General features: G+C 65.3%; 40 protein-coding genes, 14 pseudogenes and 1 riboswitch (2 of these 55 cut by a window edge). Of the genes and pseudogenes, 28 read left to right on the top strand and 26 right to left on the bottom strand.

Going from position 1 to position 57,671, the window contains the following annotated elements; genetic code table 11:
* Positions 1-1,976, top strand: a pseudogene (locus CKW46_RS03530) (AMP-binding protein) (it extends 2,274 nt beyond the left edge of the window).
* Between the two features lie 23 nt (positions 1,977-1,999).
* Here the strand turns inward: CKW46_RS03530 and CKW46_RS03525 are convergent.
* From CKW46_RS03525 to CKW46_RS03495, 7 genes and pseudogenes are all read right to left on the bottom strand, one after another.
* Positions 2,000-4,844: pseudogene (locus CKW46_RS03525) on the bottom strand (MMPL/RND family transporter).
* 150 nt (positions 4,845-4,994) lie between these two features.
* Positions 4,995-5,798 carry an SDR family NAD(P)-dependent oxidoreductase gene (locus CKW46_RS03520; RefSeq protein ID WP_015354058.1) on the bottom strand — a complete coding sequence of 268 codons (804 nt, stop codon included), beginning with the start codon at positions 5,796-5,798 and terminating at the stop codon, positions 4,995-4,997.
* Between the two features lie 101 nt (positions 5,799-5,899).
* A complete protein-coding gene (locus CKW46_RS03515) occupies positions 5,900-6,385 on the bottom strand; it encodes an SRPBCC family protein (RefSeq protein ID WP_011742353.1) in 486 nt (161 codons plus the stop codon).
* 357 nt (positions 6,386-6,742) lie between these two features.
* Positions 6,743-7,498 (bottom strand): 5'-methylthioadenosine/adenosylhomocysteine nucleosidase, encoded by a 756-nt coding sequence (locus CKW46_RS03510; protein WP_482052823.1) that lies wholly within the window; start codon positions 7,496-7,498, stop codon positions 6,743-6,745.
* 110 nt (positions 7,499-7,608) lie between these two features.
* Positions 7,609-8,433, bottom strand: a complete 825-nt coding sequence (locus CKW46_RS03505; protein WP_482052822.1) for a hypothetical protein — start codon at positions 8,431-8,433, stop codon at positions 7,609-7,611.
* Positions 8,430-9,045 (bottom strand): annotated as a pseudogene (locus CKW46_RS03500) (TetR family transcriptional regulator). The gene CKW46_RS03505 and the pseudogene CKW46_RS03500 overlap by 4 nt, the downstream one beginning before the upstream one ends.
* A 45-nt stretch (positions 9,046-9,090) precedes the next feature.
* Positions 9,091-9,951 carry an SDR family oxidoreductase gene (locus CKW46_RS03495; RefSeq protein ID WP_261879979.1) on the bottom strand — a complete coding sequence of 287 codons (861 nt, stop codon included), beginning with the start codon at positions 9,949-9,951 and terminating at the stop codon, positions 9,091-9,093.
* Between the two features lie 69 nt (positions 9,952-10,020).
* On the opposite strand from CKW46_RS03495, the gene CKW46_RS03490 reads away from it, so the two are divergent.
* The gene (locus CKW46_RS03490) at positions 10,021-10,635 is read left to right on the top strand and encodes a PaaI family thioesterase (RefSeq protein WP_482052821.1); all 615 of its coding nucleotides are present in this window, start codon (positions 10,021-10,023) and stop codon (positions 10,633-10,635) included.
* A gap of 24 nt (positions 10,636-10,659) precedes the next feature.
* Here the strand turns inward: CKW46_RS03490 and CKW46_RS03485 are convergent.
* Together CKW46_RS03485 and CKW46_RS03480 are read right to left on the bottom strand one after the other, a co-directional pair.
* Positions 10,660-11,340, bottom strand: a pseudogene (locus CKW46_RS03485) (DUF2127 domain-containing protein); the annotation flags it as partial.
* Between the two features lie 22 nt (positions 11,341-11,362).
* Positions 11,363-12,565 (bottom strand): annotated as a pseudogene (locus tag CKW46_RS03480) (ISAs1-like element IS2404/ISMul1 family transposase).
* A 546-nt stretch (positions 12,566-13,111) separates the two neighbouring features.
* Here CKW46_RS03480 and CKW46_RS03475 point away from each other — a divergent pair.
* Complete coding sequence (locus CKW46_RS03475; protein WP_117437804.1) at positions 13,112-13,912, top strand: enoyl-CoA hydratase/isomerase family protein; 801 nt, start codon at positions 13,112-13,114, stop codon at positions 13,910-13,912.
* Between the two features lie 57 nt (positions 13,913-13,969).
* On the opposite strand, the gene CKW46_RS03470 is transcribed toward CKW46_RS03475, so the two are convergent.
* Complete coding sequence (locus tag CKW46_RS03470; protein WP_482052820.1) at positions 13,970-14,569, bottom strand: class I SAM-dependent methyltransferase; 600 nt, start codon at positions 14,567-14,569, stop codon at positions 13,970-13,972.
* Positions 14,570-14,685: 116 nt separating this feature from the next.
* Between CKW46_RS03470 and CKW46_RS03465 the strand changes: the two genes are divergently transcribed.
* The gene (locus CKW46_RS03465) at positions 14,686-15,498 is read left to right on the top strand and encodes an SDR family oxidoreductase (RefSeq protein WP_117437806.1); all 813 of its coding nucleotides are present in this window, start codon (positions 14,686-14,688) and stop codon (positions 15,496-15,498) included.
* A gap of 45 nt (positions 15,499-15,543) precedes the next feature.
* On the opposite strand, the gene CKW46_RS03460 is transcribed toward CKW46_RS03465, so the two are convergent.
* Positions 15,544-17,250: a PE family protein gene (locus tag CKW46_RS03460; protein ID WP_482052819.1), complete on the bottom strand. Its 1,707-nt coding sequence runs from the start codon at positions 17,248-17,250 to the stop codon at positions 15,544-15,546.
* 150 nt (positions 17,251-17,400) lie between these two features.
* Between CKW46_RS03460 and CKW46_RS03455 the strand changes: the two genes are divergently transcribed.
* Positions 17,401-18,558, top strand: a complete 1,158-nt coding sequence (locus CKW46_RS03455) for a Zn-dependent alcohol dehydrogenase (RefSeq protein ID WP_117428235.1) — start codon at positions 17,401-17,403, stop codon at positions 18,556-18,558.
* Here the strand turns inward: CKW46_RS03455 and CKW46_RS03450 are convergent.
* The 5 genes and pseudogenes from CKW46_RS03450 to CKW46_RS03430 form a co-directional block, all read right to left on the bottom strand.
* Positions 18,442-20,118 carry a flavin-containing monooxygenase gene (locus tag CKW46_RS03450; RefSeq protein WP_482052818.1) on the bottom strand — a complete coding sequence of 559 codons (1,677 nt, stop codon included), beginning with the start codon at positions 20,116-20,118 and terminating at the stop codon, positions 18,442-18,444. The genes CKW46_RS03455 and CKW46_RS03450 overlap by 117 nt on opposite strands.
* Positions 20,115-21,808, bottom strand: a pseudogene (locus CKW46_RS03445) (flavin-containing monooxygenase); the annotation flags it as partial. The pseudogene CKW46_RS03445 and the gene CKW46_RS03450, both read right to left, overlap by 4 nt.
* 21 nt (positions 21,809-21,829) lie before the next feature.
* A pseudogene (locus tag CKW46_RS03440) lies at positions 21,830-23,032 on the bottom strand (ISAs1-like element IS2404/ISMul1 family transposase).
* 119 nt (positions 23,033-23,151) lie between these two features.
* Positions 23,152-23,292, bottom strand: coding sequence for a hypothetical protein (locus CKW46_RS03435; RefSeq protein ID WP_158420113.1), 141 nt, complete (start codon positions 23,290-23,292; stop codon positions 23,152-23,154).
* Positions 23,293-23,394: 102 nt separating this feature from the next.
* On the bottom strand, positions 23,395-24,024 hold the full coding sequence (locus CKW46_RS03430) for a TetR/AcrR family transcriptional regulator (protein WP_015354051.1): 630 nt from the start codon (positions 24,022-24,024) through the stop codon (positions 23,395-23,397).
* Positions 24,025-24,173: 149 nt separating this feature from the next.
* Here CKW46_RS03430 and CKW46_RS03425 point away from each other — a divergent pair, with 149 nt between their 5' ends.
* The 3 genes from CKW46_RS03425 to CKW46_RS03415 all read left to right on the top strand — a co-directional run bounded on the left by CKW46_RS03425 (position 24,174) and on the right by CKW46_RS03415 (position 26,444).
* On the top strand, positions 24,174-24,836 hold the full coding sequence (locus tag CKW46_RS03425; RefSeq protein ID WP_020727713.1) for a TetR/AcrR family transcriptional regulator: 663 nt from the start codon (positions 24,174-24,176) through the stop codon (positions 24,834-24,836).
* The gene (locus CKW46_RS03420) at positions 24,833-25,807 is read left to right on the top strand and encodes an LLM class flavin-dependent oxidoreductase (protein ID WP_482052817.1); all 975 of its coding nucleotides are present in this window, start codon (positions 24,833-24,835) and stop codon (positions 25,805-25,807) included. The genes CKW46_RS03425 and CKW46_RS03420 overlap by 4 nt, the downstream gene beginning before the upstream one ends.
* Before the next feature lie 73 nt (positions 25,808-25,880).
* The gene (locus CKW46_RS03415; RefSeq protein WP_015354048.1) at positions 25,881-26,444 is read left to right on the top strand and encodes a pyridoxamine 5'-phosphate oxidase family protein; all 564 of its coding nucleotides are present in this window, start codon (positions 25,881-25,883) and stop codon (positions 26,442-26,444) included.
* A 23-nt stretch (positions 26,445-26,467) separates the two neighbouring features.
* On the opposite strand, the gene CKW46_RS03410 is transcribed toward CKW46_RS03415, so the two are convergent.
* The gene (locus tag CKW46_RS03410; protein WP_015354047.1) at positions 26,468-26,941 is read right to left on the bottom strand and encodes an SRPBCC family protein; all 474 of its coding nucleotides are present in this window, start codon (positions 26,939-26,941) and stop codon (positions 26,468-26,470) included.
* Positions 26,942-27,142: 201 nt separating this feature from the next.
* On the opposite strand from CKW46_RS03410, the gene CKW46_RS03405 reads away from it, so the two are divergent.
* The 3 genes from CKW46_RS03405 to CKW46_RS03395 are packed head-to-tail and all read left to right on the top strand — an operon-like array spanning position 27,143 to position 30,622.
* Positions 27,143-27,355: a heavy-metal-associated domain-containing protein gene (locus CKW46_RS03405; RefSeq protein WP_011742369.1), complete on the top strand. Its 213-nt coding sequence runs from the start codon at positions 27,143-27,145 to the stop codon at positions 27,353-27,355.
* Positions 27,352-28,242, top strand: coding sequence for a DUF8832 domain-containing protein (locus CKW46_RS03400; protein WP_012392229.1), 891 nt, complete (start codon positions 27,352-27,354; stop codon positions 28,240-28,242). Before CKW46_RS03405 ends, CKW46_RS03400 begins: the two co-directional genes overlap by 4 nt.
* A 10-nt stretch (positions 28,243-28,252) precedes the next feature.
* The gene (locus CKW46_RS03395; RefSeq protein ID WP_482052816.1) at positions 28,253-30,622 is read left to right on the top strand and encodes a heavy metal translocating P-type ATPase; all 2,370 of its coding nucleotides are present in this window, start codon (positions 28,253-28,255) and stop codon (positions 30,620-30,622) included.
* 28 nt (positions 30,623-30,650) lie between these two features.
* On the opposite strand, the gene CKW46_RS03390 is transcribed toward CKW46_RS03395, so the two are convergent.
* Complete coding sequence (locus tag CKW46_RS03390) at positions 30,651-31,850, bottom strand: aromatic ring-hydroxylating oxygenase subunit alpha (protein WP_094361910.1); 1,200 nt, start codon at positions 31,848-31,850, stop codon at positions 30,651-30,653.
* A 44-nt stretch (positions 31,851-31,894) separates the two neighbouring features.
* On the opposite strand from CKW46_RS03390, the gene CKW46_RS03385 reads away from it, so the two are divergent.
* Positions 31,895-32,701 (top strand): PaaX family transcriptional regulator C-terminal domain-containing protein, encoded by an 807-nt coding sequence (locus CKW46_RS03385; protein WP_338094137.1) that lies wholly within the window; start codon positions 31,895-31,897, stop codon positions 32,699-32,701.
* A 44-nt stretch (positions 32,702-32,745) separates the two neighbouring features.
* On the opposite strand, the gene CKW46_RS03380 is transcribed toward CKW46_RS03385, so the two are convergent.
* Complete coding sequence (locus tag CKW46_RS03380) at positions 32,746-33,195, bottom strand: MarR family winged helix-turn-helix transcriptional regulator (RefSeq protein WP_482053355.1); 450 nt, start codon at positions 33,193-33,195, stop codon at positions 32,746-32,748.
* A gap of 105 nt (positions 33,196-33,300) precedes the next feature.
* On the opposite strand from CKW46_RS03380, the gene CKW46_RS03375 reads away from it, so the two are divergent.
* On the top strand, positions 33,301-34,212 hold the full coding sequence (locus tag CKW46_RS03375) for an extracellular catalytic domain type 1 short-chain-length polyhydroxyalkanoate depolymerase (RefSeq protein ID WP_117435970.1): 912 nt from the start codon (positions 33,301-33,303) through the stop codon (positions 34,210-34,212).
* Between the two features lie 50 nt (positions 34,213-34,262).
* On the opposite strand, the pseudogene CKW46_RS03370 reads toward CKW46_RS03375, so the two are convergent.
* The 3 genes and pseudogenes from CKW46_RS03370 to CKW46_RS03360 all read right to left on the bottom strand — a co-directional run bounded on the left by CKW46_RS03370 (position 34,263) and on the right by CKW46_RS03360 (position 36,570).
* A pseudogene (locus tag CKW46_RS03370) lies at positions 34,263-34,870 on the bottom strand (TetR/AcrR family transcriptional regulator).
* A 355-nt stretch (positions 34,871-35,225) separates the two neighbouring features.
* Positions 35,226-35,844: pseudogene (locus tag CKW46_RS03365) on the bottom strand (hypothetical protein).
* A gap of 120 nt (positions 35,845-35,964) precedes the next feature.
* Positions 35,965-36,570: a TetR/AcrR family transcriptional regulator gene (locus tag CKW46_RS03360; protein WP_020727702.1), complete on the bottom strand. Its 606-nt coding sequence runs from the start codon at positions 36,568-36,570 to the stop codon at positions 35,965-35,967.
* A gap of 60 nt (positions 36,571-36,630) precedes the next feature.
* On the opposite strand from CKW46_RS03360, the gene CKW46_RS03355 reads away from it, so the two are divergent.
* Positions 36,631-37,461, top strand: coding sequence for an alpha/beta fold hydrolase (locus CKW46_RS03355; protein WP_015354039.1), 831 nt, complete (start codon positions 36,631-36,633; stop codon positions 37,459-37,461).
* A gap of 63 nt (positions 37,462-37,524) precedes the next feature.
* Here the strand turns inward: CKW46_RS03355 and CKW46_RS03350 are convergent, their stop codons facing one another.
* Positions 37,525-38,118 (bottom strand): TetR family transcriptional regulator, encoded by a 594-nt coding sequence (locus tag CKW46_RS03350; protein WP_012392219.1) that lies wholly within the window; start codon positions 38,116-38,118, stop codon positions 37,525-37,527.
* 62 nt (positions 38,119-38,180) lie between these two features.
* Here CKW46_RS03350 and CKW46_RS03345 point away from each other — a divergent pair, with 62 nt between their 5' ends.
* A complete protein-coding gene (locus CKW46_RS03345) occupies positions 38,181-39,278 on the top strand; it encodes a DUF1214 domain-containing protein (RefSeq protein WP_482052814.1) in 1,098 nt (365 codons plus the stop codon).
* Positions 39,275-40,489, top strand: coding sequence for a sulfotransferase family protein (locus CKW46_RS03340; RefSeq protein ID WP_482052813.1), 1,215 nt, complete (start codon positions 39,275-39,277; stop codon positions 40,487-40,489). The genes CKW46_RS03345 and CKW46_RS03340 overlap by 4 nt, the downstream gene beginning before the upstream one ends.
* On the opposite strand, the pseudogene CKW46_RS03335 reads toward CKW46_RS03340, so the two are convergent.
* A pseudogene (locus CKW46_RS03335) lies at positions 40,455-41,657 on the bottom strand (ISAs1-like element IS2404/ISMul1 family transposase). The gene CKW46_RS03340 and the pseudogene CKW46_RS03335 overlap by 35 nt on opposite strands.
* A 240-nt stretch (positions 41,658-41,897) precedes the next feature.
* Between CKW46_RS03335 and CKW46_RS03330 the strand changes: the two are divergent.
* The 5 genes and pseudogenes from CKW46_RS03330 to CKW46_RS03310 form a co-directional block, all read left to right on the top strand.
* A complete protein-coding gene (locus tag CKW46_RS03330; RefSeq protein ID WP_482052812.1) occupies positions 41,898-42,275 on the top strand; it encodes a hypothetical protein in 378 nt (125 codons plus the stop codon).
* Positions 42,276-42,403: 128 nt separating this feature from the next.
* The gene (locus CKW46_RS03325; RefSeq protein WP_482052811.1) at positions 42,404-43,738 is read left to right on the top strand and encodes an acyltransferase family protein; all 1,335 of its coding nucleotides are present in this window, start codon (positions 42,404-42,406) and stop codon (positions 43,736-43,738) included.
* Positions 43,735-44,151 (top strand): alpha/beta hydrolase family protein, encoded by a 417-nt coding sequence (locus CKW46_RS03320; RefSeq protein ID WP_482052810.1) that lies wholly within the window; start codon positions 43,735-43,737, stop codon positions 44,149-44,151. Before CKW46_RS03325 ends, CKW46_RS03320 begins: the two co-directional genes overlap by 4 nt.
* A 119-nt stretch (positions 44,152-44,270) precedes the next feature.
* Positions 44,271-45,473, top strand: a pseudogene (locus CKW46_RS03315) (ISAs1-like element IS2404/ISMul1 family transposase).
* A 9-nt stretch (positions 45,474-45,482) separates the two neighbouring features.
* A pseudogene (locus tag CKW46_RS03310) lies at positions 45,483-46,112 on the top strand (CE1 family esterase); the annotation flags it as partial.
* A 21-nt stretch (positions 46,113-46,133) separates the two neighbouring features.
* Here CKW46_RS03310 and CKW46_RS03305 read toward each other — a convergent pair.
* Together CKW46_RS03305 and CKW46_RS03300 are read right to left on the bottom strand one after the other, a co-directional pair.
* Positions 46,134-47,127 (bottom strand): annotated as a pseudogene (locus CKW46_RS03305) (ABC transporter ATP-binding protein).
* 3 nt (positions 47,128-47,130) lie between these two features.
* On the bottom strand, positions 47,131-48,180 hold the full coding sequence (locus tag CKW46_RS03300) for an ABC transporter permease (RefSeq protein ID WP_482052809.1): 1,050 nt from the start codon (positions 48,178-48,180) through the stop codon (positions 47,131-47,133).
* A gap of 289 nt (positions 48,181-48,469) precedes the next feature.
* Here CKW46_RS03300 and CKW46_RS03295 point away from each other — a divergent pair, with 289 nt between their 5' ends.
* The 7 genes and pseudogenes from CKW46_RS03295 to glyA all read left to right on the top strand — a co-directional run.
* On the top strand, positions 48,470-48,847 hold the full coding sequence (locus tag CKW46_RS03295; protein ID WP_012392211.1) for an STAS domain-containing protein: 378 nt from the start codon (positions 48,470-48,472) through the stop codon (positions 48,845-48,847).
* Between the two features lie 165 nt (positions 48,848-49,012).
* On the top strand, positions 49,013-50,773 hold the full coding sequence (locus CKW46_RS03290; RefSeq protein ID WP_015354026.1) for an N-acyl-D-amino-acid deacylase family protein: 1,761 nt from the start codon (positions 49,013-49,015) through the stop codon (positions 50,771-50,773).
* 9 nt (positions 50,774-50,782) lie between these two features.
* Positions 50,783-52,153, top strand: a complete 1,371-nt coding sequence (locus CKW46_RS03285; protein WP_482052808.1) for an aromatic ring-hydroxylating oxygenase subunit alpha — start codon at positions 50,783-50,785, stop codon at positions 52,151-52,153.
* Between the two features lie 317 nt (positions 52,154-52,470).
* Positions 52,471-52,562, top strand: a riboswitch (glycine riboswitch).
* Positions 52,563-52,818: 256 nt separating this feature from the next.
* Positions 52,819-55,609 (top strand): annotated as a pseudogene (gene gcvP / locus CKW46_RS03280) (aminomethyl-transferring glycine dehydrogenase).
* A 17-nt stretch (positions 55,610-55,626) separates the two neighbouring features.
* Entirely contained in the window at positions 55,627-56,754 is a 1,128-nt protein-coding gene (gene gcvT / locus CKW46_RS03275) for a glycine cleavage system aminomethyltransferase GcvT (RefSeq protein WP_482052807.1), read from the top strand.
* Between the two features lie 46 nt (positions 56,755-56,800).
* Entirely contained in the window at positions 56,801-57,205 is a 405-nt protein-coding gene (locus tag CKW46_RS03270; protein WP_117436707.1) for a glycine cleavage system protein H, read from the top strand.
* Positions 57,202-57,671, top strand: partial view of a serine hydroxymethyltransferase gene (gene glyA / locus CKW46_RS03265; protein WP_482052806.1) — the beginning only. It continues 808 nt past the right edge of the window; 470 of the gene's 1,278 nt are visible here — the first part of the coding sequence; its start codon is at positions 57,202-57,204; its stop codon lies beyond the right edge, outside the window. Before CKW46_RS03270 ends, glyA begins: the two co-directional genes overlap by 4 nt.

The following is a 57,671-nucleotide window of genomic DNA, read 5'->3' as shown; positions in this document are numbered from 1 at the left end:
ACACACCTTCCCATCGTCTACGACGGCATCGCGGCCGCCGCACACACTCGGCTCAGGGTGGGCCTGCCGATGGTGCCCAATACCGTGTTCATCGCCTTCGGCGAGGTGGTCATCGCCGGGCCCTTGGTCAGCGACGGATATCTCGGGATCGATGACAGCAGCTTCGGTGCCGTGGCCCCCGGCGACGGATCGCAACTGCGCGCGTTTGCCACCGCTGACCGGGTGACCATCGACGAAGAAGGCTTTCCCGTCTTCGCCGGACGCAAAGACACCATCGTCAAAGTCGCCGGCAAGCGGGTCGACACCGCCGCGGTCGCCAGGCGCATCAGCGCTGACCCTACGGTCTGCGATGTCGCCGTCGAGCCTCATGACGGCCGTCTGGGGGTGTGGTTCGAAACCGAGCGGACCCGCGAAGCCGCCGAGGACGGTGCGACCGCGGGACGGATCGGGCTCGCCCTGGCAAGCCTGGGAGTGCCCGCGTTCTTTGTTGTCGCCGTGCCGAGTATCCCTCGCAAGCCAAATGGGAAGGTCGATGGCGCAAGGCTGCACACACTGCCGCAACTCGCCGACGCGGTACCAAGGGACGCCGAGGCCGGCGAGAGCGCGGCCGGCCTCGCGCGCGTGTGGAGTTGCCACCTCGGAAGGCCCCTCGCTGCGGACTCATCGCTACTCGGTGCGGGAATCGGCTCATTGGATCTCATCAGGATCCTGCCCGACACTCGCAGGTATCTCGGTCGGCACCTCTCGGTGCTGGAGCTGATCAGTGCCGATACCGCCGCGAACCTGGTTTGCGACCTGGGCTCAAACCCGGCCGCGCCCGCGACCGATGGTTGGCTCGACGCTGAAACGGCCGCCGCGATCGAGCGTGACCTGGTGTCGTTGGGGAGCCAGTGCACCCCGCAGCCGTTGGGTGCCGAGCCGCCGCCGCACGACCGGGCCGCGGCACCAATCGTCGTGCTCGGGGCATCCGGAATTGTCGGCACCGGATTTGCCCGCGCCGTCTTGCAGCGCAAGCAGGCCGGACTAGCCTGTCCGGAAATAGTTTTGGCCAGTAGGTCAAAGCCCCCGAGCATGGCCCGTGGTCGGCCCTGCGGGATCTCGAAGGGATCCGGATCGAACAACTCGGCGCAGCGTTGGACGCGGCGGACCTCGATGCCCTGATACGCGACACCGGCGCACGGTCCCTGATCAACTGCATCGGCAACACCAACGTGCTGGTGCCCTACCGCGGCCTCCGGGCCGCCAACGTTGAGCTGGTTTCCACGGTTGCGCAGGTGTGCGCACAACGGGATGTGCGGTTGGTGCACCTGTCGACGTTCGTCATCAGTGCTGATGTCACCGCGCCGCGAGTCACCGACCCCCGCATGTCGCCCTATCCATACGCGGCGTCAAAATCACTCGCGGAGTTGATCGTTGCCGCATCATCGCCGGCTCTGGATTTCACCATCGTGCGCCTGCCCCGGGTGCTCGGCGAGGACTACCAGTTGCGCGAGTCCGCCGACATCCTGGTTTCGGTGGTCGATGCCTGTATGGCATTGCGTGCCTTCCCGACCCTGACTTTGACCGAAGAGGTCACTACTGGCCGAGCCGCCGCGCAGGCGATTTTGGGGCTGTTGCCGCAATTCTCGGGCGCCGCCGGGCTGGGTCACGGAATCACCGTCGTGCGCGGCGCGGCGGTGCAATACCGGGAACTTCTCAGCGGCTATGCACTCGATGAAATCGACGCCGCCGAGTGGAAGCACCGGCTGGACCAAAGCGACTGGGCGAGAAGAAATCCGCAACGGTGGTTGGTGGTCGACGCGTGGGTCAGCCTCGGCATGAGGTTGGGTGCGCGCTCCTACTCGCAATACCTGGCCGGTTACCCGAGCATCCCCCTGCAAGTCGGAACCGTCGCCGAGATCGCCGCACCGCCAACGGCGCTGCGGGCCTTGCTGGAGCAAGGGTGCGCACAGCCGCCAAGACCCGCACTGGCCTAGCCCTCCACCCGAGTCCCGGCGATCTAACTCCCGGCGGTGGCCGGGGCACTCTCCACCGGCGCCGGCTCGGTGTCGCTCTGGGCGGCTCGCTGGATGGCTCCGCGGTCAGGTCGTGAGCGCACCCGCAGCGGCCACCAGAACCACCGACCCAACAGCGCAGCAATGGCCGGGGTCATGAACGCCCGCACCACCAAGGTGTCGAACAGCAGCCCCAGACCGATGGTGGTGCCCACCTGTCCGATCATCCGCACGTCACTGACCACCATGGATGCCATGGTGAACGCGAACACCAGCCCGGCGTTGGTCACGACTTTGCCGGTGCCGCCCATGGATCGGATGATGCCGGTATTGATGCCGGCGGGGATTTCCTGTTTGAACCGGGAGACCAGCAACAGGTTGTAGTCCGACCCCACGGCCAGCAGCACGATGACCGACATCGCGATCACCAGCCAGTGCAACGGCATGCCGATGATGTGTTGCCACAGCAATACCGACAATCCGAACGAGGCGCCAAGTGAAATCGCGACCGTACCCACGATCACGCCGGCAGCCACCAGCGCGCGGGTGAGGATCAGCATGATGACGAAAATGAGGCAGAGCGAAGCGATTCCGGCAATCAGAAGATCCCATTTCGCGCCCTCGGAGACGTCCTTGAAGATGGCGCCCACCCCGGCCAGGTAGATGGTGGCGTTCTCCAACGGAGTCCCCTTGAGTGACTCCTCGGCCGCGGTGCGGATCTTGTCGATACTGGCGATGCCGCTGGCCGAGGCGGGGTCGCTGCGGTGCAAGATGATGAAGCGAGCCGCGTGCCCGTCCGGCGACAGGAAGCTTCCCATCGCACGTTTGAAGTCCGCGTTCTCGAACACTTCTGGCGGCAGATAGAACGAGTCGTCGTTCTTGGCGGTATCGAACGCCTTGCCCATCGCGTTGGCGTTCTCGCTGAGCTCGGTCATCTGGTCGACCATGCCCGACATGGTGCTGTGCATGGTCAGCATCATGGTCCGGATGTGTTCCATGGATTCGATCATCGGCGGGAACGTCTCGGTCATCTGCGGCATCAGCCGGTCCACGTTCTCGAGGTCACCGACCATCACGTCGAGTTTCTCGTCGATCTGATCCAGACCGTCCAGTGCGTCGAAGAGAGACCGGAATGTCCAGCAGTTCGGAATGTCGTAGCAGTGCTTCTCCCAGTAGAGGTAACTGCGGATCGGACGCCAGAAGTCGTCGAAATCCGCGAGTTTGTCCCGCAGTTCGTTGGTGATCTGCTGCATCTCGATGGTGTCGCCGACCATCCGGTGGGTGTTGTCGGCCAGCTGCGACGACAGTTCGTACATGCGCCTGGTCAGCGCGATCGTCTTGGCCATCTCGTCGGCCTGGGTCAGTAGGTCATTCATCCGCGCGCGCTGGTAGTGCAACGACTGCACCTGACCGGCGTTTTGCATGCTGAGCCGAAACGGGATGGTGGTGTGGTCCATGGTTGTTCCGGAAGGCCTGGTGATGGCCTGCACGCGGGAGATTCCCGGAACCCGGAATATGCCCTTGGCCAGCTTGTCCAGCACCAGAAAGTCGGTGGGGTTGCGCATGTCGTGATCCGACTCGATCATCAGGATCTCCGGGTTGATCCGCGCCTGGGAGAAGTGGCGGTCCGCGACCGCGAGGCCCTGATTGGCGGGGATGAAGCTGGGCAGGTAGGCCCGGTCGTTGTAGCTGGGCCGGTAGCCGGGCAGGGTGATCAGACCGACCAGCGCGACGGCGCACGTGACGGCGAGAATGGGCAGCGGCCAGCGCACGATGGCCGTGCCGACCCGCCGCCAGCCGCGTACCTGCAGCACCCGTTTGGGGTCGAACGCGCCGAACCGGCCGCCGACGACAAGGACGGCCGGCGCCAACGTCAATGCGACGAGCAGGGCCACCAGCATCCCCACCGAACAGGGGATGCCCAACGTCTGGAAATAGGGCATCCGGGTGAAGCTCAGGCAAAACGTTGCCGCGGAGATGGTCAGACCGGAGCCCAGGATGACATGGGCGGTGCCGCGGTACATGGTGTAGAAGGCCGATTCGCGGTCTTCACCGGCCTGCCGGGCCTCCTGGTAGCGACCGACGATGAATATCCCATAGTCGGTTCCGGCGGCGATCGCCAGTGACGTGAGCAGGCTGACCGCAAAGGTGGAAAGCCCGATCAATCCGCTGTGGCCGAGCAGCGCGACGGCCCCGCGCGCCGCGGTCAGTTCCAGGCCCACCGTGACGAGCAGCAAGAACACCGTGACGGGGGATCGATAGACAAACAGCAGCATGATCAGGATCACCGCGACCGTGGTCAGGGTGATCTTGGCCATGGATCGGTCGCCGCTCTTGTGTAGATCCGCGGCCATGGCCGGCCCACCGGTGACGTAGGCCTTCACCCCGGGTGGGGCCGGGGTGGCGTCAACGATCTTGCGGACCGCCTCGACGGATTCGTTGGCCAGCAGCTCACCTTGCTTGCCGGCCAGGCTCACCTGGACAGTGGCCGCCATGCCGTCGTTGCTCTGGGCGCCCGCCGCCGTCAGCGGATCCCCCCCAGAAGTCCTGGATGCTCAGCACATGCTTCTTGTCGGCGCGCAGCTTGCGGATCAGCCCGTCGTAGAACTTGTGGGCATCGTCGCCGAGGGGCTTGTCGCCCTCCAGGATGATCATGGCCACGCTGTCGGTTTCGCCTTCGTTGAAGACGTGGCCGATGCGGTTGAGGGCCACGACCGACGGCGCGTCGGTGGGGCTCAGCGACACCGAACGCTCTTGTCCGACCACTTCCAGTGATGGGACGAACACGCTGAGCAGGACCACCACCGCCAACCAGAACAGGATGATCGGCACCGCGAGGGTGCGGATCATCCTGGCGACAAATGGCCGTTCGGCCGCAGTGGTGCCGGTCTGGCCGGGCACTGACTGTGTGGTACTCACGCGGTCTTCACCCTATCGAAAGTGGGCACCCCGCCCGCACGCTACCGAAGCACAACTCGAGGACAACTCCTTGCGCTGCGCTCACTGGCGCTTCATGGCGGGGTGGATGCGGGCCATGATCGAGCCCATCCAATCCGGTGGCGTTACCCGGATCAGTTCGGCCGAGATGCGGTTGGCAAGACCGGGGACGACGACGGCCTTGCCGGCTGCCAAACCGTCGATGCCGGCCTGCGCCACCTGATCGACGGACTTCCACATGATCTTGGGCAAGCTCTCGGTTTCCTGCTGGGTGAACCCGGCGACGTCGCCGAAGCTGGTGTCCACCGGTCCCGGGCTCAGCGCCGTCACCGAAACACCGCTGCCGTGCAGTTCGCCGCGCAGGCTGTGGGTGTAGGACAACACGAACGCCTTGGCCGCACCGTAGGCCGCCTGCCCGGGCAGGGGGGCGAATCCGGCCACCGACGCCACGTTGAGCACCGCGCCTCGCCCGCGTTCGACCATGGTCGGCAGAAACCGGCTGCACAGGTCGACCACCGCGGCCACATCGACCTCGACCAGGTTGAGTTCCTGTTCGGGAACCGATTTCGCCACCGGACCCAGCGTCGACAGCCCCGCGTTGTTGATCAGGATGTCGGGCACCAGGCCCAGCGCCGCCACCCGGTCGACCAGGCCGGCGCGGTCGCTGCGCACAGACAGATCGGCGGGCAGCGGGTGGGTATCCGAACCCAACCGTCCCGCGAGGGCTTCGAGGCGGTCGGCACTGCGGGCCACCAACACCACCTGGTAGCCACGCTGGGAAAGGATCCGGGCGAATTCCTCGCCGATGCCCGACGAGGCGCCGGTGACGATGGCGGCGCGGTCTTTTCCTGGTGGTGGGAGAGCCATAGGGTGACCGTACCGGCCCACTGGGCCGGATAGGGAAAGCCGCGGCAACTGGGCCGACTCGGGGCATTTGCCGGCCGGGGTTCCCGGTGGTGGCCCGGTGATCAGTCGCCGGCCGCAGCGGCCTCGGCGTGCCCCGCGAGGCGGTCCAGCGAAGCGCGCAGCTGCACGGTGGTGGTGGCCCGCGCCCGGGGGAACCGCGCCGGGTCGGACAGCTCCGTCCAGTCGTATGTGTGGGTGACCAGGGTGCGGGTACCGCTGATCGGGGTGAGCTCCCAGCGCCAAAGATGACCGGGCGGCGTTTTTCCGAGTTCTGATGGGCGCCAGGCGATCAACCGGGCCTCGGTGAACTCGACGATGTGGTTCTCGCGCACGCTGCCCAGGGTCAGCGTCATGCGGAAGACATCGCCGACCCGGTGTACCCGTTGTCCCGCGGCACAGTGGGCAAGATTGTCGTTGCCGTCCCAGTCGGGCTGGCGAGACGGGTCGGCGATCAGCTCGAATATTTGCGCCGCGCCGGCCGCAATTTCGCGGGTGGCACTCACCACACGTTCGGAGCGGTCGGGCAGCGGGGCGTCGGTATCAACCACCTACCCATCCAAACACTGCGCCGGCTCGGCGCGGGTACCGCGGCTGGCAATCGGTGAGGTGACTTTGGGCCGATCCTGGTGGGGACCTTTGGCCATCGACGCGCCGTTGTGTCGCTGAAATACTGATTGTTACCAGGGCAACCTGGTGGTCTGTCCGAAGTGCAGTAAGCCCATTTTTGGGCGAGGCCCGCAAGGGCCTGCTTGACCCACCGTCAGAAGACGGGGATCTGCCTTCGGGCAGACCTCTTATGTGCGAGCGCCCAGATATACGTCACTGCGACGAGCCGCGGCGTTTCCTGTACATCAGGTATGTGTCGCGACGGGCACCACCCGCGCCGAGCCGCACCCGCGGATGGTTCAGTCCACCACCGACAGCAGGTGCAGCAATATCCGGGCCGAGCTGACCGAAACCTCGTCGACGAACCGATTGAAATCCAGCCCGGAACCGGCGCCGGCGAGGTCGGAGAGCGCGCGGATGGCCAGCCAGGGAATGGCAAAGGACTCGCATACTTGAGCCAGCGCACCGCCTTCCATCTCGATGGCCATGCCGGCAAAGTCGTTGTAGAGCTGGTCCCGGGTGCGCGCGGAATGCAGATACTGGTCGCCGGTGAGGATGGTTCCGTAGTTGATCCGCGGTGGGCGGGCTCCGCCCCCGGCGGCGGCCGACAGCGCTGGCAGGGTGAAGTCCTCGAGGCGGTGTTTGACCCGATCCAGCAGTTCCGGGTCCACCCGATAGCCCAGCTGTTCGGTGGGTTTGATGAACGGGACGTGGCCGGGCTGGTAGGGCTGCAGTCCGTCATCGGTGAGCAACCCACAATCATGCTGCACCACGCGATCGGCGATAACGATGTCGCCGATGGACAACGCCGGGTCCAGTCCTCCGGCGACCCCGGTGAAAATCACGGTGTGACAATCGAATCGGTCCGCTAGCAGGGTGGCGACCAGGCCGGCGTTTACTTTGCCCATTCCGGCCGCGGTCAGCACCACCCGCCGATCCCCCAGTTGACCGGCATAGAAACAAATTTGGGCGATCTCCTGTTGATCGGTGGCGACCAGATTGGTGCGCAGATAGGCCAATTCCTGCGGGATCGCGCAGATAACACCTATCGTCACCGTGAACCGTTGCCCTGCAAGTCAATCTCCCATCGCCGGCCAACTCCACCGGTGGCCCAAAAACCTGACCGCGATTGTAGCGACAGGCCAAAGCGGGCTCGGCCGGTCTATCAGGGCAGCGCGGCTACAAAGGTTTCGTTTGTCAGGCCGGCGGCGAGCTCGTCGACGTCGAACGGCCGGTCCAGGCGGGCCCGAAACTTCGCCACATCGACGAGCAGACTTATCTCGTAGGTCTGGCGAGCGAAGAACCGTCCGACAACGGGGTACAGCCGGCGCATCGTGGCCCGGCCCGCGGCGTTGCAGCTTGCCGCGCAGTAGCCGATGTGGCCCAATTCGTCGGTGAGTATCTCGCTGTAGAGGCGCTCGATCCGGGCCGCCACCGCCGGTTCGTCGGCGAACAGTTCGACTCCGGCGCGTCGCAGCTCGTCGAACATGATGCAACCCGCCATCTCGCCCGCGCCCACGATTGGGAATGCGAGTCGATCCGGCAGGAACACGCTCATCTTGACGAACTGGCGCACCAGCAACGGTGGCGCAATCACCTGGAACGGCAGACCAAACATGTCCAGCACGTACGCCAGCAGCCGAGTGTGATAGTGCTCCTCGAGTTCGACGTAGACCCGCTCCGGCGGCAGGTCGGCACCGCTGTTGACTCCGTAGGTTTCGCCCAGGTTCACCCCAAACCGCTCAGCCTGGTTCAGCTTGGCGGTGGCCAGCAAGAACAACATCGCCCGGTCGAGTCCCGGCTCGGGTCGACGCCGCCGCAGGTTGCGCAGGAACACCTGCCGATCGACGCGGCGCGCCGAGCGAATGGGCTCGGCTACTAGCGCTGCAAAGAACTCTTCCCGGGTGGCAAGCCGGCGATGCAACAGGTCCGCCTCGCCGTCGCGTCGGGCCAGATATTCGCGGTAGCCCTCGATACCTGAACTGCTCATCGTGCCTCCATTCCGTGAACAACGGTCGTTACGAAGCGGTTCAGTAACGCGGTCCGCGCGTCCGGCGTCGTCGCGCCGGTGGCCAGCAACGCGAACAAACCGGTCAGGAAGATCACCCCCAGCTCACCCGCGTCGGCATCCGGTGGGACCCGATCCGCCCGCTGCGCCTGCGCGATCGTCTCAATGACGAATTCGGCCAACGGGTGTTCGCCCAGCTGGTCCTCGACCGGCCGGGTTGGGGCAAAATGCAATCCGAGCATGTCCCGGAACACAAGCGGGCCCAGCCGTCGCTCGACGGCAACCACCTGGTGCGCCAGCGAACTCAATACCGATACCAGGTCGGTGGAATCGGCGGTTGGATCGCGCAGCTTTGCCACAATGGCGAGTTCCTCAGCGCGCTCCAACTCCACCAAGACGTGCTCCTTGGTGGGGAAGTGGAAGTAGAACGTCCCCCGTGCCACCCCGGCCGCCGCGGCGATCGCCGCCACATCCGCGCCGACTTATCTCGGCGACCGCGGCATCGAATACCCGCGCCCGGCTGCGCAGCCGCTGAGCCTCGCGCACCTTTTGCTGCGGCGAGTGCGGCGCGGTAGTCGACGCGGTCGAGCCCACACCGATACCGTACGAGCATTAACTGACACCTGTCAATGACGGATGTCAGCGAACTGTGGTGCGGGAGCCTCGCCGGAACTTCAGCAGGTAGCCGGGCAGCCGGCGGGCCGGGACCGGCCTCGGCCAGTCGTCGGCGCGAAAGTACGCGTCGGAACCGCCATCCACGAACACCACACTGCCGCAGAGGAAATCCGCAGAGTCGCTGAGCATGAAACATATCCAGTCGGCCATGTGGGTGACCTCGCCGAATCCACCGACCGGGATCGGGAACGACCGGACGGCCTTGGCCTGAGTCGGGTCCGACAGCTGTTCGGCCAGCAGCGGCGTCATGATCGCGCCGGGCGCCAGAGCGTTGAGCCGCACCCCCGATCCGGCCCACTCCGGCAGCACCGCCTGGCGCCGAACCCAATGGCTCACCGCGATTTTCGACGCCGCATACATCAGCGAAGGCGCGGCTCTACCGAACAACCGCACCGCGCGCACCGCCTTGTCGGCATCATGGTCGAGCAGCGCCCGCACGCTGCGCCGCGGCACCATCGGAACAGTCGTCGTCGAATTACTTGCGATCACAACTGCTTTGGCCCGTTCGGCGGCAGCTAGAGCGGGCCGCCACGCCTGCAATAGCTCCACCACACCCAGGTAATTGACCTGGGCGATGCGATGCAGCCGGCCCGGGCCCGGACTCGGCCCCAATCCCGCGGCCAGTACCGCGCCATCGAGCCTGCCGTCACAGGCCGCAATGACGTCGCTTGCGGCCCGTAACCGGCCCTGCTGTGTCGACAGATCGGCGACGACGTCGGCGCCATCGAGGTCGACGCCGATCACCCGATGGCCCGCTTCCCGAAGCCGACTCGCGGTCGCATTTCCCATCCCAGACGCCGATCCCGTGATCGCATAGGTCCCCATACCGACCTCCGTTCGTTGCTGAGCGCAGTATGCCTGCTCGCCGGCCCGCAGCGCTGTTAGGTTGCGAGGATGTCCGACGAATGGCCTGGCACCGATTTCGACCGGCTCGAGTCGGTCTACGGGCCGCTGACCGCATCGATCCGTCGCCTCATCGAGGTCAGCATCCGCACCCAGGCGGATCCGGCGACGGTCACCGCTTCCATGGCCAAAATCGACAGTGCTGCCGAGGAATTGAGTGACGCGCTGCACCCGGGAGGGTTCGGCGTCCAGCTGACTCCGGAGGGTGAGACCGTCGCATGGGGCAATGTTGTGGTGGGTGTGCGCAACCCGGTCGCACCACCGTTGTCGATCCATCACGAACCCGACGGACTGGTGTGGTCGGAGTTCACCTTGGGCGCGGCTTACGAGGGGCCGCCAGGCCATGTGCACGGCGGCGTGTGCTCGATGATCCTCGATCATGTGCTGGGCGCGACGGCCCATCTGCCGCGCCGCCCCGCCTATACCGGGACGCTGACCTTGCGCTACCGGCGCGGCACCGTGCTCGGACGGCCGCTACGCGCCGAGGGCCGCGTTGAACGTATCGAAGGGGTCAAGACGTTCTCGGTCGGCCACATCGCCGACGAAAGCGGCATAACGGTGGAAGCCGAGGGGATATTCATCCAGTCCAAGCAGATCCGGGCCTGAGCGTCGCCGCGCCGAGCCGGTCCGTCATGTCACCATGGCGGCGCGCTCCAGGTCCAGCAGCTGCTCACCATGCAGTTCCTCGTCATAGGCCTTGCGCCCACCGCGCAGACCGAACAGCCGCTTGGAGATCAGCAGGTAGAGCACGGCGGCCACATTGATGCTGAAGGTGACCACCCGGGTCATGGTGATCCCCCTGGCCAGGTCGTGGATCTCCAGCGGCAGGAAGACCGAGGTTGCCACCACCGCGAAGTACTCGCCCCAGCGTTTGAGCAGCCACAGGCGCACCCCCTCGACCACCTGCAGGACGGCGTAGGCGGCGAGCATGAAGGTGATCAACGCGAGCGTCGATGGCTTTGCGGCCAGCGCCTTTTCCAGTTCCTGAACGACGAACATCTGATCGACCTTGAACCCGGCGGCGCGAAAGATCGGCAAATCCCGATCAAGGGTTGTCTGAATGGCTCCCCGCGCGCCGCGAAACTCCCATACCGCCCACGCCGCAAGCCCGAGCACCATCGCCCGAAACAGGCGTTCGACCGCCAACGTGCGAATGATGATGGCCTGACGCAGCGCCTTGCCACGCATGATCAACGGCGCGTCTTCCGGATGCCCGCGGCCACGCGGCGCACCGAGCGTGAAGTCACCACAGCGCAGACAGCGCCACACTTCACCCAACTCGGTGTCGGCGCTGAGCCGGTCCGCCAGTGCCCCAGGGCTCCGGCGTTGTTGATTAGCAGGCTTGTGAGCTGGGGAATTGTGGATTGAGGAGGTCTAGGCGGCGGTTGGCGGTCAAAGCGGTGATCCGGCAGGCTTCGGCGATGTTGTCGGCGCCGTTGAGGCGGTGCAGATTGATCGCGGTGTTGCGTAGCGTTGCTAGGACCTGTGCGCCGTTTCCGGTATGTGCCCTTTGATGGTCTTCGTCGAAGGTGACGTCGCGTATCCAGTGCAGGCTGTTCTCGATTCCCCAGTGTTGACGCATCCAGGTCATGATCGCGGTAGGGCGGGCGTGCTCGAACGGCAGGCTGCAGATGGCATAGACCACCTCCACGCTGCGCTGGTCGGTGGCGGTGATCAAGCGTTCACGAGTGATCCGGATGATTTGTTTTGCGTAGGGGAAGCCGATTCCTCGTGCAGCGGTGATGATTTGCAGGGTGCGGGTCTCGACACGGCCGTGGCCGCGGGAGTCGTCGGTAGCGGCTGTGGGCACCTCGGCCCAGGGCAGCGCGGTGATACGCGCAAGTATTTTGGCTTGGTTGGACTTGACGATCATCAGGTAGTGCGACTTCAAGGTGGCGCAGATCAACTTCGCGGTGACGACCTGGGTATGCATCGCATCCACGGTGACCAGCCACCGCAAGCTACCCGGCAGCAGCGTGAGCAGGGCACGTACGCAGGGAATTTCATTGCTTTTCTCGGCGACAGCGAGTTGACCGAGCACCAATCGGGCACGGTGGGCGAACACCGACACGAGATGCGTGGCTGTCGCTTTGGCGCGTAAAGCACCACGCAGCATCTTGCCGTCCAACGCGATCGGCACCAATCCACTGGGGTCGCTGCTGGCCACGTGTGCAGTGAAGTAACTGCCCATCCTGGCGTTGAGGTCGGCGGGGTCTAGCCGAGACAAAACATCGCGGAAGGTCTTCTCACTGGGCCGCCGGAACCGGACCCCTAATTAGGCCAACACATCATCGGGAGCGGTGGCCGCCCATGTGGCAAAACCAGCATAGCCGCGCATCCCCGCGGCAGTGGCCAGAACCGCGATCGCCAACAAAGCCATCAGCGAATACCTCCGACCGCGTGGGTCCCTCGGGTCTGGCACCGAGGCCAACACACCGAGAAACTCCGATCCGATGAGCTCGCTGCGCTCACCAGGACTCCAGCGGTCGAACACCTCTGGAACCGACGACACAGGCAATACTGAAACGGTAGGCACGGGCAACTCCAGACCAACGACGAACAGTAACCAACTCGATCGTTCTCCAGATAGCCCGTGCCTACACTCCGGCCCCAATAGCGCGGCACCAAAGATCATCAACCCAGCTCACAAGCCTGCTAATCAACAACGCCGGAGCCCTGGCCAGTGCCCGGTCATCGTGTGAGTAGGTGGCATGACCGGTCACCGAGCAGACCAGCAGCTCCCAGCGATTCACACCATGATCTTCACGCTTGGTCACGAGCCGATCATTCAACGCGTTGCGCGAACCGTGCAAGCGGGCGCGCAGTGGCATTCCCTAGCCACCGACCAGCTTCGAAGTACGCCATGACCGAACGCAAAGATGGACAAGACATTTCCGAGACGGCCTGCGCTACCCGCTCGGCATCGCGTCTCGTCTTTGTCTCCACAGATCTCGTTTGCCCGCAACGTCATTGCCATGCCGTTGGTACAGCGCACGATATGGAAGTGGGTCGCGCGCGGAGGTAGCTGCGGGCGGCGAAATCGGCAGCCGCACCGGCCACCGGGTGTAGGCTCGTGACGACTATGGATGAGCCCCTGCGGTACGAGAAGCTCGACGGCGGTGTCGCTATCGTCACCAACACGGATGCGCCACGGAACCGGATGGGCCTGGCCTACGTTGAGCGGCTCAGCGAGGTGGTAGACGACATTGCCGCCGACGACGAGATCCGGGCCTTCGTCATCACCGCGGACGGTCTGGAGAACTTCTCCGTCGGGATGAACCTCAAGGAACTGCCAACCGGCATCCAGGCGGCGGGCAGCGTCGACGCGTTCTTCGATCGACGCCTCGATCTCATCCAGCGCATCGAGAACATGGGCGAGCCTTCCGTCGCCACGCTGTTCGGCCACTGCCTGGGAGCCGGCCTCGAACTCCCACTGGGCTGCACCTTCCGCCTCGCCGCCGAGGAAGGGGCGTCGATCGGGCTGCCGGAGTTGCACCTGGGTTCGACTCCTGCCTGGGGAGGCTCGGCTCGGTTGGCCAAGACCGTGGGGCGCCAGCATGCCCTCGGCATGGTCTTGCGGGCCAAGACCGTGACCGGGCCGCAGGCACATGCCATCGGTCTCGTCGATGAGGTGTGGCCACTCGACGAGCTGAAGGACCGAGCAACGCAGCTCGCCCTGGAGTTAGCGGGGCAACCCGCTCTTGCCGTGCGGGCCATGCTGGGAACCTTTCATGACTGCGAGCACCGGACTTTGGACGATCTACTCGCCGCGGAGCGACGGGCCATCCACGCAACCTTGAGTTCCGATGATGCCCGCGAGGGGATGATGGCTTTTCTCGAGAAGCGCCCGCCGGTGTTCAACCGACCCAAACGGCCTCGGTGAGTCCGAAGCCGTTGCGCTGCTCACGCGGGCCAGCACCGTCGCCGTGAGCTCGGGCGGTCAGCCGGGCGCCTGCCAGGTGATCAGCACCCGCCCATAGAGCAAGCGCCGCACTCGGGCCCCGGGCAGCAGTTCCCGAACCAATTCGCGCAACTGTGAAAACGTCACCGGCGGTGGCCATTTGATGGCGGCGGTGTGGTCCCATTTCCGTCTGACTCGATTGGCGACGCCAGTAGCCAGCCACGCGGTGAGGTGCCACAGGACGTTTCGCGGGGACGGTCTGACAAAGGTCACCACCGCCAGCGTTCCGCCGGGCAACACCAGCTCCGCAAGCCGGATCAATGCCCCACGGGTGTCCTCGATGTGGTGCAACGACGCGTTGGCGAGCACCGCGTCGAAGCCGCGATGCGGTAGCTCGCCGGTCATGACGTCGCCGTGCACCCACCGGATGGAGGTGTCGGCGAATCGGTGTTCTGCGCGTCGCAGCACGTCCGCGTCGACGTCCAAAGCGGTGACATCGGGTACCCGGTCAACCAGCCGGGCCGACAGGAAGCCGTCCCCGCACCCGACATCGAGAGCGGTTTGGGTACCCGGCGCGACGGTGGCAGCCAACAACGCGTCGTAATGAATGTTGATGTTCCACGGTTGTCCCGCCGGCACCTGTCGAAGGTAGCCTCAGCCGCCCTATTGTTGGCCATTGGGGCGGCCCGGGCCGCGTTGCCAGTTCGCGCGGGTTCGGGGAGTAGGTCGGCGGGGCCGAAGAAGATGGGGTAGCTGTGAGCCGGAACGTTCTGACCGTGATCGGGGTCGGCGGCATGGGGCAGGCGATCGCCCGGCGGCTCGGCTCGGGCAAGACGGTGCTGTTGGCCGACAATAACGCCGACACGTTGGCATCGGTAGCCGAATCCCTTGCCGCGGAGGGACATGACGTCAGGAGCCGCGGCGTGGATGTCTGCGCCGCGGAGTCGGTTCACGATCTCGCCCAGTACGCCGCCACCCTCGGTGCCGTCACACAATTGGCGCACACCGCGGGGTTGTCTCCGGCGCAAGCGTCAGCGCAGGCAATCCTGGCCGTCAACCTAGTCGGCGTTGCGCTGGTGCTGCAGGAGTTCGGCGCGGTGATCGCCCCAGGGGGCGCGGGTGTGATCATTGCCAGCATGGCGGGCCATCTGTTGCCGCCGCCCAGCGCCGAACAAGAACACGAGCTCGCCCACCGCCCGCCCGGACAGTTGCTCGAACTGGACTTCGTCGGCAGCATCGTGAAGCCGGCCTTCGCCTATCCGTTCGCTAAGCAGGCCAATAGCATTCGGGTCCGTGCGGCAAGCCGCCAATGGGGGCAGCGGGAGGCACGAGTCAACTCGATCAGCCCCGGCATCATCTCGACACCCATGGGACAGCAGGAACTCGCCTCCCCGGTCGGCGATGGGATGCGGGCGATGATCGCCATGTCCGGGACCGGTCGAATCGGAACCCCCGACGACATCGCCGCAGCGGCGGGCTTCCTGCTGGGCCCCGAGGCAACATTCATCACCGGGGCGGATCTCCTGGTCGACGGCGGTGTCGTCGCCGCCATCAGGGCGAACGGCTAGCCGCACGAGCCAGACCGGGCAACCGGTCAGACCGTCATCTGGATGCTAGACCGTGGATGGCGCATCGAAGTTGTGCAGGTTCTGGTTTGTCCCCTCACTCACGGTCACGTAGCCGTTGCCGTCCGGGTGAAAGGCTATCGCTTCGCCCTGCGACTCATCCGGTGTCGGGCCGGCAACCGCCGGCTGCGCCAACGCCATCCAAATGTCTTGGGAAGGATCACGATTCCACAAGTAGACGTGGCCATAGGTGCGCACGGCCAGTTGCGTTCCGTCCGGCGATACATCGGCCCCGGTCACCAAGTAGCTAGAGCCGCTCGGCAATGCCAGCGTGCCCACGTTCTGCAGGGTGGTGGTGCTGCCGCTAGCCAGTCCAGTGGGCGCCGAATAGATCGCGGGATTGCCGCTCGAGGTCTTGTCAATGATGAGCATGCGTCCCGTGCGCGGGTCCACCATGAGCGCCTCCGCGTTGTGTGGGCCGTCGGGATATTTGAGATTGAGCGTGTCCACACCGGTCAGCGTGGTGGTGACGGGGTTGGCGGCGGTGCCGGTGACTATCGGCTCCGGTACCCGATAGACGGCTATTGCGCTGCGGGAGAGCCCATTATCGCCAATGTCGCCCAGGTAGAGGTAGGACTGGCCCGGCACCGGTCCGGGACCGATCGCGATGTCCTCCCAGTCGGATGCCTTCGCACCGCTGAGCGTGTAGGTGCCCAGCGTGGCCCCGCTCTTGGCATCGATGGCGAATACCCGCGCCGTATCCCCGGAATCGTTGTGCACCCAATAGATGTTCGGGTTGGCGACGCCGGACTCGATGCCGGATATCTCGTCGAGTGAGGCATTCGTAATGGGTCCGGCGTTGGACGCCACCAGGTCTCTCCAGGCGGCCGCGTCAACCGCGTTCTGGCCGGCCCCAGAGCCCGGGTCCGGCGGATTCCCGGGGTCACCCGGCGCACCGACATGCGCGCCCTGGGCACCATCGGAACCGGCGTGGCCGTAGAGCCGGCCGCCGTTGCCGGCGGCGCCGCCGGCCCCGGGGTCGACGCCCGACCCGCCGCTGCCCCCGTTTCCCCCGTCACCGATCCATTGGGCCGAGCCACCCGGGCCGCCCGGGCCGCCGGTTCCGCTGGTTCCACCGGAACCGCCCTGCCCGCCCAACCCGCCGTTACCGAACAACAGTCCGCCAGATCCGCCGCGGCCGCCCGCCTGCGCCGACGTCGTGCTCACCCCCGAACCGCCCTGCCCGCCCGCCCCACCGGTGCCGATCAACCCCGCATTACCGCCGTTGCCGCCGACCTGACCGGCGGCGCCGGACCCGCCGTCGCCGCCATTGCCGTACAACAATCCGCCGGGGCCGCCGTCGCGGCCGGTGCCCGGCGCACCATCGCCAATGAGTTGGCGGCCCGTTAGCGCCTGGCTAGGCACATTGATCACGCCCAGCAGGTCCCGCTCGACGAGCTGTAGCGGCGAAATGCCGGCCTGCTCGGCGGCACCATACGCACCCCCGGCGCCACCCAACGCCTGCACGAATCGAGCGTGAAAGGCGGCCACCTGAACGCTGATCGCCTGGTACTGCCGCCCCTGGCCGGAAAGCAGCGTTGCGATGGCCGCCGAGACCTCATCACCGGCGGCCGCCAGCAGTGCGGTGGTGGAGCCGGCGGCCGCCACGTTGGCCGCACACACCGACGAGCCAACGCCCGCCAGATCGGCCGCGGCACTGGCGAGCAGGTCGGGGATCGCGACCAGATGCGACATCGATGTCCTTCCGCCACGGGACGACCGGTCATATAATCAATCGATTGATTGTAAGAGACGGCCTGGCTTTCAGGACGAGATTGCGAAGCCACTTGGTGGCAAGGTTGTGCTGAGTTGTCGAGGCGACCTGCCAGAGGAGGACGACCTTCAATGAGAAGCCGCGCGGCCATCCTTTATGGGTACGGTCACCCCTGGACCGTCGAAGAATTCGAGCTCGACCCGCCGCGCGCCGGCGAGGTGCTGCTGCAACTGAGCGCGACCGGACTGTGCCACTCCGATGAACACATCCGACGCGGCAACCTCGCGCCACCACCGGAGACACTGCGCTCTTTGGGGCTGCCGACCATGTCCCCGACCATCGGCGGCCATGAAGGATCCGGCGTCGTGCTCGAGGTCGGCGAGGGGGTGACCCGGTTCGCACCCGGCGACCATGTGGTGACGTCTTTCATCGCGGTGTGCGGCCAGTGCCGCTGGTGCGCAACGGGAATGGAATACCTATGCGATACTGGATACGGCACCTTGGCACCCGGAATGCCCACCGACGGTACGTTCCGTCATCACAGCCTCGATGGACGCGACCTCGGCCACGTGTCCAAGATCGGCGCGTTCGCCGAACATACGGTGGTCTCGGCCGATTCGCTGGTCAAGATTGATCAGACGTTCCCGCTGGTGCCGGCAGCCCTGCTGGCCTGTGCGATACCGACCGGATATGGCTCGGCGGCACGACGCGCTCAGGTCCGCGGCGGCGACATCGCCGTGGTGATCGGCGCGGGCGGCATCGGAACAGCGGCCATCCAAGGCGCCCGTATCCAGGGAGCGACCCGCATCATCGCGGTCGATCCCGTTGAGTTCAAGCGCAAATCCGCGCTGACCTTTGGGGCCACTCATACCGCGGCGACCACGGACGAGGCCGTTGAGACGGTGCGCGAGCTAACTCGCGGCGTGATGGCGGATGTGGTCGTGGTATCCCCCGCCACGATCGGCCCGGCCGACGTCGCGGCGGCACTGTCGCTGACCCGCAAGGGCGGAACCTGCGTGCTCACCGGTCTGCCGGACCCCGCGATGCACTCCATCGCCGTCGGTCTTCAAGACTTCGTGCTGATGAATAAGACGCTGTGTGGCACGGTCTTTGGCTCGTGCAACCCAAAGAGTGACATTCCGCTGCTGGCCACGATGTACCAGTCGGGGCAGTTACTCTTGGACGAGATGATCACCAAGCGCTACTCGCTCGACAGCATCAACGACGCCTACGCCGATCTGGTTGCCGGCGAGTTGATCCGCGGGGTCATCGATTTCAGTCTGAGCTGACGCCGCGCTCCCCGGCCCGCCCCGCAGCGCCGCCGGCGACACCCCCTTGTGGTGCAACCAGTCCCGTGGCCTGATCCGCCAGGTTCGGCGCGCGTATTCCAGCTCGGTGTACGGCCACTGGGTGACGATGCGCCCCGAAGGTGAGCGGAAGTAGCTCTGGCACTGAGTCCAGATCGTGCGTTCCAAATCCGCGGAGATCTCGTCGTTGTAGCGCCTTTCCGCCTCCGGACGGACATCGAGGTATCCACCGCGGCGCGCCAGCCGACTGGCCGCGCTGGCCACCAGGCGTGCGCCGGCCTCAAGTATGTAGACGATCGAGTTTCCGCCCTGGTTGGTGTTCGGACCGTAGAGCATGAAGAAGTTCGGAAAGCCGCCGACTGCCGCACCCAGGTAGGCGGCGGGGTCATCACCCCACCGCTCGTGTAGGGACTGCCCTCCGGTGCCGATCACCTCGATGCCCGACAGGTAGCGCGACGTCTCAAATCCCGTGGCCAGCAACACCGCATCGACGTCTACGACTTGCCCGGCAGTCGTGACGACCGAGGTCTCGGTGACTCGCTCGATGGGATCAGTAACGAGTTCGACGTGGTCGTGCTGTAGCGCCCGGTAGAAGTCATCACCCAGCAGCACTCGCTTACAACGGAACGGATAGCCGGGCGTCAGCGCACGGCGCAGCCGCTCATCGGCGACGACGCGCTCCAGGAAGGAGGTAGCGATCTGGGTGCGCGATGTCACCACCGGATCATCGGCGAAGGTAGCGTTGTTGTCATGCTGGAACTTCCAGATCTGCCAGCGGGTCCGCCGAATTGCCAGCGGGTTGCGCCGAAACTGCCTCAATTCGGTTGCGGTGTAGCGGCGATCGTCCTTGGGAACCATCCAAGGTGGGGTGCGCTGAAATACCGTCAGGCGCCCAGCGAGCTTCGCCAGTTCGGGGACGACCTGCACCCCGCTGGCCCCGGTGCCGATCACCGCCACCCGTTTTCCCGTCAAATCGACACGGTGATCCCAGCCGGCGGTGTGCATCAACGTGCCACCGAAATCGGTCAGCCCGGCGATGTCGGGCAGCTTGCGCGGCCCGAACAAGCCGGTCGCACACACCACCACGTCGGCGGTCAAGATAGCGGTCCCCCCGGCCCGGTCCACCTGGCAGACCCACCCCCACGTGTCCTCGTCCCAGCGGATCGAGCGGACCATGGCGCTCAGCATCAGGTGGCGGCGTAGATCGAAATCGTCTACGACCGATTCCAAGTAAGCCAGGATCTCGGGTTGCCGAGCATAGGTGCGGCTCCAGAATTTGTTGGGCGCAAACGAAAATGAGTACAGATGACTCTGAATATCGCAGGCGGCTCCCGGATAGGTGTTGCGACGCCAGGTCCCCCCAACGCTGTCGGCGCCCTCGATAATCACCAAATCATCAATCCCCGCGCCGCGCAGCGCAACGGCGGCGGCGATGCCGCCAAAACCGGCCCCGATGATGACGACCCGTGGTGGGCGCCCACGCCGGGTCGCCGCCCGGAGCCGGCCCGCGAAGTACCGTAGCCGGGCCGCCGGCCGGGTCATCGTGGCACCTGCGCACCACGAATCGCCAGACCTTCCAGGTCCCCTTTGGCCCGCCATGTCTCGAGGATGTCGGCGTATTCGGTGGGAGCGCCGAAGAAGAAGCTGCCCTGGCGAGTCTTGGCATCCGCCTTCCCCTCGCGGTTGTAATAGCCGGGGGTGCAGGTCTTGGCCCGCTCGGCGGTCGCCGCCGAACGGGTCACCACCGCCTCGACCCAAGCGGCCTCGGCCTCCGGCGAGGCCTCAACCTCGCTCACCCCGTGCTCGAGCGCCCAGGCGATGATCCATGCGACATGACTGGCCTGTGCACATCGAGCAGATATGGAAAGTTCACCGTGAGGCCGGCCTGGGCGATGCTTTCGATGAAGCAGTTCGGGAAACCGTTGGCACACAGTCCCTGAAAGGTGCGCACACCGTCGCGCCACCGGTCGGTCAGGGTGATGCCGTCCCGGCCGATCAGTTCGAAGCCGGTGCGACGGCAGTAGTCGGTGCCAACTTCGAACCCCGTCGCAAAGATCAGGCAATCCAGCTCGTAGGCCACCGAGTCGACCACCACGCCGGACTCGATGATGCGCTCTACGCCGCGCCCCTCGGTATCGACCAGCGTGACGTTGTCGCGGTTGAAGGTCTGCAGGTATTCGTCATGGAAGCACGGCCGTTTGCAGAAGTATCCGTACCACGGCTTGAGTGCTTGCGCGGTGGCACGATCGGTCACCAGCTGATCGACCCGCGCCCTGATCTCCTCCATCTTGGCGAAGTCGGCGAACTCGATTTCCCGCGAGCGTTTCTCCGGGTCCGTCGTGCCGGCGCTGTCGTGACGCATCACGGGAAGCTTGCGGGTAATGCTCGTCCAGGCATCAGCGACCAGATCTTCGGATGCCTGCCCTCCGGCGGTCAGAACTTGAAAGTTCGTGATGCGTCTGCGCTGCCAGCCCGGCTGTAATGTGGCAGCCCACTCGGTATCCGTGGGTTCATTGGCGCGCACATCCACCGACGAAGGCGTGCGCTGAAACACGTAGAGCTGCTGGGCCGCCGCCGCCACGTGGGGCACGCACTGCACTGCCGTCGCGCCCGTGCCGATGATGCCGACCCGCTTGTCGGCCAGATTCTGCAAGCCCTGGCCGGTGTAGCCGTAGTCCCACCGGCTGGTGTGGAACGTCTTGCCGCCAAAGCTGGCGATCCCGGCGATCCCGGGCAGCTTGGGCTTGGCCTGATATCCGTTGGCCACCGATACGAATCTGGCCCGGATCCGGTCCCCGTGATTGGTCCGAATGATCCAGCGGGATATGTCCGCATCCCAGCGGATTTCGTGGACGTCGGTCTGTAGGCAGGCATCTCGGTACAGGTCGTACTTCGCAGCGATGCGCTGACAGTGCGCAAAGATCTCGGCGCCCTTGGCGTACTTTTCGGTCGGAATGTAGCCAAGCTCCTCGAGCAGCGGCATGTACACATACGACTCGACATCGCACGCGATCCCCGGATACCGATTCCAGTACCAGGTACCCCCAACGTCGGCCGCGCGGTCGATCAGCCGCACACTTTGCACACCGAGTTGGCGCAGCCGTGCACCGGTCAGCAGACCGCCGAAGCCGGCCCCGATGATCGCCACGTCCACCTCGTCGGTCAGGGGTTCGCGCGCGAATTCTTCATCCGCCCAGGGATCCTCGCCAAATCGGGAGAACTCACCCGCGATCCAGGGCTCCGGCGTTGTTGATTAGCAGGCTTGTGAGCTGGGGAATTGTGGATTGAGGAGGTCTAGGCGGCGGTTGGCGGTCAAAGGGGTGATCCGGCAGGCTTCGGTGATGTTGTCGGCGCCGTTGAGGCGGTGCAGATTGATCGCGGTGTTGCGTAGCGTTGCTAGGACCTGTGCGCCGTTTCCGGTATGTGCCCTTTGACGGTCTTCGTCGAAGGTGACGTCGCGTATCCAGTGCAGGCTGTTCTCGATTCCCCAGTGTTGACGCATCCAGGTCATGATCGCGGTAGGGTGGGCGTGCTCGAACGGCAGGCTGCAGATGGCATAGACCACCTCCACGCTGCGCTGGTCGGTGGCGGTGATCAAGCGTTCACGAGTGATCCGGATGATTTGTTTTGCGTAGGGGAAGCCGATTCCTCGTGCAGCGGTGATGATTTGCAGGGTGCGGGTCTCGACACGGCCGTGGCCGCGGGAGTCGTCGGTAGCGGCTGCGGGCACCTCGGCCCAGGGCAGCGCGGTGATACGCGCAAGTATTTTGGCTTGGTTGGACTTGACGATCATCAGGTAGTGCGACTTCAAGGTGGCGCAGATCAACTTCGCGGTGACGACCTGGGTATGCATCGCATCCACGGTGACCAGCCACCGCAAGCTACCCGGCAGCAGCGTGAGCAGGGCACGTACGCAGGGAATTTCATTGCTTTTCTCGGCGACAGCGAGTTGACCGAGCACCAATCGGGCACGGTGGGCGAACACCGACACGAGATGCGTGGCTGTCGCTTTGGCGCGTAAAGCACCACGCAGCATCTTGCCGTCCAACGCGATCGGCACCAATCCACTGGGGTCGCTGCTGGCCACGTGTGCAGTGAAGTAACTGCCCATCCTGGCGTTGAGGTCGGCGGGGTCTAGCCGAGACAAAACAGCGCGGAAGGTCTTCTCACTGGGCCGCCGGAACCGGACCCCTAATTAGGCCAACACATCATCGGGAGCGGTGGCCGCCCATGTAGCAAAACCAGCATAGCCGCGCATCCCCGCGGCAGTGGCCAGAACCGCGATCGCCAACAAAGCCATCAGCGAATACCTCCGACCGCGTGGGTCCCTCGGGTCTGGCACCGAGGCCAACACACCGAGAAACTCCGATCCGATGAGCTCGCTGCGCCCACCAGGACTCCAGCGGTCGAACACCTCTGGAACCGACGACACAGGCAATACTGAAACGGTAGGCACGGGCAACTCCAGACCAACGACGAACAGTAACCAACTCGATCGTTCTCCAGATAGCCCGTGCCTACACTCCGGCCCCAATAGCGCGGCACCAAAGATCATCAACACAGCTCACAAGCCTGCTAATCAACAACGCCGGAGCCCTGACCCGCGATCTCCACGTACTGCGCGATCCCGTCGGGACGCAGCCGCTTCGTCCGCTCTTCGGCGTACTTCTGGCGCAACACATCAACGTCGAACGCGCACCCGACGGTTTCAGTCAAGGTCTCAACTCCGCTCTACGCGAGATGACCCTATAAGTGATCGCTTGATCATATCAAGCGATCACCACGTATTCGAGGCCCCACAAATCGCCAGTTCGGCCATCAGCAGCGAAACAGCGTGCCCCTGATCAAACCCTTGGCCGCGCTCAGCGCGGCGTGGAATTGGTCCAGTGGCAGGGTGGCCGCCATTTCGGTCAGACCGTAGATGAGCGCATAGATCGCCTCTATCGCACCGGCCGTATCGGCCTGCTCGGCAAGCTCACCCCGGCGCCGGGCATCCTCGACCAGACCCCTGATTATTTCTCGAAACGCGGTGAACCCGACTTCGCCGAGTTGGCCGCTCCCCTCCTGGGCGTCCACAGCGATGCCGTCTTCGGCCCGGATGGCGAACTCGAAGGCGGCCAGTTGCGGGTATTCCCGGATCAACTCGCCGCACTCGTCGAGCACCGCTTCGATGCGATCAACGATGTTGCCGCCGCCTTCGGCGGCCCGCCGCAGTCGCGGCATCGCCGCATCGGCCCTGGCCGCGATCGTCTCCTTGATCAGCTCGGACTTGTTCGGAAAGTAGTTGTACAAGCTGGCACTGGTCACATTCGCGGTGCGAGCGATCTCGCGGATGGTGGCTCGCGCATATCCCACTTTGCTGACACGCTGCATCGTCGCGACGATGATCCGCTGACGGGTTTCCTCGCCACTGGCGCCCACCGGGCGGCCCAGCTGCGTGCGGGTCATTGCGGTCGGATCCTCACCAACGGGTCTTGCATATTCATCGGCCGTGGGCGCATTGCGGGCATAGTCGAATATATTCGAATGATCATGACTTCCGGCGTCCGCGGGGCCGCGGTGAGTGATCGACAGCCCGATTGCGAGTGCCGCCTGACATGACCGTCCCCACCTTCTCGACGAGATCCCAGCTCGGCCGGCCGGTGGGCGCGCGCGGCGAACAAACCCGTCAACGGATCATCACCGCGGCAATGCGTTGTGTGGCCGAGGCCGGCCCCGCCCAGGCGTCGATCCGCGAGATCGCCAAGGCGGCCGACATGACCAGCGGCAGCTTGTACCACTACTTTCCGAACAAGTCGGAGCTACTCAATGCCACCGCCACGGAGATCGAAGAGATCGTCTTGCCCCGGCTCCATGCCGCCGCGGCCTCTTCCGATGACATCGTCGACCGGCTCGACGCGGTGTTGGATGAGTCGAAACGGTTGATGCGCGACTATCCCTACCTGGCCGGGTTCCTACGAGCGGTGCGCGCCGAGAATGCCGACCAGACCGGTGGCGGCCGCCGAACCTACCCGGGCTCCAAGGCCCTTCGCGACGTCATCACCGAAATCGTCGACGACGCCCGGGGGCGGGGCGTGCTGTCCGCCGGCATCGCCCCCGGCGCCGCGGTGGACGCCATCTGCGCACTGACGCGCGGCCTCACCGAGCAAGCGGCGAATCTGGGTCCGCAGTCCTACGACGTCACACTCGACTCGGCCAAGCAACTGCTCCGAGGATCACTGTTCGCGGGAGCCAAACCAACGGCCACGCACCGAACATGAGTTTGCTGACCGCGTTGCGGCTGAACATGACCAACATCGCCGATCCGGCGGCAGACCACGCCCAGCGCTATCGCGCCGCGCTCGACATGGCCGAATATGCCGACCACCACGGGTTCACCGCGGTCAGCGCCGAAGAACATCACTTGGCCGCGACCGGCTGGCTGCCGTCGCCGCTGATTCTGGCCGCCGCGGTGGCCGGACGCACCCGAAACGTGCGCATCAGCATCAATGCTCTGATCGTCCCGCTCTACGATCCGGTTCGGCCCGCCGAAGACATCGCCGTGCTCGACAACCTGTCCCAGGGCCGCTTCAGCTTCGTGGCCGGCATGGGCTACCGGCCCCAGGAGTACCACGCCGCCGGCAAGGACTGGTCGCGCCGGGGTGCCCTGATGGACCACTGCCTTTCGGTGCTGTTGCAGGCGTGGGGCGATGATCCGTTCGAATACGATGGCCGGCTGATCAATGTCACCCCCAACCCGCGGACCCATCCACACCCGATCCTTTTCGTCGGCGGGATGAGCGTTGCGGCGGCCCGCCGGGCCGCGCGCTTCGGCTTGCCGTTCTCCCCACCGATGGCGATGCCCGAACTCGAGGCCGTATACCACCAGGAGCTGGCCCGCCGTAACAAGCGGGGATTCGTCTACCACCCCGAAAACGGCAGCACCGTAACGCTATTGCACGCCGACCCCGACGAAGCCTGGTCCCGGTTCGGCGGTTTCATCATGAACGAGGCCACCGAGTACAGCGGTTGGAAGCGCGCCGATGTCCCCCGCCCCAACGAAGCACCGGCGGCTTCGATCGCCGAGCTGCGCGGCCTCGACAACGTGCAGATCCTCACTCCCGACCAACTGGTCGGCCAGCTGCAACGAGGCAGAAAGGAAGTCGTGATGAACCCGCTCATCGGAGGGCTGCCTGTCGAGGTCGGCTGGAGCGGCCTGAGGCTGCTGGCAGAAGAGGTGCTACCCGCGTAGCCGACATTCCCGACTCCGCCACCACGAAGCCCTGACCCCTGGCCCGCCTACCCGAGAACAAGGATGGTTCATCATGCTCCTGCCCCTGTCAGCGCAGCCCTACACGGCACCTACCGACCGCGACATGCTGCCGTCCGAGCGCCGCGAGTTCGTCCGCACCCACCGCACGTGTGTGTTTGGATACCGTCGGCGCAACGACGGCCCGGGGATGTCGATCGTCTACTACATCCCCACCGATGACGACGAACTGTTGGTGGCCACCATGGCCGGGCGCGGCAAAGCCAGAGTCGTCGAGCGCGACGGCAAGGTCAGCTTGTGCGTCCTCGACGAGCGTTGGCCGTTCACCTATTTGCAGGTCTACGCCGACGCGATGCTAGATCCGGACCGTGAGCTGGCGGTCGACGTCATGATGGCCGTTGCCGGCCGGATGTCGGGGCAACCGCTCGACGCCCAGGCGCGCCCGAGCGTCGAGGCGATGTGCGAACGCGAGAACCGCGTCGTGATCCGCTGCCGGCCGTACTCCACCTTCGCGACGCCGCCACGACACCTGCACCGAAACGACCAGGTGGAGCAACTGACGCACTGGGTGTCGGGAGTCGTGCCCTGGGACGCCGCGGACCCCGCGTCATCACGGTGAGTGACGGCGGGGCAGTCATTGACCTATCGCGCGGCGTAGCGATCACGCAGCTTGGCCAGCGTTGCTTCGATGCCGGCCGCGTTGGCCTTGCACGCGCCAATCCGCTCGTAGTACTTGAGCTTGTTCTTGAGCTCACCCGCCGCGTGGTAATCAAAGGTCTCGGTGACGCGGGTGAGCGTGGGCGAGAGAGACTCGAACTCCCATCTCCAGCGGTGCCCGGCCGGATGCCGCCATTCGACCAATTCGTTGGGCTTGAGAGCGGTCACCGTGCTGGTAATGCGGTACGGCACGCCGAACATCCGCATGTTTGTCGAGAACTTCGTGCCGGCCACCAGGGTCACCGGCGCCTTGATGTTGTCGCGAACCGTGCCGGAGCCGTCCAGTTCGCTGTGACGCCGCGGATCAGCAACGATTGCGAACAGCTCGGCCGCGGGAGCGGCCACTTCGACGGAACGACTGACCCGACGAGGGCCCGCATCGACAACCACGACAGTCATCAGTTCTCCTCGCGTCACGTGAACTCGCCCCAGCCTACGTAACCCGCTAGCCCATTTGCCTTGCCACCGGCCGGTAGCCGCTCCACACCCGGGACACCCGCTGGAAAAACATCACGCCCGAAGCCCTTGACAGATATACCCCCTGGGGGTGTATATAGACAGAGTGGTTATATACCCCTAGGGGGTATAGATGGGAGAGTGATGAACACCAGCGAGTACCAGGTCGCCGGGATGCGATGCGGGCATTGCGAATCCGCCATCCGAAGCGAGGTGGCCCAGATCCCGGGCGTCGCCACGGTCGCCGTCAGCGCGCGAACGGGCAGGCTGCTGGTTGCAGGGTCGGCTCCGATTGATCCGACGACGGTGTTGGGTGCGATCGACGAGGCCGGCTACCAGGCGGTCCTGGTCGCATGAGCGCGCGCGCCAGACTAGCCCTGTACGCGACGGGCATGGCCGCGTTGTTCGGCGCGGCATTCCTGGTCGGGGGTGCGGTGATTGCGCACCCGATCTCGACGTCCTGGGCTCGGTCCGGGCACGCCGGTCACCAGGCTGGGACGCAACCGGTGCGCGGGGTGTCTCTCAGTGCGGGCGACCTGATGCTCGACGACGTCGCGGCCCCACCCGCGGTCGGAGTGCAGGGCACCTTGTCATTTCGGGTCCAGTCGCTCGGAGGCGTGCCGGTGACGAGGTATGCGATCGAGAACGCCAAGAAACTTCATCTCATCGTGGTCCGCAGCGACGGCACCGAGTTTCGCCATGTCCATCCCACGATGAGCGCCGAGGGCCGCTGGTCAATCCCATGGGCATGGAACGCCGCCGGTACCTATCGGGTGTTCGCCGACTTCGTCCCGGAAGGCGGCAACCCCACGGTCCTGACATATGCGCTCAATGTCGGGGGCATGTTCACCCCGGACCCACCGCCGTCGGCGACAAACGTCAGCCGGACCGACGGGTTCACCGTGACCATCGACGGCCCGTTCACGGCCCAGTCACCGTCACGGCTGATCGCAACCGTCACCCGGGACGGCCAGCCGGTCACGACCCTGCAGCCCTACCTCGGTGCATACGGACATCTGGTGGTGCTGCGCGAGGGAGACCTGGCGTATCTGCATGCACATCCCGAGAATGGCGCGGCGTCGGCCGGATCGGCTAGCCCGGCCCAGATTGCCTTCACCACCGAACCGCCCACCCCGGGCCGCTACCTGCTCTACCTCGACTTCCAGGTGAACGGGCGAGTGCACACCGCCCAGTTCGTGCGCTGCGCCGCAGAGCAATCCAGCCATCCAGCAACACATCAGTAAGGAGCACACCATGCCCAAGACGACCGGTTTGCCGGCCACACTGAGCAACGTCGAGCTGGACATCGCCGGCATGACCTGCGCGTCATGCGCGATGCGCATCGAGAAGAAGTTGAACAAGCTCGACGGTGTCAGCGCGACCGTCAACTACGCGACCGAGCGGGCCACCGTCACTGCCCCGGCCGGGTATGACCCGCAGATCCTGATCACCGAGGTCGAGAAGGCAGGCTACGCAGCGGCTTTGCCGCAGCACCGGCAACAGCCCGCGGCGGCGGCAACAACGGACACGCACGGCGTCGACCCCGAGCTGGCGTCGCTTCGCGGTCGATTGGTCGGCGCGGTTGTGCTGGCCGGCCCGGTGATCCTGATGGCGATGCTGCCCGCCCTGCAGTTCCGGTACTGGCAGTGGGCCTCGCTGGCGCTGGCCGCGCCGGTCATCGTGTGGGCGGGCCGACCTTTCCACCAAGCCGCGTGGGTCAATCTCAAGCACGGCACCGCCACCATGGACACCTTGATCTCGGTTGGGACCCTCGCGGCGTTCCTGTGGTCGTTGTACGCCCTGTTCCTGGGTACGGCCGGAGAACCCGGGATGCGCCACCCCTTCGAGCTGACCATCACACCCGGTGACGGCGCATCCAACATCTATCTCGAGGTGGCCGCGGGGGTGATCGCGTTCGTGTTGGCGGGCCGGTATTTCGAGAAGCGCTCCAAGCGGCGCGCGGGCGCCGCCTTGCAGGCGCTACTCGAGCTCGGCGCCAAAGACGTAGCGGTATTGCGCAACGGCGCCGAGATCCGGGTCCCCGTGCAAGAACTCACCGTCGACGACGAGTTCGTGGTGCGCCCGGGCGAAAAGATCGCCACCGACGGCACCGTCGCCGCCGGCTCTTCGGCGGTGGACGCGTCGATGCTCACCGGGGAGTCCGTCCCGGTTGAGGTCGGCCCGGGGGACACCGTCACCGGCGCCACCACAAACGCCGGCGGGCGCCTCGTGGTGCGCGCCACCCGGGTCGGTGAGCACACCCAGCTGGCGCAGATGGCCAAGCTCGTCGAGGCCGCCCAATCGGGCAAAGCCGACGTGCAACGGCTCGCCGACCGCGTCTCCGGGGTATTCGTGCCGATCGTCATCGCCATCGCCGTGACCACACTGGGTGTGTGGCTCGGCGCGGGCTATCCGGTCAGCGCGGCGCTGACCGCCGCGGTGGCCGTGCTCATCATCGCCTGCCCGTGCGCGCTGGGACTGGCGACTCCGACCGCACTGCTGGTCGGCACCGGGCGCGCGGCCGCGCTGGGGGTCCTCATCAAGGGGCCCGAAATGCTCGAGTCCACCCGCAGAGTCGACACGATCGTGCTGGACAAGACCGGAACCGTGACGACCGGCAAGATGACCCTGCTCGAGGTGATCACCGTGCCCGACACCGACCGCGCAACGGCGCTGCGTTACGCGGGCGGGCTCGAGGCCGCCTCCGAACACCCCATCGCGGCGGCAATCGTCAAGAGCGCCAGGGCAGAACTGGGCACGCTGCCCGAGCCGGCGGACTTCGCCAACACCGAAGGTCAAGGGGTTCGGGGCATTATCGACGGGCACGCCGTCATCGTTGGACGCGCCAGCCTGCTAGCGGACTGGGCACAGCACCTCGACCCGGACCTGGCAGCGGCCAAGGATCGGGCCGAGAGCCAGGGCAAGACGGCGGTCGCGGTGGGTTGGGACGGTCGGGCGCGCGCCATCCTGGTGATCGCCGACACCGTCAAACCCACCAGCGCTGCGGCCATTCGGGAGTTCAAACGGCTGGGGCTAACCCCGGTGCTGCTAACCGGTGACCACCCCACGGTGGCGCGCCACATCGCCGACGAGGTCGGTATCGACGAGGTCATCGCCGATGTACTGCCAGCGGGCAAAGTTGCCGCGGTCAGGCGCCTGCAGTCCGAAGGCAAGATCGTCGCGATGGTGGGCGACGGCGTCAACGACGCAGCCGCGTTGGCCACCGCGGATCTGGGACTGGCGATGGGCACCGGCGCCGATGTGGCGATCGAGGCCGCCGATCTCACCCTGGTGCGCGGTGACCTGCGTGCCGCAGCAGACGCGATCCGGCTCTCCCGGCGGACCCTGAACACCATCAAGACCAACCTGTTCTGGGCCTTCGGCTACAACGTCGCCGCGCTCCCGTTGGCCGCTTTCGGTCTGCTCAATCCGATGCTCGCCGGTGCCGCGATGGCGTTCTCCAGCGTGTTCGTGGTGAGCAACAGCCTGCGGTTGCGCTCCTTCACCAGCGTCATCACGGACGCACCGCCAGCCACGGGCAGTCCGACGCGATGGGACGCCACACCGGAATCGCCTGCCGAACTCTCAACGCTGCCCGGCGAACCCTCCGGTTGCCCACGATAGCCGCCTTCGGCACGGCCGCCTCGAAACGTCACCCGGCGGAGGTCAACCGAGCCAACCGCCTACCGAGGGCGGCATGGAAACGTCCAACCGCACTCTCGTGCCGACCGAACTCGACGAAAGCGTTTGCTCCGGCGGCGAGGCCACGTTGAACGCCCTCGGACATCTCGTTGTCCTCGGAGAGACCCTGCCCGATGAAGCTGCCCGCGCCGGCCAAGTTGCTCGACGCGTCGAGCGAATCACGCTCGGCGACATCGGGGGTGACCATCGAATAGATGGTCACGGCGGTGCGATCGACGCTCACCGGATCGATCACGACCATGGCGATCACATCCGGGAACGTCGCCAACATGACGTTGGGGAACAGCTGATACAAATACGTCACCCTGGCACCCGTGGTCCAGGTGTGCTCCGGACGGTCTCGGAGCCGTTCAATATTGCGGTACGGGAAGGTGATACGAGTGTTGGGCCCGAATGCCTCCACCACATTGAGATCGTCGTACTGGACGGGAAAGAACGTGTCTTTGTGGGTCGACCGGATATGGTAGCCCTCTAGGAACTGCTCTACGAGCACCTTCCAATTGATCTCCCGCAGCGTTGATTCAACGACAATCAGGCGCTCGGCCGGGACGAGCTTCGCCCGCCAGGGACTACCGTCGGTCAGCCAGCCGATCGCTCCCTCGTCCTCGATCAGGCCAGCGTCCACGGGGTCGAGTGGACCAATCACGATGAGCCCGTCCACCTCGTGGCTTTCCACCTCGACCAAGCCACGCGCGGACATGTCCAGGTCGGGGAAGGCCTCCGCGTGCGGGACGTGCGACAATGACCCGTCCAGACGGTATATCCAACCGTGGTAGCGGCATACCAGCGCATGAGAACAGCCGGCGTTCTCCACCAGAGCAAAGCCGCGATGCCGGCAGGCATTGCGGAACACCCGCGCTCGCCCGTCGGCCCCGCGCACCGCGAACAGGGGCACCCCGAAGGCGGTCCGTTCCACGTGATCGCCGTTGTTCGGGATCGCGGCCGACGGCACGAACACACTCGGCATGCCGCGCAGCAACCGTAACTCGGCGGCGAAGCGCTCTGGACTGACGTAGTTTTCGACCGGCTCGCGCCAAGCCTCGCCCTCGTCGGTGGTCCCGGCATCGATATGGGCAAGGACGCGCCGGACGATCTCTGCATCCTCGGCAACCAACGGCTTCGTCGGCGAGCTCACGTATGCCAGTATCACACTGTGTAAATTACGCGTCAACAACTCGGTGATATGGAGGTTAGGTGTCCCCGACGTCCGCGGCCCGAGTACGCCGGCTGATCGGCAACCGGCCGCTCAGCGCACGTTCAGTGCTCGCATCGGCATTGCTGGGCGCCGACCAGGCCCGCCTCACGGTGGCCGAGTTGGTGGCGGTGGCCTCCCTGTTCGGCATCAGCGACGGCGCCGCCCGCACCTGCCTCTGGCGGATGGTCAGCAGCGGCGAACTGACCAGCGGCGAAGGCAGCTATGCGCTCGCCGGGCACCTGCTGGAGCGGCGGCAGCGTGTCGACGAGGCGTCTCGCATCGCTGACACAGCCGTTGGCTCCTGGGACCGAACCTGGGAACTGGCGGTCGTCTCGCTGGATCGCCGCTCCGCGGCCGATCGCCTCGAGCTCAGAAAGGCAGCCATGGCTCTGCACCTCGCGGAGCTGCGCGAAGGCGTCTGGATACGTCCGGATAACCTTGACCCGCAACGTCTTCCGATCTCCCGGTCGGTGCTGGACCGCCAGTGCATCCATTTTCATGGCGCCGCTACCGATATCAGCGCCGACAAGGCCAGCAGCCTGTTCTCCCTCGACGAGTGGGCGGCCTATGCCCTGGCCCTCATCCAGGCGATGGATGCCGAACTGGACCGGAGTAGCCGCGACGTTTCGGCGCAACGTTCCAGCTACCAGTTCGCTTTGTCGATCGCGGTGGTCCGCCACCTCCAACGCGACCCATTGCTACCGGCGGAGCTGATCGGCGACGACTGGCCCGGGCACCCATTGCGCAGCACCTACCTGCGCCTCGACGAGGCATTCAAGCGGCGGATGAGTCACGCGTTTCGTTGAACCCAGTGGCCGGCACGGCCTTTGCGCCGCAGCACCGGCGGCCCCTACGCCCCGGACTCCGCATCGAGCAGGAGCTGCAGCGTCTCCCGAAGCTCGCCCAATCGTTGCGGTCCCAGGATCTTTTGCCACCACCGCTGCGCATCGAGCGCGTTGGCGCGCATCACCCGAAGCGCCTGGCGGCCCCGTGGCGTCAACTCGATGATTCGCGCACGAGCGTCAGCCGGGTCCGGCGCCCGCAGGACATACCCGTGGCGTTCCAGTGCGGCTACCGCCTGGGCCACCGCCTGCCTACTCACCCCAAGCCGGTCGGCCAGGTCCGACGCATGCAGGCCCCCGCCGGCCAGTGGAACGAGGCCGATCGCTTGTGCCGGCCGGATCCCATCGAGTCCGGCCGCGGCGAACGCCGACCTCAACCGGGGAGCCGCTGTGGCCGCGACCAATTGCATCAGGGCCGGCACCGTGGGCTCCCACGCCGCATCCAGAACACGTCGCATGACACCGAGTCTGCCATTCACGACACTAATGACAAGATGCTTGTCAAGTATGCGGCTGGGTGTCACCATGTGGCCGTGGCGGTTCGATGCGCTCAGGTAGTCAACGTGTGCCTGCTGGCCGCCTTGATCTTCTTGGCCAACACCTGCGTAGTCGGCACGCGGCTATCGGCAACGCCCGATTTCCCGATCCCGGCCGGACGGTCGGTTCAGATCCTCAACTCGGGCGGGATTTTCCGGATCTATCGGGTGTACCGTCCGCGTGGCTTAACCGGCGCGGCGCCCCTTGTGGTGATGTTGCACGGCGGTTTTGGTGATGGCGCGCCGGCCCAGCGCGACTACCACTGGAACAGTCAGGCCGACACCGGCGGTTTCGTGGTCGCCTACCCCAACGGTGTGCTGCGCGCCTGGAATGGCGGCACCTGCTGTGGCGCGCCGGAGAGCTTCGACATCGACGACGTCGGATTCATCACCGATATGGTCGCGACCATCCAGCGCCGGACCCCGATCGATCCGGCACGCGCCTACGCCACCGGCATGTCGGCCGGCGCCATCATGGCGCTTCGGTTGGGTTGCCAGTCCGACAAGTTCGCGGCGATCGCTCCCGTGGCCGGCACGCTGCTGACCGATTGCGCCCACGCGCGGCCCACATCGGTGCTGCAAATCCACGGCACCGCCGACGATCGCGTCCCATACAACGGCGGGCCGGGCGCGGCCCGCTCGTTCGACGGCACTGCGCGTGTCGACGGCCCCTCAGCGGCCGCGGTCAATGCCACCTGGCGCGCCATTGATGCGTGCGCACCGCCGACCTCAACCACTTCCGGAGTCGTGACAACCCAAACCGCTTCCTGCACCGACGCACGCAGGGTCACATTGATCTCGGTGGCCGGAGCCGGCCACCAGTGGCCCGGTAGCAGGTCCAAACCCGTCCTGGAAACGATCGCCGGCATCTCGCCACCATCGACGGCGCTGGACGCGACCGCCACCATCTGGCAGTTCTTCAGTCAGGCCCACCTGTGAAAAGGCTTACAGCGCTTAGCTTCTCACCGTAGGCACATTGGCAGCCCGGGTCAGCGCTTCTGCGCCAGGATGGCGCCGCCGACCCACCGCCTGATAAAGCTTTTCAGCTCATCATCGGAGCGACTGGGCACATTGGGCGCGACAAAGAATGACAGCAACACCCGCAGAAGGAACTCCACCAGGTCGTGCCTGGCCGACTCGTCGGCGAATCCATACTCCGCCCAGTCGACGTCGAAACGCTCCAGCATCCGCACCCCGAATACCTGTGCCTCTTCGGAGGTGAGATTTTCCGGGTGTGTGTGGGCGTACGGTTGCGCGATCAGAATGCCGAGATGGGGCGTGCGCACCACGTCGCGCAGCGTAAACATCACCGCTTCGGCCATCGCCTCCGCGGGATCGCGCATGCCGCGCACGGCTTCGGTGAGCCGATCAAGAAAGCCGTCCACCGATGCGATTGCCGCCGCACGCATGAGCGCATCTGCGGTCGGATAGTAGCGGTAGACCGTCTGCCTGATGACCCCAGAGACGCTGCGACCTGGGCGAGACTGACATCGGATCCGGTCTCGGCGATCAGCCTCACCGCCGTGTCGACAATGCGCCGCGATGCCTCTTCGTCCGAGGCCGGCGGCGCTCCATTCCATCCGCGCCTACGCGCCACCGAACATCACCTCCGAGCAAAGCATTGGGTGAGCATAGCGCGACATGATGAATAACACGAAGGCATACCTATGCTGCGGCAACCCGCAGCCACGAACCCCCGCGACGTGTCCAGATCCTCGACAAACCTGCAGCTAACCGGCGTGCGGGTGGCCACGAAGCGAACGCGCGAGCTGGCCATACTTGGACGTCCTGGCACCCGCGATATTCATTGGACATTGATTCCAGAGCAAACAAGGTGAGACGTCGACGATGTGGTCTGGCCACGGGCATTACCCCGGCGATGCCGGCGGACTCCCCGCCCGATGCGTGAAACGCCCCGCCGCTTCGGACGGCTTACCACCAGCGGTGAGTGCTCACGGCCAGTTGGTGGCGAAATTTGCGTAGTCCTCGTCGAGCTTGGCACAGAAGTCGGCGGCGGTGCCGGCCAGCAGGATGTGGTAAGTCTCAGGGCGGTGGTCTTGCCCTGACGTCGGATAGGTCCATCCGTGGGCGCACATCGCGTTGGATCCACCGGCGGTTGCCGCGGGCCAGACGGACCGGACGCAACCGGTCAGCGCCTGCATGTCCGATGTAGCGCTCTCGGCGATGACGAGCATCGCCCCCCCACCCGCCATCGCTGCGCCGGTAGGCACGGGCCCCAAATGACGTGTTGACCTTCTGACATCCCAACGCGCGCTGCAGGGGGGCGAATGCGGAAGCCAGGCGTGAGTCGGCCACCTGCGCCGAGTCCATGATGAACGAGGCCGCGTCCGCGCCATCACCCTCTTGGACATCGGCATTACCCACGCTCATGAGTTGTCGCGCGATGCGGCTCTGGGCAGCCTCATCACCGCCACCGATGATCGGCCCGCCACCCGTGGATGGGATCGGGGGCAAGACGGCGCCGGGTGCGGCCTGCACCGGGGGCGCACCCACGACCGCGCCGGCGCACAGCACCCAGGCCGCGATATTCATGCCGATTCGAAATGCCATTGATTCCCCCAGGGTGGGCCGATGATCCGGGCTAGCGTACCCACCCGGGTGCAGCGCGCGACCGTGGTTCGCCGCGGCCGGAATCGGCCGGAATGGCCGAGCGCGCCCGAATGCCAGCTGCTAGTCGTTCAGCATGCCGTCGATCAGCCGACGCAACACCTGTCGGCTCTCGCGGCGGGCACGCTTGGGATCATCGGCCGTCGCAATGAACATTGCCGCCTCGTCGAGCGCGCCGATCAACACATGGGCCAGTGGCCGCACCGGGTGGCGATCCAGCTGGCCCGCCCGGATAGCCTCGGTGATCAACTGCTCGGTCATGCCCAGGCTGTAGCGCTGTGCGACATCGCGGAAGCCCGCCCAGCCTAGCACCGCGGGTGCGTCCAACAGGATCAACTGACGCACCTCTGGATCGCCAGACACCTCCAGCCAGGCATCGACGGCAGCACGGATCGCGTCGGCGGGCGTGGCCGCCCCCGAGGTAGCCACCGAGGTAGCCATCCGCGTCATCACGTCCTGTTCCACCGCCTCAACGACCTCACCGAATAGCGCTGCCTTGTCAGCGAATTGGTGGTACATGGCGCCGCGGGTGACGCCGGCTTCCGCGGCGATCTCCGGCGTCCCCACCTCGGCATAGCCGCGACTGCCCCACAGCTTGCGAGCAGCGGTGATCAGCGCCTCGCGGGTAGCCGCGGAGCGCTCCTCTTGCGTGCGTCTCTTGATTTCCATACAACCTGTTGGTAAGTTACCGGCAGCGTGTTTGTAAGTGTATCGAAATGGGAGTCATCCATGCCGACGATCGACATTAACGCCGGAACCATCCATTACGAAGTAACCGGACCCGAACACGGCAGACCGGTCATGTTCGTGCACGGGTACCTGATGGGTGGCCAGCTATGGCGCCAGGTCAGCGAACGGCTTGCCGAGCGGGGCTTGCGTTGCTTCGCGCCGACCTGGCCCCTTGGCGCACACCCGAGGGCATTGGGCCCGGATGCCGACCGATCGATCACCGGCGTGGGTGATCTGGTCGCCGATGTGCTGGCAACCCTGGACCTGCATGATGTGGTGCTGGTAGGCAACGACACCGGTGGGGTCGTCGCACAGTTGGTGGCGGTGCATCATCCCGAGCGTCTTGGCGCGCTGGTGCTCACCAGTTGCGATGCTTTCGAACACTTTCCGCCACCGATTCTCAAGCCGGTGATCCTGGCAGCCAAGTCCAAGAAGATGTTTCGGGCCGCTATTCAAACCATGCGGTCGCCGGCGGCCCGCCGGCGCGCCTACGGCGACCTTGCCCACGCCGACATCGATGAGCTGGCGCAGCGCTGGGTACAACCGGCGCTCTCGAATCCGGCGATCGCCGAAGACCTGCGTCAGCTAACCCTGTCATTGCATACCGACGTCACCAGGGGCGTCGCCGCGCGGCTGCCCGAGTTCAGCAAGCCCGCCCTGATCGCCTGGTCGGCCGACGACAAGTTCTTTGCACTCGAGGACGGCCGGCTCCTCGCCGCCACCATCCCGAACGCCCGACTCGAGCTCATCGAGGGGGCCAGGACGTTTTCGATGCTCGACCGGCCAGATCGATTGGCCGATCTGCTATCAGCGGTGGCCGTACGCACCTAGGGCGCAACGCGCTGGGGATTGACGACGATCCAGCACCGCAACCGGCGCCCGGTTGGACGCCATTCACGCGATGACAATCGCCGCCAACCCCTGTTGCACCCGATCCGGCAGCGAGCCACCCTGACCAAGCCAGTCATCCAGCGCGATGCGCACCACGGCCATCGCCAACGCACCGACCAGCCGCGGCCTCGGGTCTTGGGGTACCAAATTGGGTATCCGCGGTGCAATCAAGTCGGCGATCGCCGATTCATACCGCACATAGATGTGCAGCGTCCAGGCTTCCAACGTTTCCGAAGACCGGGTAAGCGTTGCCAATTCGCGTACTTGATCTTCCATCTCGGCAAATCCGACGGCGAGCCCACCGAAGGCGCCAACGACCGCCTCGACGGCGCTCAGATGCTCGGGTTGTGCCGCCAGAGCGGTAGCGATCCGGTCCAGCCAGTGCGCTGTCATGCCTTCTGCGACGGCGTCTTCTTTGGAGTTGAAATAACGGAAAAAGGTCGCCCGGCTGATGTCGGCGGTATCGGCGATGCGCTCCACCGTTGCCGCGGCCAACCCCAGATCGGCAACCAGCTGCGCCGCGGCCGTGGCAATGCGCTGGCGGGTCGCGGTGCGCTTGCGCTCGGCAAGCGAGGTGGCTGCGGGTGGCGGAGACATTCGCCCACTATATTCACGCGAACCACTACCGAATGTGTGAGACATAGTCTTATTGTGACACTATGTCTCACCACCTCGCCAGGCCTGTCGCGGATGCCCCCCAGGCGCTTGCCGCGTGGCAGTTCTTTCAGCGGATGCTCGCAGACGTCACCAAGATCGTGACCGAGGACGCCGAGTCCGAGCCGGAACTCCTGGAAGGACTGCGGGTCATCGCCCGGGTGTCGTCGCTATGCGCGCAAATGTCGGTGGAGTCCGACCCCGCCCGGCCCGTGTTCTTCGATATGTGTCCGCCGAACCGCATGATTGGCGGCCCCAACCCGGAGGGCAACTACTTTCTGGCGATGATCCGCGGCGACCACCGTTACCGGATCACCGGTACCCGGGGCACCAGTTGTTACCTGGGAATACAGATACTGGCCGGCACCGGACTCACGCCGCGGCGAATGGCCGGCTACCTCAGCGACGCCGACTTAGCGCTGCAGTCTGGTGAATTCACGCTGCTGCTTTCGGCGCTGGAACCCGGCGAGCTCGGCGGCGGGCAGTGGGTGCAAATCCCCGACGACGCATCGGCGATCGTCGTCCGGGAGTACGTCGGCGATCGCAGCCACGAAGAGCTGGCCAAAATGCGCATCGAGGCCTTCGACCCAGCCCCGGCGTCGCCACCAACCGACGACGAACTTGCGGGACAGTTCACGGCACTGGCGTGGTCCTTGATGAAGCTCACCACGCTGCACCGCACCATCAAGCCCGAACTGCTCGACCACCCCAACACCCTGCTGACCGCCCAGGCCGCCGATCTTGGCGCCGCCGACACCACCCCGGACAACCTGTACATGATCGGGACCTTCCGGCTAGCACCGGGGCAGGCTCTGGTGCTGGACTTCGAGCCACCGGAAACGCGGTACTGGAGTGTCGCGCTGGAAAGCATCTGGCACGAATGTCTGGAGCCGGACAGCAGGCACAGCTCGGTGACCAATCGGGCGGTACGTGCCGGCACGGATGGCCGGGTGCGTATTGCAATTTCCGAGCAGGACTTCGGTTTTGGACATTGGCTCGACACCGGTGGCCGGCATCGGGGGTTCGTGATCCTGCGCTGGCTGGACAATCCCCAAGCGCCCGACGTCGAGGTGTCGGTACGCCACCGGGAGCAGCGGGCATGAGCATGCCGCAGGATCGGTTCAAGCCCGAACGCCTGATCGCCACCGCCTGCGAGGAAGCCGGAAGCGACGACTTCGGCGCCGACGGGTGGCAAGACCGATTGCAGCGGGTCACCGACGCACTGATCCACGAGGCGCGGTTGTCGGCTATCGGCGTCGAGATCGCCCACCTGGACCTGATGCGCGCATTGCGTAACCGGCTCGGCGTCATCGCGTGGCGCCGCCAGCACCCCGAAATCGCCACGAAGGCAATCGATCAGCCCATCGTCATCGTCGGCCAGCCCCGCACCGGAACGACGATTCTCTACGACTTGCTCGCCCAGGACCCCGACCTTCGGGCACCGCTGACCTGGGAAGTCGATGCGCCGTGTCCGGTCCCCGCGCCCGAGACGTATCTCAGCGATCCACGAATCGCGCAGACAAAGGCCAGCATCGAACTCTCCGAGCAGATCATTCCCGGCTTCCTGTCCTTTCACCCGATGGGCGCACAGGTCGGACAGGAGTGCGTCCGCATCACGGCCAGCGAATTCACCAGCATGATCTATTCGGTGCAGTACCGGCTACCCAGTTACTACCGCTGGCTGCTGTACGAGGCGGACCACCGCGGCGCCTACCGATTCCATCGAATCTTTCTGCAACACCTTCAAACCGGCGTCTGGGGCCAGTGGCTGCTCAAATCGCCCGCGCATCTGTGGCAGCTGGATGCGCTATTGGCCGAGTACCCCGACGCGTTGATCGTGCAGACACACCGTGACCCACTCAACGTCATCTCCTCAATCGCGGCGCTGACCCATCACCTGCGCCGGATGGCCAGCGACGAATCCAGCATCGCCGAATGCGCGGCCCAGTGCTACGAGGAAATCGTGGTCGGCCTCGACCGGGAGATGGCGCTGCGCGCCGGTGGCACCCTCCCCGCCGGCCAGGTGATCGACGTGCTCTACACCGACTTCGTTAATGACCCCTGGAACACGATCAGGGGCGTATATCGCAAGCTCGGCCGCGAGCTGGCGCCGGAAACCGAACAACGCATGCGTGACTTCCTGAGGGCTCATCCCGGTGATGGCGGGCGGGGTCGGTACACCTGGTCGGATACCGGCCTGGACGCCAGCGTCGTTCGCGACCGGGTGCGTCCGTATCAAGACCGCTATGGGGTACCCACCAGGGCTCCGGCGTTGTTGATTAGCAGGCTTGTGAGCTGGGGAATTGTGGATTGAGGAGGTCTAGGCGGCGGTTGGCGGTCAAAGCGGTGATCCGGCAGGCTTCGGCGATGTTGTCGGCGCCGTTGAGGCGGTGCAGATTGATCGCGGTGTTGCGTAGCGTTGCTAGGACCTGTGCGCCGTTTCCGGTATGTGCCCTTTGACGGTCTTCGTCGAAGGTGACGTCGCGTATCCAGTGCAGGCTGTTCTCGATTCCCCAGTGTTGACGCATCCAGGTCATGATCGCGGTAGGGCGGGCGTGCTCGAACGGCAGGCTGCAGATGGCATAGACCACCTCCACGCTGCGCTGGTCGGTGGCGGTGATCAAGCGTTCACGAGTGATCCGGATGATTTGTTTTGCGTAGGGGAAGCCGATTCCTCGTGCAGCGGTGATGATTTGCAGGGTGCGGGTCTCGACACGGCCGTGGCCGCGGGAGTCGTCGGTAGCGGCTGCGGGCACCTCGGCCCAGGGCAGCGCGGTGATACGCGCAAGTATTTTGGCTTGGTTGGACTTGACGATCATCAGGTAGTGCGACTTCAAGGTGGCGCAGATCAACTTCGCGGTGACGACCTGGGTATGCATCGCATCCACGGTGACCAGCCACCGCAAGCTACCCGGCAGCAGCGTGAGCAGGGCACGTACGCAGGGAATTTCATTGCTTTTCTCGGCGACAGCGAGTTGACCGAGCACCAATCGGGCACGGTGGGCGAACACCGACACGAGATGCGTGGCTGTCGCTTTGGCGCGTAAAGCACCACGCAGCATCTTGCCGTCCAACGCGATCGGCACCAATCCACTGGGGTCGCTGCTGGCCACGTGTGCAGTGAAGTAACTGCCCATCCTGGCGTTGAGGTCGGCGGGGTCTAGCCGAGACAAAACAGCGCGGAAGGTCTTCTCACTGGGCCGCCGGAACCGGACCCCTAATTAGGCCAACACATCATCGGGAGCGGTGGCCGCCCATGTGGCAAAACCAGCATAGCCGCGCATCCCCGCGGCAGTGGCCAGAACCGCGATCGCCAACAAAGCCATCAGCGAATACCTCCGACCGCGTGGGTCCCTCGGGTCTGGCACCGAGGCCAACACATCGAGAAACTCCGATCCGATGAGCTCGCTACGCTCACCAGGACTCCAGCGGTCGAACACCTCTGGAACCGACGACACAGGCAATACTGAAACGGTAGGCACGGGCAACTCCAGACCAACGACGAACAGTAACCAACTCGATCGTTCTCCAGATAGCCCGTGCCTACACTCCGGCCCCAATAGCGCGGCACCAAAGATCATCAACCCAGCTCACAAGCCTGCTAATCAACAACGCCGGAGCCTGGGGTACCCACCGAGCAATTGCGGTAATTCACAAATGGCGTGAAGAAATTTGGCGCGGCGCTCCCTATAAGGAACCGAAACGGCATAGAATTCCGGCTTGTGACGACCTCGTCGAACCCGTGGGGCGACGAACGACGGAGACTCTCGCATCAGCTGCCGATGCGCGATCACTTATTCGGCCGCAGCCAGGCGCGACGGCTGAGCCGTCGATTCGCCGGGGTGGGCGTGAGGATCTCACCGCAGCGTCTTCGGCAGATGCACGCCGGCATGCCCGCCTCGGATAGCGAAATGACGAATATCAATTTTGCGTTGATCGCCATCCAAATAACCCGTGAAAAACGCGTCGCGAAATTACACCGGTTGCAGCGCAAGTGCCGGCATGCATTGCTCTCGCTGGGCATGGTTATCGTCGCATTGAACTTCCTGCTCTGCATCGGCTACCTGCTGTTCAGCCTGACGCTGCAGCGTTCGATGTAAATCGTTGGCCCCCAGCCAGATAGCTCACCCGGCAGCACTGTTGCGCCCACCATTCGGGTAGCCCTACCCGGGTAAGACGAGTAGAACTACCCAAGCGGTCCACCCGGCCCACCCGTGATGCTTCAGGCATGACATCGCTGACGGGCTTTCCCAGCCCCGCCGAACTTGCCGAACGCACCCCGGCCGACCGTGACCGCGCCATCGACGTCATCCGCATCACGGCCTTGGTCGGCGTGGTCGTGGGCCATACGGTGATGGCGACCAGCGTCATCCGCGGTGGCGTCCTCCGCTGGGACAACCTGCTGACCACCTCGACCACGTTTCAGGCTCTGACCTGGATTTTTCAGATCATGCCGTTGTTCTTTTTCGCCGGTGCGGCGGCGTGTGTCCCGTCCTGGCGACCCGGAACGAACTGGGGCGGCTGGCTGATGAAGCGCGCCGCGCGGCTGTTTCGACCGGTTTTCTATTACCTGAGCTTTTGGGCGGTGGCGCTGGTCATCTTCTATCCGCTACTGCCCCAGCACGTTTACGAGCCGGTCGCCGGTGTGAGCATCCAATTGCTGTGGTTTCTCGGCGCCTACGTGCTGGTGCTGGCGGCGATGCCGGTGCTATCTCGAATCACCAGCACGGCGCGCCTGGCCGCCAGCGTAACCGCGGTCTACGCCATGATCGCGGCCGTCGACGCCGTCCGACTGCACTGCAGCGCCGGACCATCGCTCGGATACCTCAACCTCGCGGTCTGGCTCATTCCCGCCATGTTCGGCGTGGCCTATCGCCGCCGATTGCTGACACGAGCCCGCGCGATCGGCACCGCCGCGATATTTCTGGCCACCAACGTCGCGTTGCTGTGCTGGGGCCCTTACGAGCTGAGCCTGGTTGGCATCGAAGGCCAGCGGCTGCCCAACATGAGCCCTCCCTCACTGTTGTTGGCCGGTCACGCAATCATTCTGAGCGCGTTGGCTGTTGTGGCGGCACCGGCAATCGCCCGATGGGCTCGGCGCCCGCGGGTCTGGTGGTTGGCGGCGATCGGCAACTCCGGAGCCATGACTTTGTACCTGTGGCATATGCCAGCCCTGCTGGGCGTGCACCTGCTCTTCGACGGATTGGGAGCTCCCCGCTATCCCGGCGAGCCGGGCTTCGCCGTGATCAGCGCTGCCCAACTGTTGATCATGTGTGGTGCGGTGGCAGCGCTGTTCGTTGCGCTGCGGCCGCTGGAGAACAATCCGCTGCCCGGCTGGGACGGCGCACCCGCCATCACCTCGGTCTGGCGCGGCGCGGGGGTCGGCGTACTGCTGTATGTGGCCGGGGCGGCCATCCTGGCGTCGGTGAAGTGGGGCCTCAAGGACGACGGACTTGCCTGCATCGCAGTGACGGTCGCCGCCCTGGTGGCCGCTCGGATCCTGGCCGTGGCGCGACTCCCGCGGTACGGAACGGCCCCGCCTGGAAGCCAGCCCCTCGCTTGATTGACAAGCTACTTGTCATTCTGGCAGAGGGCTGTCACCACGAGTTGATGGCGCGTGAAACCGCTCGCATCCTTCGGGTGTTGAGCGCGGTTATCCTCGGCTCGCTCGTCGTCTGGACGGGCGGATGTTCCGCGGGTGGGCATGCGGCTGGAGCGCCCGCACCCGCGACGATCCCGGTGGGCCGGTCCACTCAGAGCATCCAGTGGGATGGCGCCGAACGGACGTTCAATCTCTACCGGCCGCAGGGAGTGACCGGCGCGATCCCACTGGTGGTGATGAAGCACGGCGGTTTCGGCAACGGTGCGCAGGCCGAGCGCGCGTACCACTGGAACGACAAGGCAGATCAGCAGCACTTCCTGGTCGCCTATCCCGACGGTCTGCACCGGGCCCAGGGCTCCGGCGTTGTTGATTAGCAGGCTTGTGAGCTGGGTTGATGATCTTTGGCGCCGCGCTATTGGGGCCGGAGTGTAGGCACGGGCTATCTGGAGAACGATCGAGTTGGTTACTGTTCGTCGTTGGTCTGGAGTTGCCCGTGCCTACCGTTTCAGTATTGCCTGTGTCGTCGGTTCCAGAGGTGTTCGACCGCTGGAGTCCTGGTGAGCGCAGCGAGCTCATCGGATCGGAGTTTCTCGATGTGTTGGCCTCGGTGCCAGACCCGAGGGACCCACGCGGTCGGAGGTATTCGCTGATGGCTTTGTTGGCGATCGCGGTTCTGGCCACTGCCGCGGGGATGCGCGGCTATGCTGGTTTTGCCACATGGGCGGCCACCGCTCCCGATGATGTGTTGGCCTAATTAGGGGTCCGGTTCCGGCGGCCCAGTGAGAAGACCTTCCGCGCTGTTTTGTCTCGGCTAGACCCCGCCGACCTCAACGCCAGGATGGGCAGTTACTTCACTGCACACGTGGCCAGCAGCGACCCCAGTGGATTGGTGCCGATCGCGTTGGACGGCAAGATGCTGCGTGGTGCTTTACGCGCCAAAGCGACAGCCACGCATCTCGTGTCGGTGTTCGCCCACCGTGCCCGATTGGTGCTCGGTCAACTCGCTGTCGCCGAGAAAAGCAATGAAATTCCCTGCGTACGTGCCCTGCTCACGCTGCTGCCGGGTAGCTTGCGGTGGCTGGTCACCGTGGATGCGATGCATACCCAGGTCGTCACCGCGAAGTTGATCTGCGCCACCTTGAAGTCGCACTACCTGATGATCGTCAAGTCCAACCAAGCCAAAATACTTGCGCGTATCACCGCGCTGCCCTGGGCCGAGGTGCCCGCAGCCGCTACCGACGACTCCCGCGGCCACGGCCGTGTCGAGACCCGCACCCTGCAAATCATCACCGCTGCACGAGGAATCGGCTTCCCCTACGCAAAACAAATCATCCGGATCACTCGTGAACGCTTGATCACCGCCACCGACCAGCGCAGCGTGGAGGTGGTCTATGCCATCTGCAGCCTGCCGTTCGAGCACGCCCGCCCTACCGCGATCATGACCTGGATGCGTCAACACTGGGGAATCGAGAACAGCCTGCACTGGATACGCGACGTCACCTTCGACGAAGACCGTCAAAGGGCACATACCGGAAACGGCGCACAGGTCCTAGCAACGCTACGCAACACCGCGATCAATCTGCACCGCCTCAACGGCGCCGACAACATCGCCGAAGCCTGCCGGATCACCGCTTTGACCGCCAACCGCCGCCTAGACCTCCTCAATCCACAATTCCCCAGCTCACAAGCCTGCTAATCAACAACGCCGGAGCCCTGGCACCGGGCCTGGAACGCTGGAACCTGCTGCGGCCTGCCCCAGCGCAACAATGTCGACGACGTCGGATTCCTCACCGCCATGGTTGCCGCGATCGGAAAACAGATCCCGATAGATTCCGCGCGTGTTTACGCGACCGGCATGTCCAACGGCGCCATGATGGCGCTGCGGTTGGGTTGCCAAACGGATATCTTCGCCGCGATCGCACCGGTGGCCGGCACGCTGGTGACCGATTGCGCACGCGCGCGGCCGACCTCGGTGCTGCAAATCCACGGCACGGCAGACCAGAGCGTCCCCTATGACGGCGGCCCCGGCAAAGCGGTGAAAATCAACGGATCGCCACGGGTGGATGGCCCGTCGGTGCCTTCGGTGAACGCGACCTGGCGCGCCATCGACGCATGTGGACCGCCCATCTCGAGCACTGCGGGCGTGGTGACAACCGTGACCGCCGAATACGCAGACGGCCACACCGTGGAATTGATCTCGGTGGCCGGGGCGGGCCATCAATGGCCCGGCGGTACGCGCGGCCCCCTGCTGGAGAGACTCGGTCTTCCCGAACCGTCGACGGCGTTGGACGCGACCGACACCATCTGGCAGTTCTTCGCCGGGCACCGGCGCTGACCCGCCAGCTCCGTCGCCGAATCAGTCGCTGGAAAGCTCGCGGTGCTCGATCAGGTCGCGCATACCGCCGATACCGAGCCGCTCACGAAACGCCTGCGCCGTGTAGCCGACGGCCGTCGCGTCGGTGCGGGCCCGCACCGTTGCCGAACGCGGCATGTGAAACAGCACCCCCATCTCGCCGAAATATTCTCCGGGCCCGGCAACTTTGACCAATTCTTCGCCGCCGTCAGCTAATTCGTGCACGATTTCGAACTCACCCGCCGATACGACATAGATGAGGTCGCCCATCGTGCTCTGTTCAAACAGCACGTCCCCGGACTTCAATTTGACGACTTCGGGCGGCCGGTTGGTCTCCGCGAAATCGGGCGTCAACTCCACAACACGGTCGGCCATCGGCAGCATCCTGCTGTCGTGGGTGGCCACCACGACCACTCGGTCACCATCGGCGAGCTCGCGGATAAGCCGCAGCACTTCCTCTACCTGGATGAAGTCGAGGTGTGCGGTCGGTTCATCGGCCAGGATCAGCGGCGGGTCCAGCGCGATCGCGCGCGCAACCGCGACGCGCTGCTGTTGCCCTCCGCTGAGGTCCCCGGGCCGGTGTTTCATCCGCTCCTCGAGGTTGACGCGCTTCAACAACTCCTCGGCGCGCGCCCGTGCCGCAGCACGTGACATCCCGGCCGAACGCAGCGGAACCATCACATTCGCCAGCGCGGTCAGGCTCGGCACCAGGTTGAACGCCTGAAAGACGATGCCCACCTTGTCTCGCCGATATTTCGCCAGCGCCATACCTTCGAGCGTGGTGATATCGATGTCCTCGAACTTGATCGCCCCGGACTTGGGTCGCAGAATGCCGCCCAGGCAAGACAGCAACGTTGTCTTCCCGCATCCACTCGGACCGAGCAGGATGACCAGAGACCCGGCCTCCACGTCGAGGTTCAAACCATTGATCGGCCGAAGGGCATATCCACCGCAGTAGTACTGCGACTACCAGGTCCTGAATGCTGAGATCGCCCACCGGCTAAGGACCTCCAAACGCGAGTGCGGGATCCACGGTCATCACCCGCTTGAGTCCGGCGACGCTGGCCAGCAGGCCGATCAGGATTGCCACCACCGGTAGCGCCAGATAGGCCCCGCCAGGCACCGCGACGATCATCGGGAACAACGGAGCCAGCAGTTTCGACAGGACGACACCCACAACAGCGGCAAGCAGCGAGACGACCAGCGCCTGCAACGCCAGTCCCGCCATGATCGAGTGCGTTGGCGTGCCGATCGCCTTGAACACCGCAAAGTCGCGCATGCGCTCCAGCGCGGAGAGATACACCACCGATCCGACGATCAGCACCGCCACAATCCACAGCAAGACCGCCACGATCGAAATTGAATTCACGGCGACCTTCAGCGGACGTATCAGGTCGTTGACCGCGCCCTCCCGGTCGTAGGTCTGGTAGCCCTCCGGGAGCTCTCGGGGCGAGCCGTCGATCCCGATCGACGTGATCATCGGTTGCCCGTTGTAGGCCACCCGCTGCAGGCCCTCGGTGGTCAGAAAAATGTTGGGGATCTTGGCCAGCGCCGTGGAGTTGGGCACGATGCCGACAATCCGCAGCTTGTGCGCTCCGAGCTGCAGGGTGTCATCGATATGCCGGTTGAGCGTGCTGGATACCGCGACCTCGTCCGGTTTGGACGGCGCTCGCCCGTCCGATACCTCGGGCATGCCCGGTCCGTGCTCCGGTGCACCGAAAGCCGTGACGTTTCGGGTTGACTTGCCTTCCTTCATGATCGTGCCCATGCTGGCCAGCGGCGCCGCGGCCACGACGCCGGGCTCGGCGGCCACCCGCGCCACGTCAACGTCGGGAAATGGAATCGAGCCCAGAAACGGCCCGGCCGCGCCGGCTTTGACCACGAAAACGTCGACACCGAGGGAATCGACGGTGTGCTGCGCCTCCACCCGGAAACCATTTGCCAACCCGGTCATGACGAGCGTCATCCCGAAGATAATTCCGGTGCTGATAATCGCAATGACCAGGCGGCGCTTTCTCCATTGCATGTCGCTCAACGCCGCGAAGAGCATTCCCAGAACCTACCAACGTCGCATCGTCGGGGACCATGTTTTGTTGAGGCCACCCAGGCCCGGCAGCGCCAACCGACCGGCGCGATTGCGGCGTCGGCATGCCGGATCCCGCGCGGCGAGCGCGCCCGATCTGGTGGTGGCCTAGGATTTGTGCAGACCGGGGGTGCGCCACTGAGCTGCATGTTGGCGGCGGAAGCGGTCGGCGGGGTTGAGATAGCAGCCCGGCCCGAAACATTGGATGTCTGCCAACGAGCGGTGTCCCGAACAGGGACGGATGTGAGATACAGCAATGGTGGAACAATCTGGCGACCCAACGCCACCCACAGCATTCGGAATCGAAAAATCCCGGGTTGGCGAAGCGGTCGTGGTGACGGTGTCGGGGGAACTCGACATGCTGACCGCACCCCGGTTGGCCGAGATGCTCCGCACTTCGCTCATCGAGGCGCCCGCAACACTGATCGTTGACCTCTCGAAGGTCGATTTCCTGGCCTCAGCGGGGATGACCGTCCTGGTCAGCGCCAAGGCGCAGGCCGTGGCGCCGACGCGATTCGTGGTGGTCGCGGACGGTCCGGCCACCAGCCGGCCGATCAGGCTGATGGGGATCGACGCCATGTTGCCCCTCTATGACGCACTGGATGACGCGCTCAACGACATCTCCGATAGCTGAGCCGGCACCCCAGCGTTTGCGCTCTCGAATCATTGACTGAATCGAGCGGGCGGAATACCGTCGTACATACGCTACGCGCCGTAGCGTAATAACCATCCAGGTCCGGGTTGGCAGGCCGGTGGCTCGCGTCGCAGCCGCGCGACCAGGGAGAGGCTCAGAGGGCTCATGTTCGATTTGAAGATCGTCGGCGGCACCGTCGTTGACGGCACCGGGGCCGCACGCTACCGGGCCGACATCGGCATCAAGGACGGCAAGATCGTCGACGTCGTCCGGCGGGGCACCGATGATCCCGGCCTGGGCGGTGAGTCCGCCGAAACCATCGACGCCACCGGTCAGGTGGTGGCCCCCGGCTTCGTCGACATCCACACGCACTACGACGGTCAGGTGAGTTGGGACAGCACCCTGGAGCCCTCCAGCGGGCACGGGGTGACGACCGTGGTCACCGGCAACTGTGGGGTGGGTTTCGCACCCGTTCGCCCCGGCAGCGAGGACTGGCTGATCAGGCTGATGGAGGGGGTCGAGGACATCCCCGGCACCGCGCTCACCGAGGGCATCACCTGGGGCTGGGAAAGCTACCCCCAATACCTCGACACGATCGGCAAGCAGAAGTTCTCCATCGACGTGGGGAGCCAGATCGCCCACGGCTCCGTGCGCGCATACACGATGGGTGAACGCGGCGCCCGTAATGAACCGGCCACCGCCGAAGACATCGCGGCGATGGGCCGGCTGGTCACCGAGGCGATCGAGGCCGGTGCGCTCGGGTTCTCGACCTCACGCACGCAGGCTCACCGCGCGATGGACGGCGAACCGGTGCCCGGAACCTTCGCCGCCGAGGACGAGCTATTCGGGCTGGGGCGCGCCATGGCCGCCGGCGGACAGGCCGTCTTCGAGCTCGCCCCGCAGGGCGCCGCGGGCGAGGACATCGTCGGGCCGAGAAGGGAACTGGAATGGATGCGGCGCCTGGCCGGTGAGATCGATCGACCCGTATCGTTCGCCCTGATCCAGGTGGACGCCGATCCCAACCTGTGGCGCGAGCAGCTGGAGCTCTCGGCCAGCGCGCACGCGGCGGGCAGCCGCCTGCACCCGCAGATCGCCGCGCGCCCGTTCGGGATGATGATCGGGTTCCAAGGTCACCACGCCTTCACCCACCGCCCGACCTACCGCCGGCTCAAGGCCGACTGCACCCGCGACGAGCTCGCGCAACGGTTGGCCGATCCCGCGGTGAAAGCCGCGATCCTGTCCGAGGACGACCTACCCATCGACCCGAACGTGTTGTTCGACGGCATGTCCGCCTTCGTTCAGTACTCGCTGGGACGCCTCTATGCGCTAGGCGATCCGCCCGACTATGAACCCACCCGCGACCGCACCGTCGCCGCAATAGCCCAAGCCCGCGGCCAGGATCCGCTGGCGACCCTCTATGACCTGGTGCTCGAATCGAACGCGAGCGCCATGCTGATGTTGCCGCTGTTCAATTACGCAGACGGAAACTGCGATGCGATCCGCGAAATGATGCTGCACCCGGCCGGCGTTCTGGGGCTCTCGGACGGCGGCGCTCACTGCGGCATGATCTGCGACGCCTCCTACCCCACCTTCTTGCTGACCCATTGGGCACGCGATCGCAAGCGGGGCGAGAAGTTGCCATTGGAATATGTGATCCGCAAGCAGGCCCGCGACACGGCCCACCTGTTCGGCCTCACCGACCGCGGCACCATCGAGCCCGGCAAGAAAGCCGATCTCAACGTCATCGACCTCGAAGCGCTGCGGCTGCATCCGGCCGCGATGGCCTACGACCTGCCCGCCGGCGGCAACCGGATATTGCAGGGCGCAAGCGGATACGCCGCCACAATCGTCAGCGGAGCGGTGACCCGCCGTGGCGGTGTCGACACCGGAGCCCGTCCCGGCCGCCTGGTGCGCGGAGCGCGTTAGCGGGACGCGATGAGCACCGCCGCCGGCAATCCCGCCCGCACTCGCGACGAGGACGCGATTGGAGTTCCGCCGGCTTCCCCGACACTGGTGCCCGCGCAGCGCTACCACTCCCCCGCGTTCGCCCAGCTCGAAATCGAACGAATGTGGCCCAAGGTGTGGCAGCTCGCCTGCATGCTCGACCATGTCGCCGCGCCGGGCGACTACTTCGAATACCGCTGCGGCCCCTATTCGGTACTGATCGTCCACGACTGCGACGGCGTGCTGCGCGCATTCCAGAATGTGTGTCGCCATCGGGGCAATTCGCTGTGCGCGGGCTCGGGTTCGGGCCTGCGTGAACTGAAGTGCGGCTACCACGGCTGGACCTGGGATCTGACCGGAGAACTGCGGCGAGTGCCCAATCGCAAGGGTTTCGGCTCGCTGCACATGCCCGACTTCCCGTTGCTGCCCGTGCGGGTCGAGACCTGGGAGGGCCTGGTCTTCGTCAGTCTCGACGTCACCGCGATGCCATTGATGGATTACCTGGACCCGATACCCGAAGACATCGCGTGGTGCGGGCTGAGTGATTTTCGCTGCTACGCCACGCTCACCGTGGAAGTCGATGCCAATTGGAAGACCATCGCTGACGGCTACAGCGAGACCTACCGCATTCAGACGTTGCATCCCGAATTGTTGCGCTGTGTCGACGATATTCACGCCCCACAACAGATCTGGAGGCACGCTGGGAAGTCGGACCAGCCCTACGGTGTGCCGAGCCCACGCTTCGAAGGCACCCTGAGCGACCAAGAGGTCTGGGACGCTTACGTTTACACGCAGGGTGCGCTGATGGGCGCGGCCGAAGGCACGCCGTTGCCGGCCGACGAGCGCCGGCCCGGCCAGGCGGTTCAGGATCTCATTGCGGCACGCACCCGAGCCTTTGCCGCCACCCGCGGTGTCGACCTCGAGTGGGCCGACACCGATCGGATAACCCCGCTGCATCAGTACAACTTGTTTCCCAACATGACGTTTCTGGCCAACGCGGACCACCTGACCATCATGTGCTCGCGGCCCCAGCCGGAGCACTTCGCCGATCCCGACAAGGGCGAGATGGTGATGTTTCTGATGACGCGGATGCCGCCGGACGCGCCGCACAACAAGCCGACAGACGTCCGGATGGCCGCCGATCAGGCCGAGCCCGGGATCGTGCTCACTCAAGACATCCGAGTGCTCCCGGGTGTCCAGCGCGGCTTGCATCAGCCCGGCTTCACCCATCTGGTGCTGTCCGGCGAGGAACGGCGGATCATCAACATGCACCGCAACCTGGAGCGCTACCTTGATCTACCCGAACCCGAGCGGATGAGCGGGGGCGGACTTCGCCCCGGACCGGGGGCCCCGCGTGTGTGATGGTTCACATCGGGCGGATCGGATCAGCAATCGATCCGGCACCCACCACAGCTCCGGCCGCCGTTTTCGCAGCTGAACAGCGGTCCGAATGCGGCGCCGCGGGCCCCGAATATTATTGTGCGCATCCGCGTTTAACGCTCGATGGTCAAATGTGTCCGGTCTTGGTCGCCCCGGGCCTGCAGCCAACCGCCCGCCCGTGCGGTGTCCGGCCAACCGCCGGGCACCGCCAAATGTGGCCAATCGGGGGAGTGACAAGACGACGAGTCGGTGTGTATGTTGACTGCTCGTCACAACAAAATAGCCAACAACATTGCTGTTGACGCGACGCGGGAGAAACCTCGCTATCGAGGCGCCGTAGGAGCAATCTCCTCCCCGAGAATCTCTCAGGCCCCAGTACCGCATCGCCGAGGCGACTCTGGAGACAAGGATCGGTCACCTAGACCGTGCCTTACCGAAGGTGTACGACGTCGCTGTAATGGCGGCGCCACAGACTCTCAGGTTTCAGGACAGAGCGGGGAGGGAGCAACCAGCCCGGTGCGATTCGGGCCCACGGAAACCGGAGTTGCCCCTTGTCTGAAACATATGAACAACTGCACGGCGGTCGCGCTGTCGCTTCCAGTTTCGTGCCCCGTCACATCGGCCCCGATCCTGCGGCGATTGCGCACATGCTCGCCACGGTCGGCTACCCCAGCCTCGATGACCTCATCGATGCTGCCGTGCCGGCGTGGATCCGAAACACCGCGCCGATGGCCCTGCCCGCGGCTCGAACTGAACAGCAGGTACTCACCGATCTGGCCTCGATGGCCGAACGCAACACGATCCGGGTGTCCATGATCGGCCAGGGCTACTCGCCGTGTGTGACACCAGAAGTGCTGCGCCGCAACCTCATCGAATCGCCGGCTTGGTACACGGCGTATACCCCTTATCAGCCCGAGATCTCGCAGGGCCGTCTCGAGGCGCTGCTGACCTTCCAGACCATGATCGAGGACCTCACCGGGCTGCCACTGGCCGGCGCGTCGTTGCTCGACGAGGCGACAGCGGTCGTGGAAGCGATGCTGCTGATGCGGCGGTCCAACAAGAGCCCGTCTGCACGACTGTTGGTCGACAGCGACTGCTTCACCCAGACCCTGTCGGTGCTTCGGACCCGTGCGGCAGCGGTGGGCATCGACATCGAACTCGTTGACATCGAAAAGAAGCTGCCCGAGGGCGACTTCTTCGGCATCGTGCTGCAAGCACCCGGCGCCAGCGGCGCGGTACGGCACCTGGGCCGGTTGATCGCCACCGCGAAAGCCCGGGGCGCCATGACCACCGTCGCCGCGGACCTGCTGTCGCTGACCCTGTTGACCCCGCCAGGGGAACTCGGCGCCGACATCGCGGTGGGCTCGGCCCAGAGATTCGGTGTTCCGCTGTTCTTCGGCGGGCCCCACGCCGGGTACATGGCGGTCCGGAGCGGGCTGGAGCGGGCACTGCCGGGCCGGCTGGTCGGGGTGTCCAAGGACGTCAACGGCGCACCGGCCTACCGACTTGCCCTGCAGACGCGCGAACAGCACATCCGCCGCGACAAGGCCACCAGCAACATCTGCACCGCCCAGGCACTGCTGGCCAACGTCGCCGCGATGTACGCCGTCTATCACGGACCGGAGGGGCTGCGCGACATCGCTTCTCGAGTTCACGCCCATGCTGTGTCGATTGCGGCCAGCCTGCGCCACCACGGTTACACCGTGGCCCATGACCAGTTCTTCGACACCGTGCTGGTCGAAGTCCCAGGCCGCGCCGGCGAATTGATCGCACGCGCGGAAAGCCTCGGCATCAATCTGCGACGTGCGGGTTCTGATCATGTCGGAATCAGCTGCGACGAGACCACCACCACCGAGGTCATCACTTTGGTGCTCAAGGCCTTCGATGTCGAACGCATCGCGCCGAGCCGATCCCCCCTGGGCTCGGAGTTGCTCAGGACAACGCCCTACCTGCAGCACGGCGTATTCCACGAACACCGCTCCGAGACCGCCATGATGCGGTTCCTGCGCAAGCTCTCGGATCGCGACCTGGCCCTGGACCGCACCATGATCCCGCTGGGTTCGTGCACCATGAAGCTCAACTCCGCGGTCGAAATGGCCCCGATCAGCTGGCCGGAGTTCGCGGCCATCCACCCGCACGCCCCGATTGCGCAGACCACGGGATATCGGGAGCTGATCGCCGATCTCGAGCGCTGGCTGGCCGAGATCACCGGCTACGACCGCGTCTCGCTGCAGCCCAACGCGGGATCCCAGGGCGAACTCGCCGGCCTGCTCGCCATTCACGACTACCACGCCAGTCGCGGCGAGCAGCAACGCCGAATCTGCCTGATTCCGCAGTCGGCTCATGGCACCAACGCGGCCTCGGCGGTGCTGGCCGGCATGCAGGTGGTCGTGGTGGCCACCGCCGCCGACGGCAGCATCGACCTAGCCGACCTGCGCGCCAAGATCAGCACCCATTCAGCGGAGCTGGCGGCCATCATGCTCACCTACCCGTCCACCCATGGTGTCTACGAGCCCGACGTCACCACCGTGTGCGATCTGGTGCACAAGGCGGGCGGCCAGGTGTACATCGACGGCGCCAACCTCAACGCGCTGGTGGGAATCGCGCGGCCGGGCCATTTCGGCGGCGACGTCTCACATCTGAACCTGCACAAGACATTCTGCATTCCGCACGGCGGGGGTGGACCCGGTGTGGGCCCGGTCGCGGTGCGGGCGCACCTGGCCCCGTTCCTGCCGGACGACCCGCACCAGGACACCAGTGACTCGTCGGTGGCGGCGGCGAACTACGGATCAGCCGGGATCTTGCCGATCACCTGGGCCTATATCGCTCTGATGGGTCCCGACGGCCTGGCCACGGCCACCAAGTCGGCCGTGCTGTCAGCCAACTACCTGGCCGCCAGGCTCAACGACCACTACCCGGTGCTCTACACCGGTCCACACGGATTGGTCGCCCACGAGTGCATTCTGGATCTGCGGGAATTGACCCGCCGCTCCGGAGTGACCGCAGAGGACATCGCCAAGCGGCTCATCGACTATGGATTCCACGCCCCCACGCTGGCGTTTCCGGTAAGCGGCACACTGATGGTGGAACCGACCGAGTCCGAAGATCTGGCCGAGCTCGACCGGTTCGTCGATGCGATGGTCGCCATCCGCGGCGAAATCGACCTGGTCATGTGGGGCGAGTGGCCCTTGGAGGCCAGCCCACTGCGCCAAGCCCCGCACACCGCCGAAATGGTGTGTGCAGATACCTGGGACCTGCCGTACCCGCGCAGTGTGGCCGCATTCCCGGCGCCCTGGCTGGTCACCGACAAGTACTGGCCTCCGGTGCGGCGCATCGATGCGCGTACACGGCGATCGCAACCTGGTCTGCTCGTGCCCGTCGCCAGCGGCCTTCGAGTCAACGTTGCCGCCGAAATCCGCGTCACTTCAAGTACTTTGACCAGCAAGGGAATAGACATGACGACCAGCAGAATCACACCGGCCACTCCATTGCTGCAGCAGCACCATGAGCTGGGTGCCCGCTTCACCGACTTTGCCGGCTGGCAAATGCCGGTGCGCTACGGCAGCGAGCTCACCGAACATCACACCGTGCGCAGCGCCGCCGGATTGTTCGATCTGTCGCACATGGGCGAAATCGAGGTCCTCGGTCCCGGGGCCGCGGCCGCCCTGGACTACGCGTTGGTGGGCGCGTTCTCCGGCCTCAAGGTAGAAAAGGCCAAGTACTCACTGCTGTGCCGGGAGGACGGCGGTGTGATCGATGACCTGGTGGCATATCGGCTCGCCGAGGACAATTTCCTCGTCGTTGCCAACGCCGCCAACGTGGCGGCCGTCTACGAAGCGCTGGTCCAACGGGCCGCCGGATTCGACGCCACGGTCACCGACCGTTCCCAGGACACCGCGCTCATCGCGTTGCAGGGACCCGTCGCCGAGCGGATGCTGTGCAAGGTGGTCGCCGAGGCCGACCGGGCCACGGTCACCGAGCTCAAGTACTACGCGGCCACGCAAGTACAGCTGGGCGAGATACCAGTGCTGCTGGCCCGCACCGGATACACCGGCGAAGACGGATTCGAACTCTACGTCGACAACGCGCACGCCGCCCCGGTCTGGCACCTGCTACTCGACGCCGGTCGCGCCGACGGCGTCATCCCGGCCGGATTGGCCTGCCGCGACACGCTGCGGCTGGAAGCCGGTATGGCGCTCTACGGCCATGAACTCTCGCTGGAGACCAGCCCATACGACGCGGGACTGGGCCGAACGGTACGGCTCGAGAAGTACTTCGTCGGCCGCGATGCCCTCGCCGAACTGGCCGCGCAGGGACCGCGACGCACGCTGATCGGCCTGCAGGGACTCGGCAAGCGCGCCGCTCGGGCCGGATATGCGGTGTACACCGAGGACGGCCAACGGCAGATCGGGACGGTCACGTCGGGGGCCCTTTCTCCCACGCTGGGCTACCCGATCGCGATCAGCTACGTCGACGCCGGCACGGTAGACGCTGATTCCATTGTCGCCGTGGATATCCGGGGCAGCATGGAACGCTTCCGGGTAGTCGCGACACCGTTCTACGTGCGACCGCGCCCAGCCTGATCCTCATGACCATCGCGACCGCCCACGCATCCCAAGAAAGGCGACCATGACCGACCGCAAAATACCTGGCGACCGCAGCTACACCGCTGACCACGAGTGGATCGACATCGCGCCCGGTGCGGCCACACCCGACGGTCCCGTCCGCGTCGGCATCACCTCGGTGGCCGTCGAAGCCCTCGGCGACCTCGTCTTCGTGCAACTGCCCGAGGTCGGCGAGACCGTCTCCGCGGGCGAATCCTGCGGGGAAGTGGAATCGACAAAGACCGTTTCGAATTTGATCGCCCCCGCCAGCGGTGAGATCGTCGAGGTCAACACCGCCGCCCTCGATGACCCGGCAACCATCGCCACCGATCCCTACGGCGCGGGATGGCTGTACTCCGTGCAGCCGACGGCCGTAGGAGATCTGTTGACCGCCAGCGAGTACGCCGGACAGAACGGACTAAGCTTGTGAGCATCCTCAACGAATCCCTAAGCACCTTCGACCCCGACATCGCGGCCCTGATCGACAGCGAGCTCAACCGCCAGGAAACCGGGCTGGAAATGATCGCCTCGGAGAACTACGCACCGCTGGCGGTGATGCAGGCCCAAGGCTCGGTCCTGACCAACAAGTACGCCGAGGGCTACCCGGGCCGGCGCTACTACGGCGGCTGCGAATTCGTCGACGGCGTGGAGCAATTGGCCATCGACCGCGTCAAAGCGCTCTTCGGCGCCGAATACGCCAACGTGCAACCACATTCGGGTGCGACTGCCAATGCGTCCTCCATGCACGCGTTGCTCAATCCCGGAGACACCATTCTCGGGCTCTCGCTGGCTCACGGGGGCCACCTCACCCACGGGATGCGGATCAATTTCTCCGGCAAGCTCTACAACGTCGCGGCCTATGAGGTGTCCAAAGACGACTACCTCATTGACATGGA

This window comes from Mycobacterium liflandii (assembly GCF_022354805.1).
In the GTDB taxonomy this organism is placed as follows: domain Bacteria; phylum Actinomycetota; class Actinomycetes; order Mycobacteriales; family Mycobacteriaceae; genus Mycobacterium; species Mycobacterium marinum.
Note: the sequence above shows the minus strand (reverse complement) of the source record. Positions and strands in the feature narration are given on the sequence as shown.

Coding starts and splice junctions, on each gene's coding strand:
- CKW46_RS03505 (WP_482052822.1), bottom strand. CDS start 8,433: ATGAGCAGTTCAGGTATCGAGGGCTACCGCGAATATCTGGCCCGACGC.
- CKW46_RS03360 (WP_020727702.1), bottom strand. CDS start 36,570: ATGGAAATCAAGAGACGCACGCAAGAGGAGCGCTCCGCGGCTACCCGC.
- CKW46_RS03475 (WP_117437804.1), top strand. CDS start 13,112: ATGGATGAGCCCCTGCGGTACGAGAAGCTCGACGGCGGTGTCGCTATC.
- CKW46_RS03285 (WP_482052808.1), top strand. CDS start 50,783: ATGAGCACCGCCGCCGGCAATCCCGCCCGCACTCGCGACGAGGACGCG.
- CKW46_RS03460 (WP_482052819.1), bottom strand. CDS start 17,250: ATGTCGCATCTGGTCGCGATCCCCGACCTGCTCGCCAGTGCCGCGGCC.
- CKW46_RS03345 (WP_482052814.1), top strand. CDS start 38,181: ATGTCTCACCACCTCGCCAGGCCTGTCGCGGATGCCCCCCAGGCGCTT.
- CKW46_RS03520 (WP_015354058.1), bottom strand. CDS start 5,798: ATGGCTCTCCCACCACCAGGAAAAGACCGCGCCGCCATCGTCACCGGC.
- CKW46_RS03430 (WP_015354051.1), bottom strand. CDS start 24,024: ATGACCCGCACGCAGCTGGGCCGCCCGGTGGGCGCCAGTGGCGAGGAA.
- CKW46_RS03455 (WP_117428235.1), top strand. CDS start 17,401: ATGAGAAGCCGCGCGGCCATCCTTTATGGGTACGGTCACCCCTGGACC.
- CKW46_RS03425 (WP_020727713.1), top strand. CDS start 24,174: ATGACCGTCCCCACCTTCTCGACGAGATCCCAGCTCGGCCGGCCGGTG.
- CKW46_RS03490 (WP_482052821.1), top strand. CDS start 10,021: ATGTCCGACGAATGGCCTGGCACCGATTTCGACCGGCTCGAGTCGGTC.
- CKW46_RS03405 (WP_011742369.1), top strand. CDS start 27,143: ATGAACACCAGCGAGTACCAGGTCGCCGGGATGCGATGCGGGCATTGC.
- CKW46_RS03340 (WP_482052813.1), top strand. CDS start 39,275: ATGAGCATGCCGCAGGATCGGTTCAAGCCCGAACGCCTGATCGCCACC.
- CKW46_RS03420 (WP_482052817.1), top strand. CDS start 24,833: ATGAGTTTGCTGACCGCGTTGCGGCTGAACATGACCAACATCGCCGAT.
- CKW46_RS03450 (WP_482052818.1), bottom strand. CDS start 20,118: ATGACCCGGCCGGCGGCCCGGCTACGGTACTTCGCGGGCCGGCTCCGG.
- CKW46_RS03395 (WP_482052816.1), top strand. CDS start 28,253: ATGCCCAAGACGACCGGTTTGCCGGCCACACTGAGCAACGTCGAGCTG.
- CKW46_RS03400 (WP_012392229.1), top strand. CDS start 27,352: ATGAGCGCGCGCGCCAGACTAGCCCTGTACGCGACGGGCATGGCCGCG.
- CKW46_RS03295 (WP_012392211.1), top strand. CDS start 48,470: ATGGTGGAACAATCTGGCGACCCAACGCCACCCACAGCATTCGGAATC.
- CKW46_RS03355 (WP_015354039.1), top strand. CDS start 36,631: ATGCCGACGATCGACATTAACGCCGGAACCATCCATTACGAAGTAACC.
- CKW46_RS03380 (WP_482053355.1), bottom strand. CDS start 33,195: ATGCGACGTGTTCTGGATGCGGCGTGGGAGCCCACGGTGCCGGCCCTG.
- CKW46_RS03495 (WP_261879979.1), bottom strand. CDS start 9,951: ATGGGGACCTATGCGATCACGGGATCGGCGTCTGGGATGGGAAATGCG.
- CKW46_RS03415 (WP_015354048.1), top strand. CDS start 25,881: ATGCTCCTGCCCCTGTCAGCGCAGCCCTACACGGCACCTACCGACCGC.
- CKW46_RS03300 (WP_482052809.1), bottom strand. CDS start 48,180: ATGCTCTTCGCGGCGTTGAGCGACATGCAATGGAGAAAGCGCCGCCTG.
- CKW46_RS03410 (WP_015354047.1), bottom strand. CDS start 26,941: ATGACTGTCGTGGTTGTCGATGCGGGCCCTCGTCGGGTCAGTCGTTCC.
- gcvT (WP_482052807.1), top strand. CDS start 55,627: ATGACGACCAGCAGAATCACACCGGCCACTCCATTGCTGCAGCAGCAC.
- CKW46_RS03290 (WP_015354026.1), top strand. CDS start 49,013: ATGTTCGATTTGAAGATCGTCGGCGGCACCGTCGTTGACGGCACCGGG.
- CKW46_RS03325 (WP_482052811.1), top strand. CDS start 42,404: ATGACATCGCTGACGGGCTTTCCCAGCCCCGCCGAACTTGCCGAACGC.
- CKW46_RS03270 (WP_117436707.1), top strand. CDS start 56,801: ATGACCGACCGCAAAATACCTGGCGACCGCAGCTACACCGCTGACCAC.
- CKW46_RS03350 (WP_012392219.1), bottom strand. CDS start 38,118: ATGTCTCCGCCACCCGCAGCCACCTCGCTTGCCGAGCGCAAGCGCACC.